Annotated in this window: 55 protein-coding genes and 1 pseudogene (1 of these 56 only partly in view); 26 read left to right on the forward strand and 30 right to left on the reverse strand. The window is 38.9% G+C overall.

The window, feature by feature from the left end:
* On the reverse strand, window positions 1-662 hold the 5' portion of the coding sequence (locus H5115_RS02665; RefSeq protein ID WP_182753513.1) for an MATE family efflux transporter. It extends 709 nt beyond the left edge of the window; 662 of the gene's 1,371 nt are visible here — the first part of the coding sequence; it begins with the start codon at window positions 660-662; the stop codon falls past the left edge of the window.
* A 128-nt stretch (window positions 663-790) separates the two neighbouring features.
* Here H5115_RS02665 and H5115_RS02670 point away from each other — a divergent pair, with 128 nt between their 5' ends.
* The gene (locus tag H5115_RS02670; protein WP_182753515.1) at window positions 791-1,417 is read left to right on the forward strand and encodes a riboflavin synthase subunit alpha; all 627 of its coding nucleotides are present in this window, start codon (window positions 791-793) and stop codon (window positions 1,415-1,417) included.
* 1 nt (window position 1,418) lies between these two features.
* On the opposite strand, the gene H5115_RS02675 is transcribed toward H5115_RS02670, so the two are convergent.
* Window positions 1,419-1,622 carry a CPXCG motif-containing cysteine-rich protein gene (locus H5115_RS02675; RefSeq protein ID WP_002962509.1) on the reverse strand — a complete coding sequence of 68 codons (204 nt, stop codon included), beginning with the start codon at window positions 1,620-1,622 and terminating at the stop codon, window positions 1,419-1,421.
* A 103-nt stretch (window positions 1,623-1,725) separates the two neighbouring features.
* Complete coding sequence (locus H5115_RS02680) at window positions 1,726-2,598, reverse strand: fructosamine kinase family protein (protein WP_182753517.1); 873 nt, start codon at window positions 2,596-2,598, stop codon at window positions 1,726-1,728.
* Window positions 2,599-2,722: 124 nt separating this feature from the next.
* Here H5115_RS02680 and H5115_RS02685 point away from each other — a divergent pair, with 124 nt between their 5' ends.
* From H5115_RS02685 to H5115_RS02700, 4 genes are all read left to right on the forward strand, one after another.
* Window positions 2,723-3,415, forward strand: a complete 693-nt coding sequence (locus H5115_RS02685) for a DUF445 domain-containing protein (RefSeq protein ID WP_182753519.1) — start codon at window positions 2,723-2,725, stop codon at window positions 3,413-3,415.
* A gap of 225 nt (window positions 3,416-3,640) precedes the next feature.
* Window positions 3,641-4,426: a hypothetical protein gene (locus tag H5115_RS02690; protein WP_002962505.1), complete on the forward strand. Its 786-nt coding sequence runs from the start codon at window positions 3,641-3,643 to the stop codon at window positions 4,424-4,426.
* A 100-nt stretch (window positions 4,427-4,526) separates the two neighbouring features.
* Window positions 4,527-5,909, forward strand: coding sequence for an amidohydrolase (locus tag H5115_RS02695; protein ID WP_182753521.1), 1,383 nt, complete (start codon window positions 4,527-4,529; stop codon window positions 5,907-5,909).
* Between the two features lie 12 nt (window positions 5,910-5,921).
* Window positions 5,922-7,169 carry an amidohydrolase family protein gene (locus tag H5115_RS02700; protein WP_138489161.1) on the forward strand — a complete coding sequence of 416 codons (1,248 nt, stop codon included), beginning with the start codon at window positions 5,922-5,924 and terminating at the stop codon, window positions 7,167-7,169.
* A 283-nt stretch (window positions 7,170-7,452) separates the two neighbouring features.
* On the opposite strand, the gene H5115_RS02705 is transcribed toward H5115_RS02700, so the two are convergent.
* Together H5115_RS02705 and cspD are read right to left on the reverse strand one after the other, a co-directional pair.
* The gene (locus tag H5115_RS02705; protein WP_182673394.1) at window positions 7,453-9,675 is read right to left on the reverse strand and encodes an NADP-dependent isocitrate dehydrogenase; all 2,223 of its coding nucleotides are present in this window, start codon (window positions 9,673-9,675) and stop codon (window positions 7,453-7,455) included.
* Between the two features lie 511 nt (window positions 9,676-10,186).
* Window positions 10,187-10,405 carry a cold shock domain-containing protein CspD gene (gene cspD / locus H5115_RS02710; RefSeq protein WP_002962500.1) on the reverse strand — a complete coding sequence of 73 codons (219 nt, stop codon included), beginning with the start codon at window positions 10,403-10,405 and terminating at the stop codon, window positions 10,187-10,189.
* 208 nt (window positions 10,406-10,613) lie between these two features.
* Here cspD and clpS point away from each other — a divergent pair, with 208 nt between their 5' ends.
* Both clpS and clpA read left to right on the forward strand, forming a co-directional pair.
* Window positions 10,614-10,922 carry an ATP-dependent Clp protease adapter ClpS gene (gene clpS, locus H5115_RS02715; RefSeq protein WP_021032429.1) on the forward strand — a complete coding sequence of 103 codons (309 nt, stop codon included), beginning with the start codon at window positions 10,614-10,616 and terminating at the stop codon, window positions 10,920-10,922.
* 93 nt (window positions 10,923-11,015) lie between these two features.
* On the forward strand, window positions 11,016-13,277 hold the full coding sequence (gene clpA / locus H5115_RS02720; protein WP_182753523.1) for an ATP-dependent Clp protease ATP-binding subunit ClpA: 2,262 nt from the start codon (window positions 11,016-11,018) through the stop codon (window positions 13,275-13,277).
* 214 nt (window positions 13,278-13,491) lie between these two features.
* Here clpA and infA read toward each other — a convergent pair whose 3' ends face one another.
* From infA to trxB, 4 genes are all read right to left on the reverse strand, one after another.
* Window positions 13,492-13,710, reverse strand: coding sequence for a translation initiation factor IF-1 (gene infA, locus H5115_RS02725; RefSeq protein ID WP_002962494.1), 219 nt, complete (start codon window positions 13,708-13,710; stop codon window positions 13,492-13,494).
* Window positions 13,711-13,800: 90 nt separating this feature from the next.
* On the reverse strand, window positions 13,801-14,505 hold the full coding sequence (locus H5115_RS02730; protein ID WP_024606094.1) for an arginyltransferase: 705 nt from the start codon (window positions 14,503-14,505) through the stop codon (window positions 13,801-13,803).
* A complete protein-coding gene (aat, locus tag H5115_RS02735) occupies window positions 14,498-15,214 on the reverse strand; it encodes a leucyl/phenylalanyl-tRNA--protein transferase (RefSeq protein WP_182753525.1) in 717 nt (238 codons plus the stop codon). Before aat ends, H5115_RS02730 begins: the two co-directional genes overlap by 8 nt.
* Window positions 15,215-15,311: 97 nt before the next feature.
* Window positions 15,312-16,262, reverse strand: a complete 951-nt coding sequence (trxB, locus tag H5115_RS02740) for a thioredoxin-disulfide reductase (RefSeq protein WP_182753527.1) — start codon at window positions 16,260-16,262, stop codon at window positions 15,312-15,314.
* Between the two features lie 287 nt (window positions 16,263-16,549).
* Here trxB and pssA point away from each other — a divergent pair, with 287 nt between their 5' ends.
* The gene (pssA, locus tag H5115_RS02745; RefSeq protein WP_002962483.1) at window positions 16,550-17,875 is read left to right on the forward strand and encodes a CDP-diacylglycerol--serine O-phosphatidyltransferase; all 1,326 of its coding nucleotides are present in this window, start codon (window positions 16,550-16,552) and stop codon (window positions 17,873-17,875) included.
* Between the two features lie 120 nt (window positions 17,876-17,995).
* Here pssA and ald read toward each other — a convergent pair whose 3' ends face one another.
* Window positions 17,996-19,117, reverse strand: a complete 1,122-nt coding sequence (ald, locus tag H5115_RS02750) for an alanine dehydrogenase (RefSeq protein WP_002962982.1) — start codon at window positions 19,115-19,117, stop codon at window positions 17,996-17,998.
* Between the two features lie 142 nt (window positions 19,118-19,259).
* On the opposite strand from ald, the gene lrp reads away from it, so the two are divergent.
* The 8 genes from lrp to H5115_RS02790 all read left to right on the forward strand — a co-directional run bounded on the left by lrp (window position 19,260) and on the right by H5115_RS02790 (window position 27,645).
* Entirely contained in the window at window positions 19,260-19,739 is a 480-nt protein-coding gene (lrp, locus tag H5115_RS02755; RefSeq protein WP_007582985.1) for a leucine-responsive transcriptional regulator Lrp, read from the forward strand.
* A gap of 173 nt (window positions 19,740-19,912) precedes the next feature.
* Entirely contained in the window at window positions 19,913-22,411 is a 2,499-nt protein-coding gene (locus H5115_RS02760; protein WP_182753529.1) for a DNA translocase FtsK, read from the forward strand.
* Window positions 22,408-23,034 (forward strand): outer membrane lipoprotein chaperone LolA, encoded by a 627-nt coding sequence (gene lolA, locus H5115_RS02765; RefSeq protein ID WP_182753531.1) that lies wholly within the window; start codon window positions 22,408-22,410, stop codon window positions 23,032-23,034. Before H5115_RS02760 ends, lolA begins: the two co-directional genes overlap by 4 nt.
* On the forward strand, window positions 23,027-24,370 hold the full coding sequence (locus tag H5115_RS02770) for a replication-associated recombination protein A (protein ID WP_182753533.1): 1,344 nt from the start codon (window positions 23,027-23,029) through the stop codon (window positions 24,368-24,370). Before lolA ends, H5115_RS02770 begins: the two co-directional genes overlap by 8 nt.
* Window positions 24,363-24,743 carry a fluoride efflux transporter CrcB gene (crcB, locus tag H5115_RS02775; RefSeq protein WP_182753535.1) on the forward strand — a complete coding sequence of 127 codons (381 nt, stop codon included), beginning with the start codon at window positions 24,363-24,365 and terminating at the stop codon, window positions 24,741-24,743. Before H5115_RS02770 ends, crcB begins: the two co-directional genes overlap by 8 nt.
* A gap of 9 nt (window positions 24,744-24,752) precedes the next feature.
* Window positions 24,753-26,057 carry a serine--tRNA ligase gene (gene serS / locus H5115_RS02780; RefSeq protein ID WP_182753537.1) on the forward strand — a complete coding sequence of 435 codons (1,305 nt, stop codon included), beginning with the start codon at window positions 24,753-24,755 and terminating at the stop codon, window positions 26,055-26,057.
* 367 nt (window positions 26,058-26,424) lie between these two features.
* Window positions 26,425-27,102, forward strand: a complete 678-nt coding sequence (locus tag H5115_RS02785; protein ID WP_182753539.1) for a hypothetical protein — start codon at window positions 26,425-26,427, stop codon at window positions 27,100-27,102.
* A gap of 150 nt (window positions 27,103-27,252) precedes the next feature.
* Window positions 27,253-27,645, forward strand: coding sequence for a hypothetical protein (locus H5115_RS02790; RefSeq protein ID WP_154903017.1), 393 nt, complete (start codon window positions 27,253-27,255; stop codon window positions 27,643-27,645).
* Window positions 27,646-28,050: 405 nt separating this feature from the next.
* Here the strand turns inward: H5115_RS02790 and H5115_RS02795 are convergent, their stop codons facing one another.
* Window positions 28,051-29,241, reverse strand: coding sequence for a PQQ-dependent sugar dehydrogenase (locus tag H5115_RS02795; RefSeq protein WP_182753540.1), 1,191 nt, complete (start codon window positions 29,239-29,241; stop codon window positions 28,051-28,053).
* On the opposite strand from H5115_RS02795, the gene H5115_RS02800 reads away from it, so the two are divergent.
* Window positions 29,226-29,678 (forward strand): hypothetical protein, encoded by a 453-nt coding sequence (locus H5115_RS02800; protein WP_182753542.1) that lies wholly within the window; start codon window positions 29,226-29,228, stop codon window positions 29,676-29,678. The two genes, H5115_RS02795 and H5115_RS02800, sit on opposite strands and share 16 nt — an antisense overlap.
* A 99-nt stretch (window positions 29,679-29,777) precedes the next feature.
* On the opposite strand, the gene H5115_RS02805 is transcribed toward H5115_RS02800, so the two are convergent.
* The 4 genes from H5115_RS02805 to H5115_RS02820 all read right to left on the reverse strand — a co-directional run bounded on the left by H5115_RS02805 (window position 29,778) and on the right by H5115_RS02820 (window position 35,842).
* Window positions 29,778-30,977 (reverse strand): Nramp family divalent metal transporter, encoded by a 1,200-nt coding sequence (locus H5115_RS02805; protein ID WP_182753544.1) that lies wholly within the window; start codon window positions 30,975-30,977, stop codon window positions 29,778-29,780.
* 504 nt (window positions 30,978-31,481) lie between these two features.
* Window positions 31,482-32,744 (reverse strand): valine--pyruvate transaminase, encoded by a 1,263-nt coding sequence (locus H5115_RS02810; RefSeq protein ID WP_182753545.1) that lies wholly within the window; start codon window positions 32,742-32,744, stop codon window positions 31,482-31,484.
* 136 nt (window positions 32,745-32,880) lie between these two features.
* Window positions 32,881-33,540, reverse strand: a complete 660-nt coding sequence (locus tag H5115_RS02815) for a glutathione S-transferase (protein ID WP_182753547.1) — start codon at window positions 33,538-33,540, stop codon at window positions 32,881-32,883.
* Between the two features lie 10 nt (window positions 33,541-33,550).
* Window positions 33,551-35,842: a peptidase U32 family protein gene (locus tag H5115_RS02820; RefSeq protein WP_182753549.1), complete on the reverse strand. Its 2,292-nt coding sequence runs from the start codon at window positions 35,840-35,842 to the stop codon at window positions 33,551-33,553.
* 506 nt (window positions 35,843-36,348) lie between these two features.
* On the opposite strand from H5115_RS02820, the gene H5115_RS02825 reads away from it, so the two are divergent.
* The 4 genes from H5115_RS02825 to H5115_RS02835 all read left to right on the forward strand — a co-directional run bounded on the left by H5115_RS02825 (window position 36,349) and on the right by H5115_RS02835 (window position 40,607).
* Window positions 36,349-37,452, forward strand: coding sequence for an endonuclease/exonuclease/phosphatase family protein (locus tag H5115_RS02825; RefSeq protein ID WP_182753642.1), 1,104 nt, complete (start codon window positions 36,349-36,351; stop codon window positions 37,450-37,452).
* A 177-nt stretch (window positions 37,453-37,629) separates the two neighbouring features.
* Window positions 37,630-38,667: a tetratricopeptide repeat protein gene (locus tag H5115_RS20135; RefSeq protein WP_259396312.1), complete on the forward strand. Its 1,038-nt coding sequence runs from the start codon at window positions 37,630-37,632 to the stop codon at window positions 38,665-38,667.
* A 183-nt stretch (window positions 38,668-38,850) separates the two neighbouring features.
* Window positions 38,851-39,999, forward strand: coding sequence for a tetratricopeptide repeat-containing diguanylate cyclase (locus tag H5115_RS20145; protein ID WP_310736278.1), 1,149 nt, complete (start codon window positions 38,851-38,853; stop codon window positions 39,997-39,999).
* Window positions 40,000-40,187: 188 nt separating this feature from the next.
* Complete coding sequence (locus tag H5115_RS02835; protein ID WP_182753551.1) at window positions 40,188-40,607, forward strand: MAPEG family protein; 420 nt, start codon at window positions 40,188-40,190, stop codon at window positions 40,605-40,607.
* Window positions 40,608-40,734: 127 nt separating this feature from the next.
* Here the strand turns inward: H5115_RS02835 and H5115_RS02840 are convergent, their stop codons facing one another.
* Together H5115_RS02840 and H5115_RS02845 are read right to left on the reverse strand one after the other, a co-directional pair.
* On the reverse strand, window positions 40,735-42,582 hold the full coding sequence (locus H5115_RS02840) for an ABC transporter ATP-binding protein (protein WP_182753552.1): 1,848 nt from the start codon (window positions 42,580-42,582) through the stop codon (window positions 40,735-40,737).
* 97 nt (window positions 42,583-42,679) lie between these two features.
* A complete protein-coding gene (locus H5115_RS02845; protein ID WP_182753553.1) occupies window positions 42,680-43,516 on the reverse strand; it encodes a hypothetical protein in 837 nt (278 codons plus the stop codon).
* Between the two features lie 224 nt (window positions 43,517-43,740).
* On the opposite strand from H5115_RS02845, the pseudogene H5115_RS02850 reads away from it, so the two are divergent.
* A pseudogene (locus H5115_RS02850) lies at window positions 43,741-44,145 on the forward strand (GFA family protein).
* Window positions 44,146-44,151: 6 nt separating this feature from the next.
* Here the strand turns inward: H5115_RS02850 and H5115_RS02855 are convergent.
* Entirely contained in the window at window positions 44,152-44,949 is a 798-nt protein-coding gene (locus H5115_RS02855; protein ID WP_024606106.1) for a hypothetical protein, read from the reverse strand.
* A gap of 149 nt (window positions 44,950-45,098) precedes the next feature.
* On the opposite strand from H5115_RS02855, the gene H5115_RS02860 reads away from it, so the two are divergent.
* The 3 genes from H5115_RS02860 (at window position 45,099) to H5115_RS02870 (ending at window position 47,654) form a co-directional block, all read left to right on the forward strand.
* Complete coding sequence (locus tag H5115_RS02860) at window positions 45,099-45,512, forward strand: hypothetical protein (protein WP_182197906.1); 414 nt, start codon at window positions 45,099-45,101, stop codon at window positions 45,510-45,512.
* A gap of 174 nt (window positions 45,513-45,686) precedes the next feature.
* The gene (locus tag H5115_RS02865) at window positions 45,687-47,090 is read left to right on the forward strand and encodes a M28 family peptidase (protein WP_182753554.1); all 1,404 of its coding nucleotides are present in this window, start codon (window positions 45,687-45,689) and stop codon (window positions 47,088-47,090) included.
* A 117-nt stretch (window positions 47,091-47,207) separates the two neighbouring features.
* Window positions 47,208-47,654, forward strand: coding sequence for a DUF4826 family protein (locus H5115_RS02870; RefSeq protein ID WP_024594685.1), 447 nt, complete (start codon window positions 47,208-47,210; stop codon window positions 47,652-47,654).
* A gap of 62 nt (window positions 47,655-47,716) precedes the next feature.
* Here the strand turns inward: H5115_RS02870 and H5115_RS02875 are convergent, their stop codons facing one another.
* The 5 genes from H5115_RS02875 to mnmA all read right to left on the reverse strand — a co-directional run bounded on the left by H5115_RS02875 (window position 47,717) and on the right by mnmA (window position 52,680).
* A complete protein-coding gene (locus tag H5115_RS02875; RefSeq protein ID WP_182753555.1) occupies window positions 47,717-48,175 on the reverse strand; it encodes a GNAT family N-acetyltransferase in 459 nt (152 codons plus the stop codon).
* 154 nt (window positions 48,176-48,329) lie between these two features.
* On the reverse strand, window positions 48,330-49,487 hold the full coding sequence (locus H5115_RS02880; RefSeq protein WP_182753556.1) for a cupin domain-containing protein: 1,158 nt from the start codon (window positions 49,485-49,487) through the stop codon (window positions 48,330-48,332).
* An 88-nt stretch (window positions 49,488-49,575) separates the two neighbouring features.
* Complete coding sequence (gene purB / locus H5115_RS02885) at window positions 49,576-50,946, reverse strand: adenylosuccinate lyase (RefSeq protein ID WP_002962710.1); 1,371 nt, start codon at window positions 50,944-50,946, stop codon at window positions 49,576-49,578.
* Between the two features lie 31 nt (window positions 50,947-50,977).
* Entirely contained in the window at window positions 50,978-51,580 is a 603-nt protein-coding gene (gene hflD, locus H5115_RS02890; RefSeq protein WP_024594681.1) for a high frequency lysogenization protein HflD, read from the reverse strand.
* Window positions 51,580-52,680, reverse strand: coding sequence for a tRNA 2-thiouridine(34) synthase MnmA (gene mnmA / locus H5115_RS02895; RefSeq protein WP_002962705.1), 1,101 nt, complete (start codon window positions 52,678-52,680; stop codon window positions 51,580-51,582). Before mnmA ends, hflD begins: the two co-directional genes overlap by 1 nt.
* A 361-nt stretch (window positions 52,681-53,041) precedes the next feature.
* On the opposite strand from mnmA, the gene H5115_RS02900 reads away from it, so the two are divergent.
* Window positions 53,042-54,313 carry a sensor domain-containing diguanylate cyclase gene (locus H5115_RS02900; RefSeq protein WP_182674356.1) on the forward strand — a complete coding sequence of 424 codons (1,272 nt, stop codon included), beginning with the start codon at window positions 53,042-53,044 and terminating at the stop codon, window positions 54,311-54,313.
* Window position 54,314: 1 nt separating this feature from the next.
* Here the strand turns inward: H5115_RS02900 and H5115_RS02905 are convergent, their stop codons facing one another.
* From H5115_RS02905 to H5115_RS02935, 7 genes are read right to left on the reverse strand one after another with little or no spacing between them, the layout of a single operon-like run.
* Window positions 54,315-54,752 carry an NUDIX hydrolase gene (locus tag H5115_RS02905; protein WP_182671576.1) on the reverse strand — a complete coding sequence of 146 codons (438 nt, stop codon included), beginning with the start codon at window positions 54,750-54,752 and terminating at the stop codon, window positions 54,315-54,317.
* On the reverse strand, window positions 54,745-55,431 hold the full coding sequence (locus H5115_RS02910; RefSeq protein WP_182753557.1) for a pseudouridine synthase: 687 nt from the start codon (window positions 55,429-55,431) through the stop codon (window positions 54,745-54,747). The genes H5115_RS02905 and H5115_RS02910 overlap by 8 nt, the downstream gene beginning before the upstream one ends.
* Window positions 55,431-55,760, reverse strand: a complete 330-nt coding sequence (locus H5115_RS02915) for a TusE/DsrC/DsvC family sulfur relay protein (protein ID WP_002962700.1) — start codon at window positions 55,758-55,760, stop codon at window positions 55,431-55,433. The genes H5115_RS02910 and H5115_RS02915 overlap by 1 nt, the downstream gene beginning before the upstream one ends.
* A 3-nt stretch (window positions 55,761-55,763) precedes the next feature.
* Window positions 55,764-56,030 carry a DsrH/TusB family sulfur metabolism protein gene (locus H5115_RS02920; protein ID WP_008133664.1) on the reverse strand — a complete coding sequence of 89 codons (267 nt, stop codon included), beginning with the start codon at window positions 56,028-56,030 and terminating at the stop codon, window positions 55,764-55,766.
* Entirely contained in the window at window positions 56,027-56,383 is a 357-nt protein-coding gene (locus tag H5115_RS02925; RefSeq protein WP_182753558.1) for a DsrE family protein, read from the reverse strand. Before H5115_RS02925 ends, H5115_RS02920 begins: the two co-directional genes overlap by 4 nt.
* Complete coding sequence (gene tusD, locus H5115_RS02930) at window positions 56,380-56,733, reverse strand: sulfurtransferase complex subunit TusD (RefSeq protein ID WP_182671579.1); 354 nt, start codon at window positions 56,731-56,733, stop codon at window positions 56,380-56,382. Before tusD ends, H5115_RS02925 begins: the two co-directional genes overlap by 4 nt.
* Before the next feature lie 55 nt (window positions 56,734-56,788).
* Window positions 56,789-57,454: a Bax inhibitor-1/YccA family protein gene (locus H5115_RS02935; RefSeq protein ID WP_008133668.1), complete on the reverse strand. Its 666-nt coding sequence runs from the start codon at window positions 57,452-57,454 to the stop codon at window positions 56,789-56,791.
* Between the last annotated feature and the right edge of the window lie 217 nt (window positions 57,455-57,671).

A 57,671-nucleotide genomic window follows, 5' to 3' on the forward strand; every position in this document is an offset into this window, starting at 1 on the left:
CCTTTAGCATCTACCTTTTTACTCATTTGGCAGTAAGTAACTTGTGCTATTGCCATAACAGTTAAAACAATTGCTGTGGCAATGCCACAGCCTGCGCCGCCATAAGCAGGAAAACCAAATAAGCCATTTATGAAAATATAATTTACTGGAATATTAACGGCTAAACCTAATAGGCTTATGTAAAAGGCGGGTTTGGTCATCCCCATGCCTTCGGTAACGTTTCTGTATACTGTAAAAATTAAAAATCCAAACACACCCCATTTCACAAAATGGATGTAGTCAATGGCAAGGTTTGCAATAACAGGCGTTGTATCGAGCTTTAAAATAATGGCATCTGCTAAATGGGCAATACCAAAACCTGTAAAGCTTAAAATAGCGGTTAAATAAAGCGCTTGTTGAAAATAGTGGCTAATGCCTTTGCGGTCATCACTGCCCGAAAACTGCGCAATAATACCAGTAAGCGCTAATAAAATACCTTGCAGAGCAAGTAATAATGGGTTCCATATTCCTGTTGCAATAGAAAGTGCAGCTAAGTCAGTAGGGCTAACTTGGCCGGCCATAATTGTGTCGACTACCGACATTAAAATAAGTGTAACTTGTGCTAAAAAAACAGGTAAAGCTAGGGAAAGTAAACGCTTGGCTTCCCAATTGCAAAAGGTCATAAAAAAAGCTATTAAATAAAACAGGCAGCAATTGTAATCTATTGCGTTTCAAATAAAAATCACAGTAGTGAATGATTTTATGAGTTGATACGTTAAACTAGCACTTTGTAATAATTTTAAGTGATTTTATGTTTACAGGAATAGTGCAAACACAAGCAACAGTGGTCTCTAAAACTCAAGCTGATGGTGTGTTACGCTTAGTTGTATCGGTGAGCGATGAGTACGTTAAGCATTTAGATTTAGGCGCTAGTATTGCTATTAATGGCTGTTGTTTAACGGTTGTGCAAGTTGAGCTAAGTAATCATGATGTGGTGGCGCAAGTGCATTTTGATGTGATTGACGAAACCCTAAAGTTAACTAATTTAGGCCTGCTTGAGCTAGGTAGTTTAGTAAATTACGAACGCTCTGTTACGTTTGGTACTGAGCTAGGTGGGCATATAGTGTCTGGGCATATTCATTGTACGTCACAAATCTCTCAAATAGTGAAGCTTGAGAATAACTGCAAAATACAATTAAGCTTGCCAAAAGAGTGGCAAAAGTACGTGTTATATAAAAGCTTTGTTGCTATAAATGGCGCAAGCTTAACCGTAGGCGAAGTTGATGAACAAGGTTTTTGGATACACCTAATTCCGGAAACGCTCGCCATTACAAACATTGGTGCAGCGCAAGTGGGTGACAAGTTTAATATTGAAGTTGATCAGCAAACTTACACTATTGTAAATACGGTAGAGAACTACTTACGCCATCAGGCTTAAGTTAAAATATTTGTTCGTCGTCACTGTCTACGTGTAGCTCCAATTTATTGTTAGCATGGTCTATATGCATATTTAAATGAATTGGGTTACAGCAGGCAGTGCAATCTTCTATATAGTCTTGATCGCCGCTGCTTGCGTCTAAGTCTAGATGTATGTGGTGACCGCAGTGTGGGCACGTTATTCGTTGTGATAAAAAATCTTTCATAATCACTCCAGTTATAAATAATTAAGTTAGGTTCAACTTAATCGCTTACAGATGAACGTCTACTTACTCATTAAATATAGTGCTGAAATGCAGCTTATGACACTTATTTTATATCTTCAAATACCAGCTTTTCTATATGTTGTTTCGCTTCAGTAAGATAGTGACCGGCAAAGATGTTGGCATGATTTAAAATGGGGTATAGCTGGTATATTAACTTACGTTTTTCGTAATTTTGAGAAAGCGGGTAGTGCGCATTATAGGCGCTATAAAAGTCTTTAGGCAGTGGGGCAAATAGTTCGCTCATTGCAATATCCACTTCCCGATCACCATAATAGCAGGCAGGGTTAAATATTGTTGGTTCTGCTTTTAAAAATCCCATATTGCCACGCCAAAAATCGCCATGCAGTAATGAAGGTTGTACTTGATGACCATGTAGTTGCTCTTTTACGGTATTAATTAAGCGTTCGGGCTCAATTAAGTTAATGCCTTTTTCAGCGAGTAGCTGTAATTGCCACCCTATACGTTCTTCGGCGTAAAATACATCCCACTTTTTGTGCCAGCGGTTTGGCTGTATGGTTGTGGCTAGGTAATTGTCAACATCAAAACCAAACATAGCTTGGTCATGTTTTTGATGCATTTTAGCGAGGTTTCGTCCCATATTAGTCCACGTGTCGTGGGGTTGTTTATCTAAAACAAGCCACTGTAAAACAATAAACGAAAACTCTATATTTGCACCAGTTGTAATACATTCAGGTACTTTAAAATTACTATTTTGCGCCAAAAGCTTTAAGCCAACAAATTCACTTTCTAAACGCTCGAGCTCGCTTTTTAGTGCTATTTTAACGAAGTAGTTATGCGTACCATTGGTAATATGAAATAGTTTGTCGGTGTTTGTACTTTGTAATTGGCGTTTGTAGGTGTGCTTAAAGTCAAAATTAATGGCTTGGCTGATGTGCTCATTTACTGTTTTCCACATAACAATTGCTCGCCTTTTAAACAGGTACTTAAACTATGGCAAAAAGGTATTAATTTAACAATCTAAACGTTGTAAAATTAACGGCTATATTGAATAAAATTACACTTACTGTAGTGGAGTTAAAATGAACAAAAGTTTAATAACCAATTTGCTAGCGGGTTTATGTGTTGTTGTAGGTTTTATGTTTAACCAAGCAATTTTGTTGTCTGTTGGTTTATTTGCACTTTCTGGCGCGGTAACTAATTTATTAGCTATTCATATGTTATTCGAAAAGGTCCCGTTTTTATACGGTTCAGGTGTTATAGCGCTTAAGTTTGAAAGCTTTAAAGTAGCTATACGAAACTTAATATTAACGGAGTTTTTTTCAGAGCAAAAAATTAATAATTTACTCAATAAAGCGCAGCCTAATATCGACTTTGAGCCAATAATTAGCAATGTTGATTTAAACCCTGCATTCGACAATTTGTTAGAGGTAATAGAGCAGTCTCAGTTTGGTAGTATGCTAGGAATGTTTGGCGGTACAGCGGCAATAGAGCCGATGCGTGAAAAGTTTATTGAAAAAATGCAGTTGTCGCTTAGTGAGATTTCTCAAACTGACGACTTTAAAGCATTAGTAAGCCAAACACTTTCACAAGGTAATAGCGCAGAAAGCCTACATAAAACGGTGCTTAAACTAGTTGATGAGCGCTTGGATGAGCTTACTCCTAAAATGGTTAAAGAGATTATTCAGACCATGATCCGCGAGCACCTAGGTTGGCTTGTAGTATGGGGCGGTGTGTTTGGTGGTTTATTTGGTTTAATAGCGGCCGTTATTTAAATCTAGCGACTAATAAAAAACATAATCATTCTATTGCATTAAATAGTGTACTTACTGCGTTAAAAATTATTTGTATAGAATAACTACACGTTGTTATTTGTGCCTGTTATTGCACTACTTTTTAGCGAAATAATAGAGCACTAATTTAATGCAATTGGTATAACTTATTTTTTCAGGCTGTTATTATCGCCCCCATAATTTAGTCGTGTTTTTCTAGGAGCAACGGTGAGCAAAACGTTAGCCAGTTATTATCAGCAAGCATACGCGTGCGATCAGCAGCATTTTAATCAGTGTTTTTATTGTGGCTGTGAAGCAACAGAGCGCGATCATTGTCCGCCACTGCATATGCTACAAAGTATTGTTGATTTAGGTGAAGAGGCTGACTTTATCTCTATCCCTGCGTGTTATGAGTGCCACGCACTTTTACATAACGAAAGGCTGATGACGATTGATGAGCGCTTTACCAAGCTTAAAAAAAAGCTCTCAAATAAATATGCTAAACCACTGCGCGTTTATAACATGTGGGAAGAAAGCGAACTTGGCGACATGAGCGACGAGTTTGCCCATAGTATTCAAGCGGGTATGAAATTAGGAAAAGAAGCCGCTGAGCGTTTAGCCTTTACGGGTTTTAGCTATGCCACAGAAGATGCCAAAGTAGCCGTGCGCGAAAAAACAAAAGAGTTTGATGTAGAGGGCATGATATTTACCGACTTTAAAGAAGCGTTAAATTACTGCATTAACGATTTAAATGTTCAAAAAAGCGACTTTTATAAAATTTTGGTTGAAGACTACCAAGGCGATTTTAATAAAGCATTGAGCCAGTATCGTCATCGTCATGACAAAGTAACTGCGGCTAAAGATGGTAATACACTTATTAAAGATTTTTCTAAGCTACATAAGCAAAATTCTGATTTTGTAACGCGTACGGTTAAGCACTTTATTAGTAAAGATCCCTCGCTTACCACCGAAGGTGCGCTTGAAAAGTTGTATAACAATTATATAAAGAAATAATTACAGAAATTCATCTTAATTAACTGCGTTTTCACCTGTTTTTTTGGCTTTATCCTTTAGGTTTCGCTAAAGTAGCAAAAAAACAGGAGATCCAAACAACATGCAAAAATTTGCACCTTCTTTATTAGCAGTTGGCTTAGCTGCTGCACTTGTAGGCTGCCAAGAAAACGGCCCGCAAGACGATAAAATAACAATTAACAAAAATCCTTACCCAAGTACTTATCAGCCAATTTCTACATCAAGCACTCTTATTACAAATGCAACAGTACTTACAGGTACTGGTGAGCGTTTAGATGAGGCTGATGTATTACTTGTCGACGGTAAAGTACAACAAGTTGGTAAAGACTTAACTGCTTCAGCTGATATTACAATTGATGCACAAGGCAAATGGGTAACACCGGGTATTATTGACGTACATTCACATTTAGGCGCATACCCAAGTCCGTCGGTTGAGTCGCATCAAGATGGTAACGAAATGACCAGCCCTAACACTGCAGAAGTTTGGGTTGAGCATTCTGTTTGGCCACAAGATCCAGGCTTTAATCGTGCACGCGAAGGCGGCATTACTTCTCTACAAATTTTACCAGGCTCAGCTAACTTATTTGGTGGACGCGGCGTTACGCTTAAAAATGTACCTGCACACACTATGCAAGGTATGAAATTTCCAGAGGCGCCGTACGGTTTAAAAATGGCGTGTGGTGAAAACCCTAAACGTGTTTATGGTCGACAAGGCGTGTTGCCTTCAACCCGTATGGGTAATATGGCAGGTTACCGTATGGCATGGGCTGAGGCCGCTGAATACAAACGTGCGTGGGATAAGTACGACGCCGATTATGAAGCCGGTTTAAACCCAGAAGCGCCAGTACGTGATATTAAACACGATACGCTTCGCGGTGTGCTTGAAGGCGAAGTACGTATTCATAATCATTGTTATAAAGCTGAAGAAATGGCAATGATGATTGACCTGTCAAAAGAATTTGGTTACCACGCAGGTACTTTTCATCACGGTGTAGAAGCATATAAAATTGCTGACTTACTTGCGCAAAATGGTTCGTGTGCTGCACTTTGGCCAGACTGGTGGGGCTTTAAAATGGAAGCCTACGACATGGTTCAAGAAAACGTAGCTATTGTTGATGCGGTTAAAAACTCGTGTGCAGTTGTTCACTCAGATTCAGATACTACTATTCAGCGTTTAAACCAAGAAGCGGGCAAGGTGATGTACCGAGCTAACGAAAATGGTTTTGATATTTCTGAGCAACACGCTATTAAATGGATCACGTCTAACGCTGCTAAATCGCTAGGTATTGATGACAAAACAGGTTCACTAGAAGCGGGTAAGCAGGGCGATGTTGTTATTTGGAATCAAAGCCCATTTAGTGTCTATGCTAAAGCTGAACAAGTGTTTGTTGATGGTGCAAAGGTTTACGATAGAAACGACAGCGCGTACCAAGCAACAAGTGATTTTATGTTAGGTCAACAATAAGGAGCACCCAGAATGAAAAATTTATCACGTTCGTTTTCGCTTTCTCTGGTTGCTGCAGGATTATTAGCATCTGGTGCTGTAAGCGCACAATCGCTAGCAATTATTAATGCAACATTGCATACGTCTTCTGATCAAGGTGTATTAGAAGCGGCAAGCATTGTAATGACAGATGGTAAAATCACAGCGATTAATCCAACTGAAATTAAAGTAGATCAAATTATTGATGCAAAGGGGCAAATTGTAACCCCTGGCTTTATAGCAAGTATTAATCAACTTGGTTTAGTTGAAGTAAGTGCAGTTGCAGGCTCTCGCGATGCAGGTGAGGAAAAAGCTGGTATTGATTTTGATGTAAGCCTTGCTTACAACGCACATTCAAGCTTAATTCCTTACGCTCGTAAAGGCGGCGTAACACGCGATGTAATTACTCCTCATGGCGGCGATAGCATTTTTTCAGGCCTTGCGAGTGTTGTTGATTTAAGTGGTAGTTTTGACAGCGACATGCAAAAACAAGCGGCTTTAATTGTTTACTTAGGTGAGCGTAGTAAAGGCTCACGTGCTTTTACTTTGCAAACACTGATTAATAAGCTTGATGAGCACAAAACTAAAGCCGGTAAAAAAGCGAAAAAAGATGACGACAAGCCAAGTACTGAAGATAAAGTAATGGCTAAAGTACTCAGTGGTGAAATGCCATTAGTGGTTGGCGTTTCGCGTGCAGCTGATATTATTGAGTTAATTAAAGTAAAAGAGCAATTTGGCATTAATTTAGTACTTAACGGCGCACAAGACGCTGTTGTAGTAAAAGAGCGCGTTGCTAAAGCAAATATTCCAGTGATTATTAGTGCAATGGATAGCTTACCAGGAAGCTTTGATTCGCTTCATGCAAGTTTAGATAATGCAAGTGTGCTTGAAAAAGCAGGCGTTAAAGTATTATTAACGGTAGGTGGTGATGCAAGTCACAATATTTATCAGCTGCGTTTTGATGCTGGTAATGCTGTGTCGTATGGTATGAGCCAAGAGGGTGCGTTAAAAGCGCTTACATCAAACGTTGCTGATGTATTTGGCATTAATGCAGGTAGCCTTGAAGTAGGCAAAGCTGCTGATGTAGTAATATGGAGTAATGACCCGTTTGAGTTAAGCAGCCATGTGAGCAAAATGTTTATTAATGGCGTTGAGGTTTCTACACAATCTCGTCAAGATAAACTGCGTGACCGTTATACGACAGATTCAAAAATGCCACGGGCTTATACCAACCCGCAATAATACTTAATCAATTTGAGGGATTAAATCTGACGGTAACTGCGTTAAAAATTTCTGATATAGAGCAACTAAATAACGAAATTTTTTCCTTGTTATCGACAAGATTTTCTTGCCTCAAAGTTGATCACTTAATTAAGCGAATTGGTATGATACTAAATAATTAATTAAATTAATTTGATTATTTTAAAGGCCGCTATTTTATAAATAGCGGCCTTTTTTACAAGATACAGACATAAAAAAGTCGCTTACTTTTACAAGTAAGCGGCTTTTAAATTTAAACCGATATTTATACTAATTTAGCAAGAATATCGTTAAATGTAGTGCTTGGACGCATTGCTTTAAAGGCTGCATCATCGTTAGGCTGGAAGTAACCGCCTAAATCAACTGCAGGGCCTTGCGCATCGTTAAGTTCACTTACGATTTGCTCTTTATTAGACTCAAGGTCACTAGCGATTTGAGTAAACTGTGCTTTAAGTTCACTGTCATCATTTTGCTTAGCAAGTTCTTGTGCCCAGAATAAAGATAGGAAGAAATGAGAACCACGGTTATCAATTTCTTTCACTTTACGTGACGGCGATTTGTTTTCAGCAAGGAACGTACCTGTTGCTTTATCTAGGGTATCAGCAAGTACTTGTGCCTTGTTGTTACCAGCAGTTACGCTTAAATGCTCAAGTGATGCAGCAAGTGCTAAAAATTCACCTAAAGAATCCCAACGTAAGTGGTTTTCTTTTTCGAATTGTTGAACATGCTTAGGTGCAGAACCACCCGCGCCAGTTTCAAATAAGCCACCACCGTTCATAAGTGGAACAATTGAAAGCATTTTAGCACTTGTACCCAATTCTAAAATTGGGAATAAATCTGTAAGGTAATCACGTAGTACGTTACCTGTTACAGAAATCGTGTCTTTACCTTCTTTAATACGTGCTAGTGAGAACAATGTTGCTTCAAGCGGTGCTAAAATTTGAATATCTAGGCCAGCTGTATCGTGATCTGGTAGGTATTTATTTACTTTTTTGATTAGCTGCGCATCATGTGCACGGTTTTCGTCTAACCAGAAAATAGCTGGAACGCCTGTTGCGCGTGCACGATTTACTGCAAGCTTAACCCAATCTTGAATTGGTGCGTCTTTAACCTGACACATACGCCAGATATCGCCTTGCTCAACATTGTGCTCAAGTAATGTATTACCATTTGCATCAACAACACGGATAGAACCGTCCGCTTTTGCTTCAAATGTTTTGTCGTGTGAACCGTATTCTTCAGCTTTTTGAGCCATAAGGCCAACGTTTGGAACGCTACCCATTGTTGTTGGATCAAACGCACCATTTTCTTTACAAAAATCGATAGTTGCTTGGTAAACACTTGAGTAACAGCGATCAGGAATTACAAAGCTAGTGTCTTGTAATTTACCATCGTTATTCCACATTTGACCGCTTGAACGGATTGCTGCAGGCATAGATGCATCGATGATCACGTCACTTGGTACGTGTAAGTTTGTAATACCACGGTCAGAATCAACCATAGCAATAGCAGGGCGGTTAGCATAAACAGCTTGAATATCTGCTTCAATTTCTTCGCGCTTAGCATCGTCTAATGTTTGAATTTTAGAATATACGTCGCCTAAACCATTATTTACATCAACACCTAGCTCTTCAAAAAGCTCGCCGTGTTTAGCAAATACATCTTTGTAGAATACTTTTACAGCGTGACCGAAGATGATTGGATCAGATACTTTCATCATTGTCGCTTTCATGTGAAGCGAGAACAAAACACCTTTTTCTTTAGCAGCGTCAATTTCTGCAGCTAAGAAAGCTTGAAGCTTAGAAGCGCTAATGCTTGATGCATCAATAACTTCGCCAGCTAAAAGAGGTGTGCTTTGTTTAAGAACAGTAACGTCACCGTTAGTTGCAACATGTTCAATACGCACATCAGTGGCTGTATCAACAGTTACTGATTTTTCTGAACCGAAGAAATCGCCTTCGCTCATACTTGCAACGTAAGACTGAGAATCTTTGCTCCACGCACCCATTGAATGTGGGTTGTTACGTGCATATTCTTTTACAGAGCCTGGCGCGCGACGATCTGAGTTACCTTCACGTAGTACAGGGTTTACTGCACTGCCTTTAATTTTGTCGTAAGCCGCTTGAATTGCTTTTTCTTCATCATTTTTAGGTTCAACAGGGTATTCTGGAAGAGCGTAACCTTTTGCTTGAAGCTCTTTAATTACAGCGCGAAGCTGTGGTACAGATGCACTGATGTTTGGTAATTTGATGATGTTTGCTTCTGGTGTTTTAGCAAGCTCGCCAAGTTCAGCAAGTGCATCACCAATGCGTTGTTCTTCTGTTAAATAATCAGGGAAGCTAGCAATTACACGACCTGCTAATGAAATGTCGCGAGTTTCAACTTCAACACCGGCCGCATTTGTATATGCTTGGATGATCGGTAGCAACGAATAAGTTGCTAGTGCCGGAGCTTCGTCCGTTTTTGTATAGATAATTTTTGATGTCATCATCATTCCTAGATAGTCGACCGATAAGGTCTTATTCAACAATGCAAAGAAAATCATTACTTATGAGTGAGTACATAGTATTAAACAAGTTAATAAACACGTACGCTCGTAATGAGTAGTTTGTTAGGTGTTGGTACTCAGCGTTGCTCTTTTATAAAAGCAGAATAGTCACACCTGACGAACTGGAATCGTATTTATAGCTAAAAAATTAACAAAAATAAATCAGCCTTTAGCCTAGTACATATAAAAGAGGCGATAAGGTGTTATGCGCAATTTTTAGCACCAAGAGTGTAACAAGCTTAAATAAAAAGGGCTAGAGTTTGAGCATGCCCAATAAGCAGTTAAACAATCAACTCTTAGAACATTGGGGTATATAAAATAAATTCAAGGAAAAGGGTTGAATTTGAATGAAAAGAGGCAATAAATAAGAGAAGAAGAGATAAGTTAGTATGCTTAAGGAATTAAGCGAGGATCTTAAAAGGTCGCTCGCTTTAGTCGAACAAAACAATCGTCACTCAATAATGTCACCATCTGGGGCAATATTTTTAGCGTGTAGGCCTTTAGGCCCTTGTTCTAATTCGAATGTTACATCTTGACCAGCTTTAAGCGTTTTATAGCCGTCCATTACAATTGTTGAGTAATGAGCGAAGATATCATTCTCGCAGCCGTCTTCTACGATGAAACCAAAACCTTTGGCGTTGTTGAACCATTTAACTTTACCACAAGCCATACTTCTACATCCTTCAATAAGTTGACTAATTTAGTTATTCTAAACCGTATAATTTGCTAGACTGACTAAGGTTTAATCAATCTATGTTTGACTGTAGTTTATTTAGCCAACCAGTCAAGTGTTTTGAGTTATTTTTTAACATTTTATTTATTTTTTATTCAAGTTTGCTTGAGTTACAAAGACAAGACTATATTTAATTATGAGTGGTATGAAAGATTCAGGTGTTATCGACACTGTTCGCGACAGTGAAAAGCAAAAGCTACAGCCGCCGCGAAAATATAAAGTTGTTTTAAATAACGACGACTACACGCCGATGGACTTCGTAATTGAAGTTTTAACGACGTTTTTTAATATGGATAGCGATAGAGCAACCGATGTGATGCTTCAGGTTCATGAAAAAGGTAAGGGTATTTGCGGTGTTTACAGCGCCGATGTTGCCTATACCAAAGTTGAACAAGTTAACCGTTACTCACGGGATAACGAGCATCCACTGCTTTGTAGTTGTGAGCAGGAATAATACCAATTTAATACAATTGGTATAAATACCAATTAGGGTGATCAAACATCCGATTGTTGTGGTATAAATTATTATCTCAGTAAGGGGTTGCCAATGCTAAACAAAGACTTAGAACTCACTTTAAATGCCGCGTTTCGTGAAGCGCGCACTCGCCGTCATGAGTTTATGACCGTAGAGCACCTTTTACTTGCGCTATTAGATAATCCTTCTGCAGGAGAAGCCTTAAACGCGTGTGGTGTTAATCTTTCAGGCTTAAAAACCGAATTATTAGAATTTATTGACGAAACAACACCCGTCATCCCAGATTTAGAAGAAGAGCGTGAAACTCAGCCAACGCTTGGTTTTCAGCGTGTATTACAACGTGCTGTTTTTCATGTGCAATCGTCAGGAAAAAACGAAGTGACGGGTGTCAATGTACTGGTCGCTATTTTTTCTGAGCAAGAGAGCCAAGCTGTTTATTTACTTAAAAAGCATGATGTATCGCGCTTAGATATAGTTAACTTTATTTCGCACGGTATTTCAAAAGCTGATGATGAACTAGGCGACGACAGCGATGATATACATGAAGAAGTGCAAGAAGTTCAAAACGAAGAAGCAAGTAAGCTAGACAGCTTTACAACTAACTTAAACGCTCAGGCTCGTGAAGGTAATATTGACCCACTGATTGGGCGCGACAGCGAAGTAGAGCGCACGGTACAAGTATTGTGTCGTCGTAAAAAGAATAACCCATTACTTGTTGGTGAAGCGGGCGTTGGTAAAACCGCCATTGCTGAAGGTTTAGCGTACCGTATTGTGAACGAGCAAGTACCAGAAGTAATTGCAGATGCAGTTGTGTACTCTCTAGATATGGGGGCATTGCTTGCCGGTACTAAATACCGTGGCGATTTTGAAAAGCGCTTTAAAAGCTTATTAAAAGAGCTTCAGGCACAACCTGGGTCTATTTTATTTATTGATGAAATACATACCATAATAGGTGCTGGCGCAGCGTCTGGTGGCGTTATGGACGCTTCAAACTTACTTAAACCACTTCTTTCAAGTGGTAAGTTACGTTGTATGGGTTCAACCACTTACAATGAGTATAAAAATATTTTTGAGAAAGACCGTGCATTAGTACGCCGTTTTCAAAAAATTGATGTACTTGAACCAAGTGTTGCCGATACCACTAAAATTTTAAATGGATTAAAAGAGCGTTACGAAGAGCACCACGGTATTCGCTACACTCAAAAAGCATTAAAAGCAGCTGCTGAACTTAGTGCTAAATACATTAATGAGCGCCACTTGCCAGATAAAGCAATTGATGTAATTGATGAAGCGGGAGCTAACCAACGTTTACAGCCTAGTTCTAAACGTAAAAAAACCATTGGTGTGGCTGATATAGAGCTAATAATATCGAAGATGGCACGTATTCCACCACAAAATGTGTCTTCAACAGATAAAGAGACGCTTAAAAATCTAGACCGAAATCTTAAAATGCTTGTGTTTGGACAAGATCAATCTATTGATGCACTTACATCGGCTATTCGTTTATCTCGCTCGGGTTTATCAAGCGAAGAAAAACCAGTGGGTTCGTTCTTGTTTGCAGGCCCAACAGGTGTTGGTAAAACAGAAGTAACTAAGCAACTTGCTAAATGTATGGGTGTTGAGTTTATTCGTTTTGATATGTCTGAGTATGTAGAGCGCCACGCAATCAGCCGACTAATTGGTGCTCCACCAGGATATGTTGGTTTTGAGCAAGGCGGGTTATTAACAGAAGCGGTTATTAAAAACCCACATGCGGTAGTGCTTTTAGATGAGATTGAAAAAGCGCATCCAGATATTTACAATATTTTACTGCAAGTTATGGATCACGGTACGTTAACCGATAATAACGGTCGTAAAGCTGATTTTAGAAATGTAGTGGTTGTAATGACTACCAATGCGGGCGTACAAGAAACTACGCGTAAGTCGATTGGTTTTACAGAGCAAGATCACACGCACGATGCAATGGGCGAAATTAATAAAGTTTTCTCGCCAGAATTTAGAAACCGTTTAGATAACATTATTTGGTTTAACCACCTTGAACGTGAAGTTATTTTACTGGTGGTTGATAAGTTTATTGTGGAACTGCAAGCTCAGCTTGATAAAAAATCGGTTAATCTTGAGCTTACGCCTAAAGCGCGTGAATGGCTCGCAGATAAAGGTTATGACAAGGCTATGGGTGCACGACCAATGGCACGTGTTATTCAAGAAGAGCTTAAAAAGCAATTAGCTAGTGAAATACTGTTTGGTGAACTTGTTGATGGCGGTACAGTTAAAGTATCGGTTAAAGACAAGAAGATCCGCTTTGATTACGAGAGCAATTTAACGCCAGCGTAAAACGTTAATTACACAACTAAGCTAAATAAAAATGGCCCGCTAAATAATAGCGGGCCATTTTTTTGCCATTTTTATAGGCAACAAAAAACCCAGTAAAAACTGGGTTTTTTGTTTATTAAATGTAATTGCTAGTCAATGTCTATCAATTACATTTAATAAACGCTTAAAGCTAGTAAAACACTAGCCAAAAACTAAATCTCGTTTACGCACTTACTTAGCGAGCACGGAATACGATACGACCCTTTGATAAATCGTAAGGAGTCATTTCTACCGTTACTTTATCGCCGGTTAAAATACGGATATAGTTTTTGCGCATTTTGCCTGAAATGTGAGCCACAACTACGTGACCATTTTCTAGCTCAACTCGGAACATTGTATTTGGTAAAGTATCAAGGACTGTCCCTTGCATTTCGATTACGTCTTCTTTCGCCATGTTTAGCGTAACACCTCTTTAATAGTTAAACGCTGCAGATTTTGCCCAAAATACACCAATAAGTAAAGGCGCAGGGGCTATATTTGCAAATTAAATAGCCACCCACTCATCATTGAGCTGTTTTTGAGCTGGTAAAAACTGAGTTTTGTACTTCATTTTATCGCATTCATCAATTTGATAGCCTAAGTACACGTATTGCTTATTTTGCTCTTTTGCAAATTTAAGCTGCTCTAATATCATCACAGAGCCTAAACTATAGTGTTCAAAGTCGGGGTCAAAAAAAGTATAAATTGCAGAAATAGAGCTGTTCATACAATCAGTTACGGCAACTGCGGCTAAAGTATCTTGGTGCCATAATTCAATAAATGTGATTTTGAGCCAACTGCAAAGTAAAAAGCTTTGAAACTGTTCTTTTTCAGGAGGATACATACTTCCATCCTGATGGCGCATCGTTATGTATTTACTATAAAGCGGATAATACTCAGGGCGTTCTTGCGTCGAGTATTTCACTTCAAACTGGTTTTTTGCTTTGTTTAGTTTACGTTTTTGCGATTTTGAAGGGATAAAGTCTTGTGCTAATACACGTACAGAATTACATGCACTGCATATTGGGCAGTGTGGACGGTATATTTGGTTACCACTGCGACGAAACCCTAAGCCTAATAATGACTCAAATTTGTCTGTGCTGTAGCAACTAGGATCTAGAATAACTAAAAGTTGCTCTTGTCTGTTGGGTAAATAACTACAGTCAAACTCTTGGGTTAAACCAACACGTGCAGGAAGTTGCTCATTCATAGATTGCGTCAAGTTCTTGTGGCTCCCACATAATAGGATTAATAATATAGTTATGTGCAGCTTTTAGTTTAGTCAAAAATGTTGAGCGGGGGATTACTTGTGCACCTAAGGTGATTAAATAAGGGTTTTCTAACTGGCAATCAATAAAATGCGCATTATGACGTTTAAGCCAATTTACCAGTGCCCACATAGCAAGTTTGGAGCAATTGGTTTGATGATGAAACATCGACTCGCCACAAAAAACACCATTTTGCATAATACCGTATAGGCCACCTGCAAGCTCTCCGTTACTCCACACCTCTAAACTGTGTGCAATGCCCGCATTGTGTGCATTAACGTAAGCGTTGAGCATGTCAGAGGTGATCCAAGTGCCATCGGTATCAAGGCGTTGATCCCGACAAGCTTCTATTACTTCCTCAAAAGCATTATTAATGGTTACTTTTACAGGGTGTTTTTTTAAATGCTTACGTAGGCTCTTACTTATATGAAAATCATCCAGTTCAAAAATCCCGCGTTCGCTTGGCGACCACCACATAATAGGTTCATCTTCGCTAAACCAAGGAAATATTCCGCTTTTGTAGGCATTACTTAGGCGAGGTAAACTTAAATCTCCGCCAATTGCTAACAAGCCATCAGGAGATTCTAATGCGTATTCCGGATTGGGGAATGCTATATCGGTTTCACTTAATTGGTATAGCTGATTTCTCATACAGTACTTATTTTATAATTGATCGTAAAAGTGTAACTATATTTTAGACATAAAAAAAGGGCTGAATAATCAGCCCTATTATAATTTATTTAATTGCTTATAAATTATCTAAGAAACGTTCTGCATCAAGGGCAGCCATACAGCCTGTACCCGCAGATGTGATTGCTTGACGGTAAATGTGGTCAGACACATCACCTGCAGCAAAAACGCCCTCTACACTTGTTTGAGTTGCGTTACCATTCAATCCAGACTCTACAACTAAGTAGCCATCTTTCATTTCTAGTTGGCCTTCAAACATATCTGTATTTGGCTTATGACCAATAGCAATAAATACACCGGCTAAATCTAGCTCTTGTGTTGCATCAGAGTGTGCATCTTTAATACGAATGCCAGTTACGCCCATTTGGTCGCCTAATACTTCGTCAAGCGTACGGTTGTAATGTAAAACAACGTTACCGTTAGCTGCTTTTTCAGCAAGACGGTCTGCAAGTATTTTTTCACTACGGAAACTATCACGGCGGTGAATAACATGCACTTCGTCAGCAATGTTAGATAAGTAAAGCGCTTCTTCAACTGCTGTATTACCACCACCAACAACCGCTACTTTCTGACCTTTATAGAAAAAGCCATCACATGTAGCACAGGCTGAAACGCCACGGCCTTGGAAATTAGTTTCAGACTCTAAGCCTAAGTATTTAGCAGAAGCACCTGTTGCAATGATTAACGCATCACATGTGTAAGTACCTTGGTCGCCAGTAAGTGTGAAAGGGCGCTTAGATACATCTACTTTATTGATGTGATCGAATATGATTTCAGTTTCAAAGCGCTCAGCGTGCTCTTTCATACGATCCATTAATGCAGGGCCCGTTAAGCCGTGTGCATCACCAGGCCAGTTTTCAACTTCAGTTGTGGTTGTTAATTGGCCACCTTGTTGAATGCCTGTAATTAAAACAGGGTTTAAATTTGCACGTGCTGCATATACTGCGGCAGTATAACCAGCTGGGCCAGAGCCTAAAATTAGTAGCTTACAATGTTTTGCTTCAGTCATTATTTTTTCCTAAACGTTTAATACGGTCTTTAATGCGCTCGATTCTAAGAAAATCAAGGCGGATGTAAACAAAATCCGCGATTATTTTTTTTCGCAAATCGAAAAGCTGTGCAGTATTGTGTACTAGAGCTCAGTACTTTTACAGTTAAAACACATAAGTAGCTCAATAAATAGACTAACAGGCAACAAAACAGCGTTAATTCATGACCCCTTTGATTTTTTTTGTTATGTTTTACCTAATTTTATTTGTCACTGATAGATTATGTGACCTAAGCGAATAGGCAACTATGTTATTTTGGCAGGAAAAACCCGCATTCGGGTTGACTTCAAAAGACGTTAACGTCTTAACCAATGCGCAAGATTACCGAACGCAATTGCTACGTTTGATAGCTAATGCAAAAAAACGAATTTATATCACAGCGCTTTATTTACAGGATGACGAAGCAGGTCGCGAGATTTTAGAAGCCCTGCATCGAGTATCATTAGAGAACCCTGCGCTTGATGTAAAAGTGCTGGTGGATTTTCATCGTGCGCAACGTGGTTTAATTGGTGCAGAGAAATCTGATGGTAACGCAAGTTTATATTGTGACGATTTAGAAAAGTTTAAATCGAACGTGCAAGTTTATGGCGTACCTGTAAAAGCTAAAGAATTATTTGGCGTATTACATTTAAAGGGTTTTGTCATTGACGATACCTTACTTTACAGTGGCGCAAGCTTAAACAACGTGTATTTGCAATATAACGAGCGTTACAGACTCGATCGTTACTTTTTAATAACGCAGAGCGAGCTGTGTGACTCAGTGGTTGATTTTATTGAGACAAAGCTAATTAGCTCCGTTGCTGTGCCACGCATAGACACACGACCGCTTAAGCGTTTACACGACTTCAAACTTGATCAAAAGCAATTAATGCGTGATTTAAAAGTCGCAAGTTACAACGCAGCAGAGCAACTGAATACGCAAGCATTAGGTATTCGTTTGTTTTTAGGGCTTGGTCGTCGTAATAACGAATTAAATCGTTTAATAAAAGCGTTATTTGATACCACAGAGCAAGAGCTTGTGTTGTATACGCCATACTTTAATTTTCCGGCGCCACTTATGCGATCACTGCGCCGATTATTAAAGCAAGGCAAGCAAGTTACGATTGTGGTAGGGGATAAAACAGCTAATGACTTTTATTTACCGCCAAGCGAGCCGTTTAGTAAAATAGGGGCATTACCTTATTTATACGAAACTATTTTACATAAGTTTGTAAAAACGCAAAAACGCCATATCGATAACGGTAATTTAAATGTGTATCTGTGGAAAGATGAAAGTAATTCGTTTCATTTAAAAGGTATTTGTTCAGATAGAACAAAACATTTACTGAGCGGGCATAACTTAAATCCGCGTGCATGGGGTCTTGATATCGAAAACGGTATTTTAATAGAAGATCCAGAGCAAACAATTATGGATGCTATTGATAACGAAAAGCAGGAAATTTTACAACACTGCCGCCGTTTAACAGGTCCAGATGATTTAGAAACAATGGATGATTACCCGCAGCCAGTTAAAAAACTACTAGGCCAAGCTAAGCGCGTAAAAGTAGATTTTATAATTAAGCGTTTTATCTAAATAAGTTTATATAAATCTGAAATTTAAATACAAAAAAAGCAGCTAATTAGCTGCTTTTTTTTATGGGTTGTAGTTAGGTTACTATATTATTTAATACCAACCTAACTACGAAACGCTAAATTATGCGTTTTCTACTGCTGTGCGTGGGTCAACATATTCCATGTTGAACGCTTCAGCTACTTCTTTGTAAGTTACTTGGCCTTTAATTACGTTTAAGCCTTTTAAGAAGTGAGCGTCATCTAGTAGCGCCTTTTTATAACCTTTGTTTGCAAGGTTAATGATGAAAGGCAATGTTGCATTGTTAAGTGCAAACGTAGATGTGCGTGGAACAGCACCTGGCATGTTAGCAACACAGTAGTGAACAACTTCATCTACGATGAAAGTTGGATCAGCATGCGTAGTTGCTTTAGAAGTAGCAATACAGCCACCTTGGTCGATTGCAACGTCAACAATTGCAGAACCAGGTTTCATTGCTTTAATGTGCTCAGCAGTTACTAGTTTAGGTGCAGCTGCACCAGGGATCAGTACACCACCGATTACTAAATCAGCTTCTAGTACGTGTTTTTCTAGTGCATCAGCAGTTGAGTAAATAGCTTTAACTTTATTACCAAATTGCGCGTCTAGTGCACGTAATACGTCGATGTTACGATCAAGAACGACAACTTCAGCACCAAGACCAACAGCCATTTGAGCTGCGCTACGACCAACCATGCCGCCGCCAATTACAACAACTTTAGCAGCTTCAACGCCAGGTACGCCACCTAGTAGCATGCCACGACCGTGGTTAGATTTTTCTAGCGCTTGTGCACCAGCTTGAATAGACATACGACCAGCAACTTCGCTCATAGGAGCAAGAAGCGGTAAACCACCGCGTGAGTCAGTTACAGTTTCGTATGCAATACAAATAGCTTTGCTTTTTACAAGGTCTTCAGTTTGTGGAAGATCAGGTGCAAGGTGTAAGTAAGTAAAAAGAATTTGGTCTTCACGTAGCATTGCACGTTCAACAGCTTGCGGCTCTTTTACTTTTACAATCATGTCTGCTTTAGCGAAAACATCAGCAGCAGTTGCTAAAATTTCAGCACCCGCTTGTGTGTAATCTTCGTTAGTAAAACCAATGCCCATGCCTGCATCAGTTTCTACAATCACTTGGTGACCGTGGTTTACTAATTCACGAACACTTGCAGGAACCATACCTACACGGTATTCATGGTTTTTAATTTCTTTAGGAACACCAATAATCATATCATTTGCCTTATTAAGAACGGATTAACATTTTCCACTATTATATTCATCATAAGCCCGTGTGTCTCACCTTTTTTAAACTCAAATCTAGTGTTATCATCTAGATAATAAAAGTAAACAGCATAAAAAACTAGTAGGCACTATGCATCAATTATTAGATAGAATTGACCGTAAAATTTTAATGGAATTACAACACGATGGACGCTTGTCGAACGTAGAACTGGCCAGACGAGTTGGCCTAAGCGCCACGCCCTGCTTGGAGCGAGTAAAAAAGCTAGAACGAGAAGGTTATATACTTGGCTATAAAGCGGTGGTCGATCCCGCTAAGCTTGGGCAAGGTTTATCTGTGTACGTAGAAGTAACGATTACTAAAACATCTCCCGACGTATTTGATGAGTTTAGTGCTGCGGTTAAAAAGCACGAAGAAATTATTGAATGTCATTTAGTATCGGGTAATTTTGATTTTTTACTTAAAACGCGCGTAAATGATATGTCAGAATACCGTGGCGTATTAGGCGACATACTATTGAAACTGCCAAATGTAAGTGAAAGCCGAACTTATGTAGTAATGGAAGAAGTAAAAGGTGAAGAAGGCGTAATTATTCGTCCTTATATTACTTGAGGTTATTTATATTAACTGCGTCATTTGCTTATATAAGCTCAAATTATAAAAACTTGTTCATAATCAGGCCATCAAGGTTAAGATAAAGTGCAACAAATTGCATTTCCTGCTAAGGTATTTCACTGCTAAGTAAGTGTGAATAAAAATAGAATAATAAAGAGGAATAGGGAACTATGCGCCTAAACGGTGTGCAAAGACTATTAGAAACAGGGCTGATTATCAGTACCTTTACGGCAATATTTATTTTATGTGCCTTGATCAGCTTTGATCCAGCAGATGCTGCATGGTCGCAAACTAGTTTTAGCGAAGTAAGCAACATCACAGGAGCAGCCGGTGCATGGATAGCCGACATTTTATTACTCACCTTTGGTTGGTTGGCTTACTTAGTGCCAGCGGCCATTCAGCTATTTGGCTACTTGCTATTTAAACAACCTCACCGCATTTTACAGCTTGATTACACTACCTTAGCGCTGCGAGTTATTGGTTTTGCTTTATTTATTACCTCAGCTACCGCTATTAGTAGTATTAATTTCGACGATATTTATAACTTTTCATCGGGTGGGGTAGTGGGCGATGTTATTGCATCAGCCATGATGCCTGCGTTTAACTTTACCGGTACATCTATATTATTGCTGTGTTTCTTTTTTGCAGGGCTTACCTTATTGACGGGAGTATCGTGGGTTGATTTTGTAGATTACCTTGGCGATTTAATGGTTAGGCTTTATCGCTATGTTGTATCGTATGCAAAAGGCTGGATGCACCGAGAACACACTGCAGGTAAAGTAAATAATAACGATGAAGCAGACGCCCATTTTGAAGACGATATAAAAGAGCAAATAGAGCTGCCTGCATCAGCTAAAAAAGCAGATAAACAAAAAGCAATAGATAAGCCTCAAACACCATTTAGTGAACCAGAAATGAGTGATGACTTTATGCCGTTTGATGAACTTGACGATATACTCGATCAAGAAATTGGCTTTAGCGCAATAGATGACGAACCAATGGACACGGCTGCTGCATTAAATGCGCTTGATCAAAGCCCAGTTGTGGAGCCTGAAAAACCAGTTACAACGGTGGTATCGCCAGCAAGACCAATGCCTAAACCAAAAGCGCAATATCAACCACCGCCAACGGCAAAAGAAAAGTTTGAGCAATTATTAACGCAAGAGCCACCACCAGGGCCATTACCATCGCTCGATTTACTCGACAGACCGGATAAAGCTAAAAACCCAATTTCGCAAGAAGAGCTTGATAGCGTATCGCGCCTAGTAGAGACAAAACTTCTCGACTTCAATGTACAAGCAACCGTAGTAGCGGTATACCCAGGTCCCGTTGTTACGCGTTTTGAGCTAGATTTAGCGCCAGGTATAAAAGTTTCTAAAATCACAGGCTTAGCTAAAGATTTGGCCCGTTCGCTTTCGGCAATTAGTGTACGTGTTGTAGAAGTTATTCCAGGTAAAACCTATGTTGGTATTGAGCTTCCAAATAAACACCGTGAAATAGTTCGTTTATCAGAAGTTATAAACGCCCCTAAATTTGAGCAAAATCCGTCGCCACTTACCATGGTGCTTGGTAAAGACATTGCTGGTCAGCCGGTATGTGCTGATTTAGGTAAAATGCCACATTTATTGGTAGCCGGTACAACTGGTTCAGGTAAATCAGTGGGCGTTAATGTCATGATAGTAAGCTTGCTTTACAAATCGGGTCCTGACGATGTACGTATGATTATGATTGACCCTAAAATGCTTGAGCTTTCAGTATACGAAGGCATTCCGCATTTATTGTGTGAAGTAGTTACCGATATGAAAGAAGCCGCTAACGCACTGCGTTGGTGTGTAGGCGAAATGGAACGTCGTTATAAATTAATGTCAGCATTGGGTGTGCGTAACTTAAAAGGTTACAACCAAAAAGTGCTTGAAGCCAATGAAGCGGGTTACCCGATTCTTGATCCATTATTTAAAGACACCGATGGCATGAAGGAAGGCCCCGACGAGCTAGGTAAATTACCAAGTATCGTTGTAGTAATAGACGAATTTGCCGACATGATGATGATTGTAGGTAAAAAAGTAGAAGAGCTAATTGCACGTATTGCTCAAAAAGCACGTGCGGCAGGGATTCACTTAGTGCTTGCTACGCAGCGCCCATCGGTTGATGTAATTACCGGCTTAATTAAAGCTAATATTCCAACACGTATGGCGTTTCAGGTATCGAGCAAAATAGATTCACGGACAATACTCGACCAGCAAGGTGCAGAAAACTTACTAGGCATGGGCGACATGCTTTATTTACCGCCAGGCACTAGCGTACCAGAGCGTGTGCATGGCGCGTTTGTAGACGACCATGAAGTACACGCCGTAGTAAACGATTGGAAAGCACGTGCTAAACCAAATTACATTGACGAAATACTCAATGGCGATGCCACTGAAGATATTTTATTACCGGGTGAGGCTAGCGAAAATGCAGATGAAGAATCTGACCCGTTATACGACGAAGCTGTGTCGTTTGTAATTGAAACCGGCAAAGTATCTGTATCGTCAGTGCAACGTAAATTACGTGTTGGCTACAACCGCGCAGCACGTTTAGTAGAACAAATGGAAACATCGGGTATCGTGAGTTCACCAGGTCATAACGGTGCTCGCGATGTATTAGTACCTAATGGAGCAAATTCATGAAAAAAGTTAACGCCTTATTATTAGTGTTAGGCAGCGTACTTGCCGCACCGAGCTTTGCTGACGACAGCCAAGCATTACAAGACAGACTTGCCACTTTAAAAAGCTTTAAAGCGCAGTTTGCACAACAAGTAACAGACAAAGAAGGCCAAGCAGTTATGCAAGGCGAGGGTACAATAGCGCTTCAACAGCCTATGATGATTCGCTGGCAGCAAACTAATCCAGACGATACGTTATTTGTATCAAACGGTGATAAAACATTTTACTTCGACAGCTTTGCTGAGCAAGTAACGATTATGAAAACCAGCAGCCTAATCGACTCAACACCATTTGTGCTACTGACATCAAAAGACCCAGCACAGTGGGAAAAATACAGCGTACTTGCTACAAGTACAGGCTTTAGCGTAACGCCAAATAAAGGCGTAGAAAGCCAAGTAGAACAACTTGATATAGCATTTGCGGGTAACGAGCAAGGGCTTGCTAAACTAGTGGTTACCGACAACTCAGGGCAGCTATCGTCATTTACGTTTAACAATGCCCAAGTTAATACACCGCTTGACCAAAGCACTTTTGAATTTACGCCTCCTGAAGGTGTTGAAATAGACGATCAGAGTAACGGTGAGTAATTTAGGTTTTAATTTTGGGCCCGATGTACGCCCACTTGCTGCGCGTATGCGCCCTACAACGCTTGATGAATACATTGGTCAGCAGCACTTATTAAGCGCTGATAAACCACTGCATCAAGCCATTGTCGCGGGGCGATGCCATAGTTTAATTTTATGGGGTCCGCCTGGTGTTGGTAAAACAACACTTGCGCAAATAATTGCCAACCATGCTGATGCCTCACTTATTCAAATGTCGGCGGTAACTGCAGGCGTAAAAGATATACGCGACAGCGTAACGCAAGCGCGGGACAACCTAGAAAGCCGTGGCCAACGCACCCTTATGTTTGTTGACGAAGTTCATCGCTTTAATAAATCCCAACAAGATGCCTTTTTACCGCACATAGAAGACGGCACCTTTATATTTGTGGGTGCAACCACCGAAAACCCATCGTTTGCCCTTAACAACGCTATATTGTCGCGTGCACGCGTGTATGTTTTAAAATCGCTTGCCGATACCGACTTATACACCGTAATAGAGCGCGCACTGAAACAAGACGAGCAGCTAAGCCAAAAACACATCACTATTGCCGACAACGCTAAAAAGGCACTGTGCCAAGCAAGTGGCGGCGATGCGCGTAAAGTACTTAATTTACTTGAACAAGCAGTTGACTTAACGTCCGAGCAAAACGGTCAATACAACGTAGATGAGCACGTACTTAGCCAAGTGCTACCAACACATTTAGCTAAATACGATAAAGGCGGAGATGAGTTTTACGATTTAATATCTGCCTTTCATAAATCAGTACGAGGTAGCTCCCCCGACGGTGCACTGTATTGGTATTGCCGAATTTTAGCCGGTGGCGGCGACCCTTTATATGTTGCAAGGCGTTTACTTGCCATAGCTACAGAAGACATTGGTAACGCCGATCCGCGTGCGATGGAAGTAGCCTTAAATGCGTGGGATATATTTCAACGTGTTGGCCCAAGCGAGGGCGAGCGTGCAATTGCACAAGCCACTCTATATTTAGCCAGCGCACCTAAAAGTAATGCAGTTTATATGGCGTTTAATCAAGCAAAAGCAGATGCCAAAAACGAGCCAAGTTATCCCGTACCAGAGCATTTACGTAATGCCCCAACCAACTTAATGAAAGACTTAGGGTATGGCGCTGAGTATCGCTATGCGCATAACGAAGAAGGTGCATTTGCCGCAGGTGAAAAATATTTACCACCAGAGATGGACGGCAAAGAATATTACTTACCGAGCGAGCGCGGCCTTGAGCAAAAAATTAAACAAAAACTCGATTACCTAAAAGAGCGCGATGCGCAAAGCCCACTTAAACGGTACGAAAATGATTAAACTTTATATGATGATCGCCCTTGGCGGCGCCTCAGGAGCCTGTTTACGGTTTTTTATTAGCGAAAGCATGCTAAAACTCCTCGGTAGGGGATTCCCTTTTGGCACGTTGACGGTTAATATTCTGGGTTCATTGTTAATGGGCATTTTGTACGGTTTGATAGATAAAGAAATTATCACCGCTAGCCCCGCCAAAACTCTTATCGGTATTGGCTTTTTAGGTGCATTAACCACCTTTTCAACATTCTCAATGGACTCGTTGTTGTTATTACAACAAGGTCACTTTATTAAAATGGCCCTCAATATCATCTTAAACGTGATGGTGTGTATTCTTATGGCTTGGCTGGGCCTTCAGCTAGTAATGCAAAAAGGTTAAAAAACTAACATGTTAGATTCTAAATTTTTACGTCAAGACATCGAACAAACTGCAGCACGTTTAGCAGCTCGCGGTTACGAACTCGATGTAGCGACGGTAACGGCACTTGAAGAAAAACGCAAAACATTACAAGTAAAAACGCAAGAACTTCAAAGTCAACGTAATGCAAGCGCAAAAGCAATTGGTCAAGCCAAAGCTAAAGGCGAAGACGCACAGCCATTACTTGATGCAGTGGCTAACTTAGGCAGTGAGCTAGACGCCGCTAAAACAGAGCAAGATGAAGTATTAGCCGCAATTAACGACATTGCGTTAGCAATTCCAAACTTGCCAGACGAGTCAGTTCCTGAAGGTAAAGACGAAGACGACAACGTTGAAATTTTAACGTGGGGCACACCTAAAAAGTTTGATTTTGAAGTTAAAGACCACGTAGATGTAGGCCAAGACCTAAACGGTTTAGACTTTGAAATGGGCGTTAAAATTAGTGGTGCACGCTTTACTGTAATGCGCGGCCAAGTTGCGCGTATGCACCGTGCACTAACGCAATTTATGCTAGATACACACGCTGATAAAAATGGCTACACAGAAATGTATGTACCGTACCTAGTAAATAGCGCAAGCCTTTATGGCACCAGCCAATTACCTAAATTTGCAGGCGATTTATTCCACACATTAGGCCTTGTAAATGACGACGGCGAACAACAAGCCGGCTTTAGCTTAATTCCTACAGCTGAAGTACCACTTACAAACAGCGCCCGCGACGAAATTTACGACGAAAGCGATTTACCAATTCGCTTAGTTGCTCACACTCCGTGTTTTAGAAGTGAAGCAGGCAGCTATGGTCGCGATACACGTGGTCTAATTCGTCAGCACCAGTTTGATAAAGTTGAACTTGTACAGCTTGTAAAACCAGAAGACTCAATAGCAACGCTTGAAGAGTTAACAGGTCACGCAGAGCAAATACTACAAGCGCTTGAACTTCCATACCGTAAAGTAATTTTATGTATGGGCGACATGGGCTTTGGCTCAGCGAAAACATACGATTTAGAAGTATGGTTACCTGCGCAAGACACGTACCGCGAAATTTCATCATGTTCAAACATGGCTGACTTTCAGGCGCGTAGAATGCAAGCACGTTTTCGCCGTGAAGGTGTTAAAAAGCCAGAGTTACTACATACACTAAATGGTTCTGGCTTAGCCGTTGGCCGTACACTAGTAGCCATCCTAGAAAACTACCAACAAGCCGATGGGTCAGTAGTAGTACCAGAAGTATTACGCCCATACATGGGTGGACTTAAAGTGATTGGTAAACAATAAAAATCAAGTTTAAGTTAAGCAAGTTTTAAGCTTGTAAATCTTAATACGAAAGCCGCTGTTTGTAATAAACAGCGGCTTTTTTGTTTTAGGTTAAAGGCAAAAGCTTAGAGAAAAATTAAAATTATCTTTTTAATAATATCGCTCACACCTATTTTTATAGCTCATTACCTGTTTGTCCGATATTACTGATCTCTACCATTTTGGGGTATTTCTACATCAAGGAAACTTAAATATCGGCTAACTAGTTGTTTACAAGTCTTTATTAGCTGGTTAAATTAGAATCTTTGTAATATTTGGACATTTGTCGGTTTATAAAGCGACAAATGTCGGATACAAAGTTGTTATGTGTATTGGGAAAGTTGTGAGTATGACTCGATTTTGGGATATTCAATTAGTATTAGATAGCACGTACACCGAAGAAGAACAAAAAACTGTGATTGTAAATTCTAGATCTATGGTTCATTTCATTGAAAGGCTTTTATACCCACTTAACTTTCGTAGCAAATTTTCAAGACTAGTTATAAGTTGCTCTAAGTTACCAGTAGAAACTGAGTTTAGCCTGGGAAAAGATCCTGCAATTGCCCATGTTAATATCTCACAAGATTTAGGGTGTTTCATTCACTCAGATGATGAAAAGTATTTAGCTTTCGAGAAAATTCTAAAACATGGTTTTGAGGTTGCTGAAAAATATGCTGAGTTGCCGAAACCAGAAGTGTTTGATGCCATAGAACAGTTTAAATCCACTGGCTTCAAAAACGAATGGGTTCATATTGAAAAAACTTGGAAGCGAAAAGGAGTCACTTGCATAATTGAGTGTCATCATAAATTGAATACTTTCCAACTAGTTCAAAAACTTTATAAATGTGACGCATTGGTTCATTCCTCAATTATTGCTGAATCTATGCCTAGGGAGTGGTTGTTCAATCAGTTACTGGGTAAAGTCGTGCTCAAAGAGGGGGGCAAACTTATTTATTCAGTTAAATCTGAGGTTTTATCAATTTTTGATGTTGATACCAATAAACTAGAAATATTTGGTTCAGTTTAAAATACACATAACAAGCGCCTCAATTCGCTCTTAAGTTCACTCGGACAATTAACAATGGGCTATTGTCGCTGCGCTCAATATTTTAGCCCATTATTAAATTGCCGCTTAGGCGGGCGTAATGTGTATAAATCTATATGGTGCAATATTCCAGTGTTTGAACAATTTAAGAAAATAATTGCTAGTATTTTCCTTTTATTTTTCCTTTCGGGTTGCACTGTCGGTCATAAGGACTATCAGAGATATCTGAATATGAATATTGGTGAGAATATAAATAATCAAAAGCTTTCTAAATCACCCGATGCTGGTGAGTTGATAAGATCGGATTATTTAATCGCAGGCGAAGGGTTAACCAATATTACAACATTAGATACTGGTTTTTTGAGATACCATTTTAGCAGGCAAGAAGTATTACCGAATTACAGTATTAAAGACTTTGTCGGTAAATGTCTTATTTATTACGATGTTGATCCTAAAACGGAAATCATAATTGCTTGGGGTTTTGATAAAGGTGGTAACTCTTTAAGTTGTAGAACTTGGCCTTGAGTGCAATATACACATAACAAGTGACTATGGTGTCAATTCCTAATTTCAAACGATTTTAGGATCCCACATGACACTATCTCGCACAATTGAATTTATGATCACTACCAGCTTTCTTTGGACTTCCTAGCTTTCACTAGACGTTTTAAAATTTAAATTGGCAGGCCAGTTGTATGAAAGTACACGGTTTGTATTACTAAACCGAGACCATGTACAGGCTGCTGGTGGTGGCAATACAATATATGGATTATTAGGCTCTCCATTTTTTAGAAAATACCAAGCTATATTAAATTTTGGTACTCATACACTCACAATTAGTGAGCCATTGTCTGATTGTGAGTGATTAAAGCGGTTCCTTAAAGCCGCTATTATCCTCTAAAAGCGAAGCGCCTTAACTCTCTTTGTGAACTAATTTGGCTTCACTAAAATCAGCTCTGCATTTTTTCCATCCATTAATACCGCGACGTTACCTTTATCAGTTATAAACACATCTCTTAACCTGCCTGCGGCTTCTGGGAATACGTGAGACTGCGTAAATTGACCACTTGCCAGATTAACGCTGTAGAGCTTTTTATCGACTAGCGTAGTGATAAGCACATGTTGCTGTAACGAAGGAAAAGCTGCATGTTTAGAGCCGTAATACGCCATGCCTGATGGCGCTATTGATGGCGTCCAATTAACACTTGGTTTTTGCATGCCTTTATATTCGGTAAAGGGTGAAATACGCGCTTGCGAGTAATCTTTGCCATAGGTGATTACCGGCCAACCGTAATTAGCCCCAGCGGTTAAGTAGTTTAGCTCGTCACCGCCAGCAGGGCCGTGTTCGTGGCTAACAATTTGCTGCGTATCGTAATTATAAACTAAGCCTTGAGGGTTACGATGACCAAGTGAGTAAACAGCATGTGCATTTAGGTTTTTGTGATTAATAAATGGGTTATCTGTTGGAATGGTCCCATCTAGGTTTATACGTAATATTTTACCAAGTTGGCTGGTGATAACTTGTGCTTGCTCTCTAAAGTCAAAACCATCGCCCGTTGAAACTAATAACGTATTGTCGGGTAGGATAAGGGCGCGACCAGCGTAATGTTGTGGTGTGTTTTTATCAGTCGCTACTTTATAAATAACGTGTGGCTTTGAAAAGTCAGTGCCATTAAACGTGGCTTTGGCAACAACAAGCCTGTTTTCGCTTGCATCACCTTGGGCATAGGTAAAAATAACTTCTTTGGAGTCGTTATAATCTGGTGATAATACAATGTCGAGTAAACCACCTTGGCCTGCAACGTATAAACCTGTTAGGTTTAATTTTACTCTTGATTGCACGTTGTTTTTAACTATAACTACGTGGCCATCACGCTCTGTAATTAACCATGTGCCGTTTGGTAGTTCAACCATGCTCCACGGAGACTGTAATTGCGTAGCCAGTGTTTTTGTACTGTATTGCTCCTTTGGTAGCGCAACATCTGCATTAACAGAAAACGAAAAAAGCGAAAGCAAAGTAAAAAAAGAGATACATTGTTTACGGGGCAAGCCTTTGCTAGCATGACTAGTATAAGAGAAAAGCTTTATTTTAGTTTGAGATAACCATGTCGTTTTTAACACGTATATTGCCTTCATTTTTAGTTTCTTGGTTACTTACATTCACACTTGCTAGCTTGTTTCATAGCCAATACGTTGTCAATCAATTAGTTAATGTAGGTGTAGTGGTGGGCTTTAGTGATCGTGCTAGTTTAACGCTTGACGATTGGTTAGGCCTATTACCTACCTACGGCGCTATTATTGCCGTAGCACTTGCCATCGCTTTTTTTGTTACCGTAAAGCTTAATAAAAAAGTTCAAAAATACAGTACTCAGCTATTTGTTATTGCTGGCATTGTGGCATTTGCTATTGTGTTAATTGCCATTGAATCAATTATGAATATTCATATTATAGCGGGCGCAAGAGGCTGGGGTTTTTATGCTCAACTGCTTGCAGGCGCGGTAGGTGGTTTTGCGTTTTCGCAATTATTTAAAGCAACTAAAAACCAAAAAGCGTGTTAGATGTGTGAATATAAGTACGGCTTATACGTTATTTGGTGATTAATAAAGGCCGCTGTTTATTGTAAACAGCGGCCTTTAAATATGGTTTTTAGAATTTAATCAAAAAATTAAACTAATTAGTTTGTAGCTACTTAGCCCAAAAATTAGGATTAAAACGGGTAGGGTTACCAGGTTTAACATCAAAGAGTTAGTGTAGTTTCCCATAACCCCTTTTTGATTAACCAGCCATACAAGGTAGCTGCTAACAATAGGAAGTAACAACCCGTTAGCCGCTTGTGCGAATATAATTACCGCGACAGGGTCTAAACCGAGTGATGCCACCGCAGCACCAAACAATAAAATAACAATAGCAACGCCTTTAAAACGTGCGTTACCCATATCGTTTGACCAACCTAACATGCCACACACGGCGTAAGCACCCGCAAGTGGCGCTGTAATCGCGCTTGTTAAACCTGCAGCAAATAAACCAATAGCAAAAAAGTAATGAGCGGCGTCGCCAAGCAATGGCTCTAGCTGCACGGCCATGTTAGCCGCACTAATCTGCCCCGCATCGGTGCCATAAAATGCCACTGAAGCTGTAGATAAAATAGCTAAAGTGATCACACCTCCTAAAGTGATTGATAGGCCTGTATCAACATTTGTTTGTTTAATCACTTTTTGCATGTCGCTGTTACTGTCGTGTCTAGCAGCGAGTACGCCGGAGTGCAAAAACAGGTTATACGGCACAATGGTAGTGCCAACTAAAGCTAGTATGGTTGTAATCGAACCCTCAGGCATACTAGGAATAAAACCAGCAAATACATCACCCAGTGAAGGCGCGGCCATTACAAGTGTTGAGATAAACACTAAGCTCATTAAAATAACGAGTAAAATTAGCGCGTTTTCAACCACTTTATGTTTACCGCTATAAAGTAAAGCTGCACTTAAAAAAGCAATAAGTGGTGTCCATAGTTGAGGACTAACTTGAGGGAATATTTCAATTAATCCCATGCTAGCGCCACTTAAATTACCCGCTTCATAAGCTGCACTGCCCACACCAATTGCGCTAATGACTAAAAATATAGCTAAAGATTTAAATAAAGGCGTTTGAATATGTGCTCTGAGTGCTTGAGCTAAATCTTGCCCGGTAGCAACGCCAAGGCGCGCCGCCATAGATTGTAATAATATAGTGGCAACTACTGAAAACAGTAATGTCCATATAAGTGCAAAACCAAAGTTTGCACCTGCCACGCTGGCGGTAGTAATGGTCCCTGGTCCAATGAAGGCAGCGGTGACAAGTAGTCCTGGTCCTAATCGCATAATTGACCTTAATAGTGCTATTGCATGTTGCTATTTAAAGTTACATCTAACGTTTAAAACCAATATTTATACGCGATGCCGATTGTGTTATTGCTGCCACTTAAACTAAGTGCCCTGCAGCAGTAGTCGCCCCTTGACTGGCTCTTTTTTAATAAGCATATGTTATACCAATCCGCAATAATACTTAATCAATTTGAGGGATTAAATCTGACGCTAACTGCGTTAAAAATTTCTGATATACGACTGCATGGATGCAGGAGGTAGAGCAATGCAGGAGCAATTGCCGAGAACAACTAAATAACGAAATTATTGCCTGGTTATCGACACGATTTTCTCACCTCAGAATAGAACACTTAATTAAGCGAATTGCTATTAAAAAAGGTCGCGTAGGATACCAACTTGTATATAAATTTAAAGGGGGTACAGTGCGTTTGCATGAATTTCAAACGAATATATAAGCGAATTAAATGAATGATGCCGATATTTATATCGGCATTAGTATATTTACTTTATTAGGTTTTTAATCGCTTCTAAGCCTTTTTTTAGGGTATCTGCATCGGTAGCATAGTTAATACGAATACACTCCTGCTTGTGCGCCCAATCATCGTCAATGCCGATAAAAAAGTTATGACCTGGGATCACATACACGTCTTGCTCTTTAAGTTGTTGATACAACACCTCGCTTGTTATTTTTGCATCTTTAAACCACAGCCACATAAAAAATGCACCTTCAACTTTGTGCAAATAAACAGGCAGTTCGGCAAATACTTCGTCAAACAACTCAATCGCGATTTGTGCTTTATTACGATAAAAAGGCAGTACAACGTTGCGGCACAGTGGCAGTAGTTCGTTGTCGTTAATTAAGCGTGTTACTAAGCTTGGGCCAATACTATTTGGCGATAAAACCATGCTGCCGTTTACGCGGCCAATTGCTTTAATAATTTCATTGTTTGCAACTATAATACCGCTGCGTAAACCCGGTAGGCCCAGTTTTGAAAGTGACATACATAAAATAATATTTGAGTTCCACGTTAGGTTTGCATCGGTGTAAATACAACCTGGGAACGGATCGCCGTACGCGTTATCAATAATGAGTGGAATACCATATTGCTTAGCAAGCAAATCAAGGTGTTTTACTTCATCATCAGTAATTACATTACCTGTTGGGTTGGTAGGGCGTGATACGCACAGCGCGCTTATACTGCTGTCGTTTGCTAGTGTTTTCTCAACTGCTTTAAAATCAATGACGTATTTAAACTGTTTTGATGTGCTGCCTGTATTTAAAATTTCGATATCAGGCTTTATGGCAACAAACATATCAGCCGATAAACCTTGATCGGCATAACCTATGTACTCTGGCGCGAGGGGGAATAAAATCTTTTTATGGCTGCCATCCGGCATTTCGCCTGCCAACATATTAAACAGCACAAAAAAGTTAGCTTGACTGCCATTACCAAGTGCTACGTTATCGGCGCTAATATCCCATGCGTACTCTTTACTTAGCTGCCCAGCTAATGCAGCTCTAAACTCGTCGTTACCGGTTGGGCCATCGTAAAGGCCAAATACTTGCGATACTTTATTGCTGGCAACAAGTTTTTGTAATTCACTTAAAAAAACCTCATTTACTTGTGGTACTAATGCGGGATTACCGCCACCCAGCATAACAATATTAGGATTGTTACTGTTTTTAGCCCCGCCTAAGTCTTCCATTAATTGGGTAATGCCGTTGGGTTGTGTAAATTTAGTGCCAAAGTTTGAGTAGTTCATAATGCATAGCGTTTGTTAGTAATGGGGAGGGCAGTATAGCGTAAATAAAGGGCTTAAATCCGATGATGAGAATAATTCAATGCTTAGATTTACAGCTAGTTATAGTAATGCAATTCCTTATAAAACAAAGGTTAAGTTAAGGCTTTTTAACGCCGTACAAAAACTCTTCGCCGCAGTCCATATACAAATCAAATTTGGCCATGACTTTGGTGAACATAGGGGCGTGTAAAAACTCGTTTAACCATGCGCGTACATGCGTATATTCACTTTGTAAGTACCAGTGTTTATCTACACGGGCAAACTGTCTAATAAATGGCAGCAGGGCATAATCGGCTAGACTTTTTTCATCGCCTATTAAGTATTTATGCGTGGTTAGTTTTACTTCAAATTGCTTAATAAACTCTTCACAGGCTTTTTGGTAATAAATTTGTGCCATGTCTTTTGTACGAGCATAAAATTTGTACTTTTCGAGCACGGGTTTAAATTGCGTATCGTTTAGCTTAATTAACTCAAGCATGCGCTCAAGTGCTAATGGGTCTTGAGTATGCAGTAAATTATGCGGATCGTTTTGCTTTAAAGCCCACAGCATAATATCTAGGCTTTCATCTATAACTTGGTTATTAGGCAGTAATAAAACAGGCACAGTGCCTTTAGGCGATATTTGCAATAGATGCGGCGGTTTATTTTTAGTTTTTATAGCGCGTAGTAGTACTTGTTGCTCTGCCATTAAAATACCCATTCGTGCACGCATTGCGTATGGGCAGTGTTGTAATGAATATAATAATGGCAATGTCATGTTAGTTACCTTAGCTGTTTAGGCCTTCAACATACTGCTGGCGGGTTTGTACTTTAACCAAGCTATTTAAGTGTTCAACCGCTTGTGTTTGCCCGTTAATTAAATCTTGAAAATGCGCAAGTAACACGGCTTTATCCAGTTTTTCTTTATCGCCTGAACCAATGTCGGTTAAATCAATCATAAACTCGTCAAATTTGTCGGCAAAGTCACTCACAATATCCATGTTTAAAAATTGCTCATGGTTATAAATACTTGGGTAGCCGCCTTTTTGCTTATCAATAGCAAAGCTAATACCTTTAACATTGGTAACGGTGGTTTCTTTTTTACAGCTCAGCATACAGCTTGCGTCAATGCGTGGTTTTTTACATCCTACTGTTTGCTGGAAAAAACATTGTCGGCTAGTCATCATTAGTATTGGATGATAAATGCTGTACATCATTTTAAAATTGTTAGGGCGTTTAATATTACGCATTTGTGGTTTGTTTATTTCGTTTGAAATAAACGCGCCTTGTGCATTTAAATCTTCTTGTAGTGTTAGTAACGCATAAGAGTTTGTGGTGTTTAATAACGGGCCGGCAATCCAGTCAATACCCATTTGTACTGCTTTAAATGCAACGCCTGTGTTGTTACTAATAATAAGCTTAGGTTTTACAACCTCAAGCAAACGCACTGCTTCTTCAAAATCTTTACCAATTAACACCGCCGGAAACCACGGGATTAACTGTGGGTGCTCTAAAAATACATTAATGTATTTATCGTTATCGGTTCTAAAGCTCTCAGGTAATTTAAAGTAAACGTCGCCGTCAGTTAAATCACATAGGTGAACGTCTTTTATGTCCGATATTAAAATAGAGAGTGTTGTTTTGTTATCGGCTTTAGGGTGGTTTACTAGTTTTGGCTGTTCAACAGGGGCGAGGACGTCTTTGCCTTCGTTTAATAAAAACGCGACTTGCTTTTTAATACGGGCAAGCTCTTTAAACGGAATGCTTAAGTTGTTGCCTAAGTTTGAGTAATCCATATTTTTAATTTCAAAATTGGCATTACTAAACGTTTTAAAGCGTTTATCAATAGCGGCTATATCAACAACCGATTTATCGGCGGTTTGCATAGGCATTTGCGATTGAACTTCAAAGCGTAGAGGTTGAAGGGCGCTTTGCTCTGCTAGGGTGTTGTCGTGTTTATCGTTTATTGTCAGTGTTACTGTAAATGGCTGGTTTAATTGGCCGCTAAACTCAAAGCGTAGTTCTCGTTTTGAAATATCTAAAAACTCAATCTTCTTTTTAACTAACGTATCAATATCATTTTTTTCTGCGGCGAGCTCTTGCTGTGCATCGTAAATTTGCACAACCGAAATTGCGTTATTCTTTTCGTTAGCGTGATCAAAGCTATGGTCGCGCGGGTTGTCGGTAAACATGTTTTTTGTCATGTCACCTTGCAAAAACTTATTAGTAAAATTACGGTTAAATACTTTGTATAAGCTTGAATCGTCTTCAATTAAATTACCTGTTTGTACAAAGGTATCTATTTGTTTGCGCCAGCTATCAATAACGGTATGAACGTAGTTAGCACCTTTAATGCGGCCTTCTACTTTTAACGAGTCAACACCTGCGGCTACCAGCTCTGGTAAATCAAAATAGGCTGAATTGTCTTTTAAGTTTAACGGATGTTTGTTACCCATAGCCGTTGGCTCGTATTCATCACGACACGCTTGTGAGCAACGACCACGGTTACCTGAGTTACCCACGCTTACTGAGCTTGAATAACATTGCCCCGAAAAAGCAATACACAATGCACCATGTACAAACACCTCGGTTAATACATCGCATTTGTGCGCTACGTCGGTCAATATTTTAATTTCAGTCAAGTTAAGCTCGCGCGATAAATTTACACGTGTAGCGCCAATGCGCGCTAAAAACTCAACCTGTGATTCGTTATGGGTGGTTAACTGAGTTGATGAGTGAATATGCAAAGTAGGAAAGTGCTTTTTAACTATATTGAACAACCCTAAATCTTGCACAATAATGCCATCGAGCGTGGTATTTACGAGTTGGTTAAGTAGCTTAAATAGCGCGCCCATTTCATGCTCTAATATAACTACATTTAGCGTTAAAAATATTTCACAGCCGTATTCATGGGCTAGGCGAAGTGCGCCGTTAAGCTCATCAAACGAAAGATTAGACGCTCGGTTACGTGCATTAAAAGTATCTAATCCACAATAAACCGCATTAGCACCGGCTACAATGGCGGCTTTTACCGCGTTAACATCACCGCCTGGGGCTAATAGTTCAATCTTTCTACTCATTACAATGTCGCTTCGCTCATATTTAATTGCCGCGAATTTTATATGGTTAAGCACGTTAATGCTATTTATTGAGGGATATAATAAAGACTAATACCAATTCGCTTAATTAAGTGATCTATTTTGAGGCTGGAAAAACGTGTTGATAGCTAGGCAAAAAATTCGCTATTTAGTTGTTCTCGGCAATTGCTCCTGCATTGCTCTACCTTCTGCATCCATGCAGTCGTAAATGAGAATTTTTTAACACAGGTAGCGACACGTTTAGCCCCGCAAAATGATTAAGTATTATTGCGGATTGGTATAAAGTAAAAGAGTGTATAAAATTACAGTTAAGCTGGCTGATTTATTACGTAAACATGTAATAAAATGATAGTTTATAAGCCAGCAACACTTTCAACTTTACTTAGGCGAACCCCATCAGCAATCAAGATCTTAAACCGTTAGATACAGATTTAAACAGTGATGAATCTGGAATTATTAACACCCAACTAAAAATAGCCACATTTAATCTGTTTAACTATCTTGAGCCGCCCAATGCATACTATGAGTTTGAGAAAATTTATACCGCGCAGCAGTGGGCTAAAAAGCAGCGTTGGATTGTTGATTACTTAACAGAACATGCCCCTGATGTGATTGGTTTTCAGGAAGTGTTTAGCACTGACTCATTAAAAGAGCTAGTAGGCGAGCAAGGTTATAATTACTTTGCTGTAGTTGATACGCCAGAGGTGATTGATGACTTTATTTATAAACGCCCTGTAGTGGCAATCGCCTCTAAATACCCCATAGTTGAAGTAGCAGCGGTTGAGCACGATAGTGAGCTTGCAAATGCGCTTGGCCTTAATAGTGAGTTTACTTTTAGTCGTAAAGTACTAAGAGCAACTATAACGCTGCCGCATATAGGTAATACCGATTGTTACGTGGTGCATTTTAAATCTAAGCGCCCAATGATTAATGTTGATGAGCATAATAAAGAGCTTACACCCGAGCAAAACATAATTGAAATTTTAAAAGCGAATGTAGCGGGTGGGTGGGGCTCAACTATTCAGCGTGGCAGTGAAGCTACATTACTGATGATACAAATGATTGCTCGTCGCGAAGCTACGCAACAACCCATGCTATTAATGGGGGACTTTAATAATGAACTAGCGGATGGCGTATTAAGCCATTTACTAACGAGTACGCTTCGCTTTGCGCCTGCATTTGACGCTAAAACCTACCTCGATAAATATTGTTTAAATGATTCATGGGATTTGTTTGTTAAGTCGCAGCTAAGCGAAGATGACCTATTAAATGGTGGGGCAATGACTAGCGATGAAATAAGCGATAGTGAAAGCAATAGCATTTTTGATTTAGCTGATGAAAACGAAGCAAAAAATGTTAATGCAACTAAGCTTATGCCTTTAAGAGCACCAACACATTATTATGGCGCGAGCAGCTCCGTGCTTGATTATATTTTATTATCTTGTGAGTTTGATGCCAGCTACCTTGGCAGTTTTTTTGAGGTGATTGAGTATAATACTTATGATCGTCACTTAATTAACCCTGAATTTGAGCGTGATGATTTAAGTACCGATCATGGTATTGTGTTATTTACACTAAAACTAAGAAGCTAGGCTTGCTCTATGCATAATTATGCTAAAATTATAAATTAAAAGTATTCATATAGCAGCAATACTTGATGTATTGCGCCGGTTTGTATATTTTATCATCAGCCTTTTGAATTGTATTAATAATAAATTACTAAAATGGTAAATATGGAATTTTATACCTACTTGAATCATAAGCGAAATATGGATTTACCTTCGCAAATACATAGTTTCATTGTAAAGCGAATTTATAATTTTACATTTTTAGTGAAAGCTTTGCTTTTTGCTTTGTTTGTTAGCTTAAACAGCGCTTACGCACAAGAAACCACCTCATACAATTTAACTAATGAATCTAATGCAGGGCTGCTAAAAAGAGCTGAATTACTTATAGATACTGACGTTATAACAAGTATTGAACTAAGTAAGGCGTTGTTGTCACAAGCGCAAAGTGCTGATGACACGTTACTCAGCGCAAAGCTACATAACTTGCTAGGTAGGGCGAATAAAAAAAATAACAATATTAATGAATCTCTCGAGCACTTTTTACAATCCTCTGTTTACTACAGCAAATTAAATGATTCACGAAACCAAATAAAGGCATCTATTAATTATATAAATATATTATTAGAAGAAAAACGCTATGACGAACTTACTACCCGCATTGAAACTCTATTACCAACAACCCTTGTGTATGGCGATGACTTTTTTATAGCGCAAGTGCTCCTTACTAAGGGGGATTCGTTTTATGAACAAAAAAAGTACAATAACGCGAACGCGCAATATACATCTGCTTTAAAATACCTTGTTGACGAAGACGAATTAATACAAAGACAGTTAGGTGAAACGTATAAAAAATTAGCTCAGTCGTATAAACGCCTCAAAAATAGAGAGCAAACGGCTCACTTTTATACAAAAGCTTTAGAGGTATATTCTAATTTAGGTGATTTAAAGCTAATGGCGCGTACTTTAAATACACTAGCAGAAGCCCACCGTTATTTAGATAACTTAGTTTTAGCCCTTGATTACTCCACTCGCGCATTAGAAATACATAAAGACATTGACGACCCTGCCGGCTTTGCTAAGGCATTACTAGGGGCGGGTATTATTTATCGTCATATTAATCTTTATGAAAAATCACTTGAACATATAAATGAGGCATATTTATATTATAAAAAAGTAAATAACATGCTTGGGATTGCTAAAACATCAAATCAAATGGGACTGGTGATTAAGGCAGTTTGATCAGGCCGAATTTTTCTATCAAGTAACTATCGATTTGCCAAAAGGTATGGTCGAGGAAAAAACGCTCGCTTCAGCTTTAGGAGAAATGGCTGTTATTAACCTCGAATCTGGCGACTTAGCATCAGCAATGCAATATGCTAAAAAGCTTATATCACTTATAAAAACAAAAACCTTACATCGTACATTTCTACAACAGCACGTATTATTGGTAATATTTATCGTGCCCAAGGAAATAACAACAAGGCTATAGAGTATTACAAAGAGTCATTGTCGTTTGCCAGAGAAACAGGTGGTAAACTTTATGAGATAAAGTCGCTTACTACGCTTGCGGGCATTTTAATTGGTATTGATACAAATGAGGCGATTACTTTACTGAAAAGGTCACTCGCTTTATCAACCGAAATAGATGATAAATTACATATGCTATATGCCTATCGTGAAATTCGAATAGCAGAAAAATTGCGTGGTCGTATAGAAGAGTCACTTCGTTATGCAGAAGAAGAAATAGCCCTAACCGATATTATTCAAAATGAAGATAAATTGGCGCTTGAAAAAGCACATTTACATTCGCACAAAATGGAAATAGAGCTTGAGACGTTAAGAGAAAAAGAAAAACGCCATCAGCTTGAGCTTGAAAAGAAAAATAATCAAATTGAAATCGCCGCCCAAGCTAGAGTTATATCAGAGCTAGAGCTTTCAAAAAATAAATACGCCAGTATTGCGCTCGCATTTTTATTAGCCGCTTGTTTAGCTATTGTATTACTGGTTTATAGAAGTTTTATTGCCTCTAAAAAACATAATGAAGAGTTAGACTATTTGGCGGCAAGAGACCCTTTAACCAATTGTTATAACCGTCGTATTTTATTTGAGGTTATGAATCGCGACTTTTTGGATTTACCTCAGATTGAAGAGTACTGTATTTTAATGGTCGATATTGATCATTTTAAAAGCGTTAACGACACCTATGGGCATAGCATTGGCGACACAGTACTTTGTGGCGTAGCCGAACTTTTACAAGCTAATATACGTAAAAGTGATAGCGTGGCCCGTTTTGGTGGCGAAGAATTTTGTATTATTTTGCCCAACACAACTCAAGAGCAAGCAATACGTATAGCTGAGGCTATTCGTATTAAAGTTGAAAAAGCGACATTTGATGATATTCCTGTTACGTGTGGCTTTGGGGTTTCGTCTATTAAATTTAAAGCCAGAACACCTTCTGAGTTGATTGAACAGGCTGATTTAGCTCTTTATGAGGCTAAGTCCTTGGGGCGTAATCAGGTAGCGTTATGGGATGCTTCGCTTGAAGAGTTTAAACTTTATAGATCGGAGTAAATCCAGCAGTATACAGTTTAGTTTTGATGTTATTTTTAAAATTATAACAAGTAAATTTTATACAATGCTGTGTGTTACTTACATATGTAATTAGGCTTATTAGATTAACCCTTTTAATATCAGTGTATTAACTTAGGCTTTAAAATTGCAATCAATACTAAGTTAAAAACAAAACAAGGGATTTAATAATGACTGAAGTTGCACTTTCGGCCTATTTGGCATTTTACCTCTATTTAATTATGTTGCTTGTACAGTGGGCTGTGGCTACGTTTAGCAAAGCTAAAGAACCAAATGCTGTACCAGGTAAAATTGACGAGGATTTATCGCACGACAGCTTTATATTTAGAGCACATCGTACGTTTCATAATACGCTTGAAAACAGTGCATTATTTATAGGTACGGTGTTATTTGCGTTTGTAATTAATTATCAAAGCCCGATTTTTGCAATGTGTATTTGGGTGTATTTATTTGCGCGTTTAATTCACATGGCGCTGTACTACGCTATAGCAACGGAGAAAAACCCAAGCCCACGTAGTTACTTTTTTTTAATCGGCGTACTTGCTAATGTGGTTATGCTGATAATGATAGGGTTAAGACTAATCTCTTAATTTATAAAAAAGTTATAAAATTTATTTATAACGATAAAAAAAGCGAAGAGCCTTTAAGGCATCTTCGCTTTTTTGTTTAAAGTAGAAGCAGAATAAAACTACCTCTACTGTAAGGTAATATTAATGGCTAATCGACGCCTATAAACCCGCCTGTTTGGTGTGTCCATAGGGCTGCGTATATTCCACCCTTAGCAATTAATTGTTCATGAGTGCCTTGCTCACCTACGCCGCCGTCATCAAGTACAATTAATCTATCCATTTGTGCAATGGTTGATAGCCTGTGCGCTATGGCAATAACTGTTTTACCTGTCATTAAATCATCAAGACTTGCCTGAATTGCGGCTTCTACTTCTGAGTCGAGTGCACTGGTGGCTTCGTCGAGTATAAGTATGGGGGCATTTTTAAGTAGTACACGTGCAATAGCAATACGTTGGCGTTGACCGCCTGAAAGCGTAACACCGCGTTCGCCCACTTGTGCATCAAAGCCTTTATTACCTTTGCTGTCGACCAAGTCGTTTATAAACTCAAGCGCCTTAGCTTGTTTGGTCGCGTTGATCATCTCATCGTGGGTTGCATCGGGGCGGCCATACAAAATATTGTCTTTTACTGAACGATGAAGCAAGGAGGTATCTTGCGTTACCATGGCTATATATCGGCGTAGGCTTTCTTGGCTTACGTCTGTGATGTTTTGCCCATCAATTTTTATTGTTCCAGAGTCGGTATCGTAAAAGCGCAGTAATAAGTTAACAAGTGTTGATTTACCCGCGCCAGAGCGACCGACTAAACCAATTTTTTCGCCAGGTTTAATGTTTAAGTTTAAACCGTTCATTACTGGGCTGCGATTAGTCTCGTTTGCAGCTTTACCATAATTAAAGTGTACGTTGTTAAACTCAATGGTACCTTGGCTTACGTTAAGTGTATCGGCGTTTGGTTTATCGGCAACTTCAATAGGGTTAGATAGTGTTTTCATACCATCGGCGACGGTGCCAATGTTTTCAAACAAGCTGCTTATTTCCCACATGATCCACTGCGCCATACCGTTTAATCTGAGCGCTAAGCTAACAGCAACTGCAATGGCGCCGGCGCTAATTGCACTAAGTGACCATAAATAAAGTGATACAGCGGCAACCGAAAATACTAATAGGTAATTTAAGCTTTGAATAACAAAGTTTAAGCTGGTTACTAAGCGCATTTGCTTGTACACAGGCTGTAAAAATACATCCATGCTTTGTTTTGCGTATTGCTCTTCACGCTGGGTATACGAAAACAATTTAATAGTTGAAATGTTAGTGTAACTATCAACAATACGGCCAGTCATTTCTGAGCGCGCATCGGCTTGTGAGCTGGCAATTTTTTTAAGGCGCGGTACAAAGTAAAGTTGCACGCAAATGTATAAAACCAACCAAACTAATAAAGGGATCATTAAGCGCCAATCGGCTTCGGCAACTAAAAATACCATTGAGCCAAAATAAACCACGATATACATTAATACATCGAGTAGTTTGGTCACTGTTTCGCGAACGGCTAAAGAAGTTTGCAGTACTTTGGTGGCTATTCTTCCTGCAAATTCATTTTGATAAAAGCTCACACTTTGGCGCAGTAAATAACGATGCGCTAACCAGCGAATCGACATAGGGTAATTGCCAAGCAATGCTTGGTGCAAAATAGCAGAATGAAAAAATACGACTACGGGCAATACTAATAGCAGCATGACAGCCATTTTAATAAGCTCTGACTTTTGCTCTACAAACAAGGTTTCGGGCGTGTAGGCTGTTAACCAATCAACAAGTTGGCCCATGTAGCTAAATAAAGAAACCTCTAAAATAGCGAGCATGGCGGCGCTGATTGACATTAGCACCAACGACAGTTCCATTCCTTTGGTGTAGTGGCGACAAAAAGCAAATAAAGTCGAAGGCGGCTGAGTAGGTTGATCCTCAGGAAATGCTTTTGTCATTTTTTCAAATAATCGATACATTTTAAAAACTTAAATGGCAAATAATGACGAGTATCATACCATTTAAGTATTTTTAAATGCAGGTTTGTGGGGCATTAATTATGGGTATTATTCTTATTTATTGCGTTGGGTTACTTAGGTTTATTCCTTCGCTCATGTATAAGTCGTCATATCTGAGACCACCATTTCCGTAAGGCTTTTTAATTGGGCCTGTATTACAGTTTGCTAAAAAGTATATAAGAGGTTGTTCGCGCTTCATTCTAAATTGTGCATTTTTATATACCAGTGTTTGCTTTTTAAATTCACCACCTCTTACGTAAACATCATATTGCTGACCTTGCTCTGAGGCTGCTGCGTTATTCACAACGTACCATATGTCGTACCAAGTATTTGTTTGCATAGTTTTAGCTGACTGTTTTGTAGTGTAGTTTTGAATGTTGCTATATCCGCTGTCGGTTTTAACCATTAAAGCGCCATCGTTTACAAACCCGTTTGATTCTGTTTTATCGGTTACGCGAAGTGTTGGCTCAAACGCATCGTACGCATGTTTATTTATTAGCGCTGGAGTAAGGTTACTCAATCCAAAAGCATGGTTATTAGGAAACGCAGCCACGTTTATACGCATATAAAATGTGTAGGTGGCGCCAACTTCAACCGCTTGTGGAAGTTTTGTATAAGAAAGCGCTTTACGATTTCCTACAATGCCCTCAGCCGCAGGCTTTTTGAGTAAATAATGATTTGTTGATGCAGATGCTTGTTCTGATTGTATAACTGTTATTTGTGGATTTTTAACCTGTGGCTTAGTTTCATTTTGGGTATCGACACTTTGCCACTTGCTAAGTGAATTTTCAAAGTCATCAATAAGCAGCCAATCGCTCGATGTATTTTTGTGAATGTTTGAACACGCTGAGAGCGTGCTGAATAAGCAAAGAATTAGAATATGTTGGGAATGCATAATTGGCTCTCGTAATATTATTGATATTTGGTTAACCAATTTTAATTTTGGCTATAGCTTTTTTATTAATAGGTATATAACCAATTTATTTTTTTTATGTCAATCACTAAAATAAAAGTTATGGTTTAATAGAGCTGAGAAATATAATGTTGTTATTGTATTTATAAAATCAACTCAGCAAATTTTAACTGAGTATAAAAATAATTTAATAGTTAGGATGTCATATGTATACGGGTTCGTGTTTGTGTGGTGAAGTAAACGTTGAAGTGTCGGGCAGTATAACCAGCATTATTCATTGTCATTGTTCACTGTGCAGATAAAACAGCGGGACTGCATTTGCAACCAATGGCTTTGTAAATACAAGTGACTTTACAATAACAAAAGGGCAAGCACTACTTAGTGAATTTAGTTTTAAACCAGGGCGCACTCGTTACTTTTGTAAGTGTTGTGGCTCGCCGGTTTACAGTAGCAACAATGATGACAAAAGCAGAATACGAATTCGTTTAGGAATACTCGATAGCGATATTACTGAGCAAGTATTATCGCATAACTTTGTTACGTCAAAGGCTAACTGGGAGCAACTAGAAACAAGCTTACCGTGCTATGAAAAACACGAACCTAGTCGGTAAAGCCTTTTATTCAATGTGGTAAATGCTGTTAATACTTTTATAAAGGTTTGGTGCAAAGTTTATAAACACCGGTGAGTTTTGTATTTCATCAACGTTTATATGCATTAATGTTTGCTGGCTTAGTATGATCACTATATTTTTGTATTCGTTAAACTCTATTATCGCTAAGCACTTAAAGTGTTGTCTTAAAAGTACTAAAAGCATTTGCAGCTCTTGGCCAGTTTGTGGGTTTAAATTAATGATTACTTGCGTATTTTGCTCACTGCAGCGATTTATATTTTGCCAAAAGCTATCGCTGGTTAAAAAAGGCTGATGATATTCACCACTAAAAATATCGATAGTGATTACGTTAAAGTGATCAGTGCATTGGGTAATATATTGCTCGGCGCATTGTAAATAGCTGCTGTGCTTAATAGGTAACTTAAAGTGCTGGGCTGCAATTAAGGCAATGCTTGGGTTTATTTCTACCGTGTTAAATGTATTGATGGTGTTTATGTAAGGCGTATTACTTTGTAAGTGATACATAATTCGCTCAAACCCTGCCGTGCCTAAACCTAAATTTAATATATTTAGTGTATCTACCGGTTTAAGTAAAAATAACATCATACATTGGTTTACAGGCACTATTACTTGCTCAGGGTGTATAAGGTTCATAACGCCTTGAATTGTTATATCTTCATTGGTTTTTTGTGCAAGCGTTAACCAACGGTATTCTTTGTTTTGATACACGCATACTGGGCCGTATGCACTTTGCTGCGACTCAATAAGGTTACTTTTAATTGTATCTTCTTTTAGCTGACGCATAACTTAAACTATTAATGTATACACAATTACAGTGTGCCACGAAAATCGTATTTTTTTATAGATTATTGTGTAACAAGGTTTGTAATTTAACCTCTAAATATAATATTGTATTAGCAATTAATTACTTAGACGTTATTCAAGGATTGGAAATGGGGTTGATTCTAGGGCCTGCTGTTTTAGCGTGGTTTGCGGTATTTATCTATTCTTTACGATTAGGGTATGTGCTTATTTATAAAAATATGAGCGTGTTAACCACAGTGTCTACTTTTGCAATTAGTATTGTTGGTATGTTGGCTTTTATGACGTATGGATATAGGCAGTTTGTAAACAATACCTCTGTTTGGGCATTTGAGATCCCGAGTTACTTTTTATTTAGCAAAATAGCTTTTATAGGTGTATTGAGTGGTTTTTTACTTAACTACTATATTAATCCTGAAAATAGTTCGGAGTTTTTGAGCTGTTTAGCATTTGTATTAATATTTATGTTTTCTGCTGGTGTGCTTGCAAGCTTAGGAGGACATGAGGCCTTTTTGAAAGAATTTGATATTAAAACTACTCATTAAAAGTATGCATAATAAATTTTGGCCCAGTACCTATAAAAGGTAGTGGGCTTCTTACTATCCTAATAACCTCTTGTAAATGCGCTTTAGCGTGATCCTTTCTACATCTACCTCAAATGTATTGCCATAAAACCTTAGTTAAGTAATGGTTACACTATAATAATTAGGAGCTAATAGATGCTTAAAACACCTTTGAAAATCACAACAACGTTACTTAAATTTACTGCAATTGCAGGCGCCTGCACACTTGCATTATCAGCACATGGGAAAACACAACTTCAATACACAGAACAGCAAAAATTACATGATATAGCAGCTCAAGTATCAGCCGAACGTATTGGTAGTGACATTCAAACGCTGGTGGATTTTGGTACTCGCCATACGCTTTCAGAAACTAAATCGGATACTCGAGGCATTGGTGCGGCTAGGCGCTGGATAAAAAATGAATTTGAAAAAATATCCGCGCAGTGTGGCGGTTGTTTGGAAATTATTGAAGTAAAGGACACTATATCGGGCGAAAAGCGCATTCCTAATCCTGTTGAAGTGGTTAACATTGTGGCTATTCAACGAGGGTCAAGTGAGCCTAATCGCATGGTGATTATGTCGGGTGATATAGATTCTCGTGTGAGTGATGTTATGGACTTTACGAGTGATTCACCTGGGGCAAATGATAATGCATCAGGTGTGGCGGGAGTAATTGAAGCTGCTCGTGTTTTAAGTAAATACAAATTTAATGGTTCGGTAGTTTACGCGGCGCTTTCGGGCGAAGAGCAGGGTTTGTTTGGTGGAAAAATATTAACGGCTTATGCACAAAAGCATGACTGGCAAGTTCATGGCGTTTTAAACAACGATATGATTGGCAATATTACCGGTATTAATGGGGTAACTGATAATACAACTGCGCGTATATTTTCAGAAGGTACCCGTGTTGTAGAAACAAAAGAGCAAGCTAATACTCGCCGCTTTACAGGTGGTGAAGTTGATTCGGCGAGTCGAAATTTAGCGCGCTACATAGATACTATTGCTGACAGATACATTCCTAACCTAGATACAATGCTTGTATATCGATTAGATAGATTTGGCCGTGGGGGGCATCATCGTCCATTTAATGATGCAGGTTTTGCAGCAGTGCGTATTATGGAAACTAACGAGCACTACGATCGCCAGCATCAAGATTTACGCACTGAAAATGGCGTTGAGTATGGCGATACAATTGAAGGCGTTGATTTTGATTATACAGCTAAGTTAACTTCACTTAATGCGGTAACGATGGCATCTATGGCGTGGGCGCCCGCACCGCCAAAAGAAGTTAAAATAAAGGGCGCTGTTACAGCTGATACATCGTTTTCATGGCAACAAAGCAATGATGAAAATATTGCTGGCTATAAAATTTATTGGCGTTACACGAGCGAGCCGCAATGGCAGTTTAGTAAATACGTTGGTAAGGTTTCACAGTACACACTTAAAAACGTAGTGATTGATAATTATTACTTTGGTGTAGCCTCTGTTAGTAAAGACGGTGTTGAGTCGCCAGTAGTATTTCCGGGTGATGTGGGTTCGTTTGATCACAATATAAAATAATAGTTTGGCTAAAAACACAGCAAACAGAGCGCTTTAAGGTGCAAATGACCGTTTTATACTTGCACCTTATTTACTAAGCCCTTAGAGTGTTAAAAAAGAAGTAAAAGGTTAATAAAAATGCAGCAACAAGAAAAAAAGCCGTTAACAGCAAAAGAACAAGTTATAACTGATGAGCAAAGAATGCAGTGGCAACGCGAATGTTTTCAAACAGCGCAAAAGCATTTAGCCGAAAAGGGCATTATGCCAAAATCAGTAGTTGATAAAGACAGTCGGTTTTTAGCACCACTTTGTGCAATGTGGAAATTTAAAGCACAGAACGGTAAAACATATTGGGTAGTAACAGGGCGGTTACCTACAGATCATGCTGAGGTAAGTGCAGCTACAGATGCTCGTGATGCAATGCGTTACTTTTCTTTGCAGTGGCAATTAAAAGCGGATCAGATTATGAGTACAGGCGCGCGTGATAAAACACAGGTAGACTTTGCTAACTTACTTATAAATAGAGCACATGGCTTGTACGAAATGTATGATAATGAACCGCTGTGGGCAAATGAGGCAAAGTAACGACAGTTTGGGTTAAGTAAAAAAGTAGAGGGTGATAGCTTATTTATTGCCCTTTGCTTTATCTAATGGAGAAGTGTGAAGGGGGTTGTATTAAACGCTGAAACAGGGCATTGCATACGTTGCCTAGGAATTCCCGCCTCCATAAATACATTCCCTTGCTGAATAAAGCCATTTCGCTTAAAACGCTCTACTTCATTTAAAATACAATTAATGCTTACTTCTTCAATATCTTGGTTTGACGCTAATTCTACAATAAAGTTGAGAAGCGATTTATATACTTTGCGATTACGGTGCTCAGGTAATACAGCTATTCTGCCGATCAAGCCATCTTTACATAATCTACCTGTTGCTATTGGGCAGTTTGCATCGTCTGTAACAAGTACATGTAATGCAATTTTATCTAGGCTATCAAATTCGATTTGTTTGGGGATATGTAACTCGTAAACAAAAACTCGCTCTCGAATTTTTTGTAGCAAATCTTTTTTTATATCCCATTCAACCTTATCAACCAGATAGCCCATTGCAAACTCCTATTGATACCTAATTAGAATGAGTAAGCAATCACAGCAAAATTATTTATGCCAATATCAGATGAAAATTAAAAATTTTAACTGACCTGTATACATCATATTTTACGCTGAAAAATGCTCATCATTATTAATATAATTGGCATTATTACTCGTGGTCTATATTAAACCAGATCCCCTCATTAACAAGTGTAGTAAAAGTTTGTGTAAAAACTAAACTTGGATTTGTTAAATTTAATGCTGAAGTTTCAAACTCAGTATGATCGGTAAGTAGTTTTAACGCCGCTAAGTCGGTTAGCGGCATAGCGTAATTTTCGCCATTTACACTTAGTAAAACTTCTGTATCGAGTTGCTGATAAATAGCGCGTGTGCCGCCTAAGCGTTCAAACACTGTTTCTTCATCACTTAAATCATCGCTTATTTGCTCTGACGTAAATGGAGGCTCTACTGGCGCTAAATCCATTTCATGTTTGGGCTGACTAAGTGTTGAGCCTAACCATTGTTTAAATAAATCGTCATTTTCTAAAAGTGCTACCATCAGTGTTTTAACTTTATCAACTTCAAGGCTTGTAAGTTCACCTTTAGATTTTCTTAGTGTGATGTTGTGATCGGTATAACGTTTTTGGCCGCTTTCGGTATCAATAATATGATCGGCAAAGCTCGATAATAAATCTTGTTGATTTGGCGCTCTAAAACCAACTGAATAATTGAGCGCGTTTTCTACGGCGTAACCTTCGTGAGGGCATCCTGGTGGAATATATAAAATATCGCCAGGCTCTAATATGCAATCAATTACGGCTTCAAATGCTTCTACTTGCAGTAATTTTTTGTTTTGAGCAAACTGCTTAAGTGTTGGATCGGGCAGCCCTACGCGCCAATGACGTTTGCCTTCGCCTTGAATAATAAACACGTCATATTGGTCTAAGTGTGGGCCAACACCACCATTAGGCGTTGAGTAGCTGATCATTAAATCATCTATGCGCCAGTTTGGAATAAATCTAAATGGCTCTAGTAGTTGCGCAGCTTCGCTATGCCAGTGATCAACTGCTTGCACGAGCAGTGTAGAATGATCGTCTGTTAACTGCTCAAAGTCTTCAAATGGACCTTGGTAGGTTTGCCAATCATTTTTATGATTGGTAATAATACGTGACTCTATGCTTTCTTCCATTGCGAGGCCGGCAAGTTCATTAGCATCAAGTGGGTCTTGAAAGTCTGCAAAACCTTGTTTGATTAAAAGCGGCTTTTTTTGCCAAAAATGGCTTAAAAACTCTTGCTCAGACAAATTATTTATTTTTAATTGATACATACATTATGCCTACTAGTTAGTGCAATGGGGTTAAAACAAAAAAAGCGAAAGGATAATCCTTTCGCTTTTTAAAAGAGTAATTTAGTTTTTAAACTAAGTCATCAATAAACTCAACAGCACGACCAATGTAATTAGCAGGTGTTAGTTTTTTCATTTCTACTTTAGCGTGCTCTGGAAGGTCAAGACCATCGATAAAGTCAGCCATTATTTCTTGATTTACACGTTTACCGCGTGTTAAATCTTTAAGTTTTTCGTATGGCTTTTCAATACCATATTTACGCATAACTGTTTGAATCGGCTCGGCTAGCAATTCCCAGTTTTGATCAAGCTCGTCTGCTAAACGTTGCTCGTTTACTTCAAGCTTGCTCACACCTTTAAGTGTTGATTGGTATGCAATGATCGCATAGCCCATACCTACACCTAAGTTACGTAATACCGTTGAATCGGTAAGATCACGCTGCCAGCGAGAAACTGGTAATTTTTGTGCAAGGTGAGCAAAAATAGCGTTTGCTAAACCTAAGTTACCTTCTGAGTTTTCAAAATCAATTGGGTTAACTTTATGCGGCATTGTAGATGAGCCAATTTCGCCCGCAATTGTTTTTTGCTTAAAGTGATTAAGTGCGATGTAACCCCACATGTCACGGTCAAAATCGAGCAAAATAGTGTTAAAGCGTGCAATTGCGTCAAACAACTCTGCAATATAGTCATGCGGTTCAATTTGTGTAGTAAATGGGTTAAGTGTTAAACCTAAGCTTGATACAAATTTATCTGCGTGAGTATGCCAGTCGTAATCTGGGTATGCGCTAAGGTGAGCGTTGTAGTTACCAACTGCACCGTTAACTTTACCAAGCATTTCTACTTGTGCAATTTGGTCGCGTTGACGCTTTAAACGCATGTATACGTTAGCAAACTCTTTACCCATCGTTGATGGTGTAGCTGGTTGCCCGTGCGTACGAGTCATCATTGGGATTGCTTTGTACTCAATCGCTTTTTCTTTAATTGCGCTTAAAAGTTCATCGCAATAAGGGAGTAAAACCTTGTTACGTGCTTCGCTAAGCATTAAACCATGAGATAGATTGTTAATATCTTCTGAAGTACAAGCAAAGTGAATAAATTCATTGATTGCATGAAGCTCACTGTTATCGGCTACTTTTTCTTTTAATAAGTATTCAACCGCTTTAACATCGTGGTTTGTAGTGCGTTCAATATCTTTAACGCGCTGTGCATCAGCTTCACTGAAGTTATCTACAATAGCGTTAAGTAGTGCATTTGCTTGTTCGCTAAATGCAGGTACTTCTTTTATATCGCTTGCTGCAGCTAACGCTTGCAACCAACGCACTTCAACAATTACGCGGTATTTAATTAAGCCAAATTCGCTGAAAATACTGCGTAGTTCAGTGGTTTTGCTGCCGTAGCGACCATCCACTGGAGAGATAGCCGTTAACGCTGAAAGCTCCATAATAACTCCTAAATTTTAGTTTGAACGATAGTTAAATTTTTGTTTTAGCAATGGCGAGTATTTTTCTTTTTGAAAAGAAAAAGTGACGGCGTTTACCGCCCATTTGTCGCCATAATACTGCACTTCTAACACCGGCTAGTAATAGGGCACGGATTTTATTTTGAGTGAGCTGCTGTTTTAATAACTCGGGTTTACCATAAACCTGTATTCGGTGCCCAAGGGGGCTCAGCACCGACGAGTATATATCTGCTAAACCGGCAACAACGCTCTCGTCGGTAATAGCAAAATGATCTAAACGACGATGAATATCATCAATTCGTTTGCCTAATTCGTTTAAGCTCTTGTCGTTTGCATTTAGTGCACGCTCAAGCTGCATTAAACCACCTACGTACTTTACTATTTCAACATCTTTTTGAGCGCCTGCAGTAAGCTGCGCCATTAATGTTTTATAGCCATCACGTAGGTTATCTGTACCTTGATAAACGTCCTCTGGAGATTCAGGAGATGTTTGAATAATACTTGAAAGTAAGATTTCTAAATCGTGTTCGTTGTTGCTGCCGTATTGGGCAATTTTTTGAACTTGTTTAGCAACCTGGCACATGGCGGCAAGCGCCATGACTTGGTATTCATTCATTACTTAATCACCGAGTCAATAATACCACCACCTAAACACACATCTTCTGCATAAAATACGGCAGATTGACCTGGCGTAACTGCTTTTTGTGGCTCGTCAAATAATACACGAGCCATGCCGTCTTCACCTACAAGTAGGGTACAGCTTAAGTCTTCTTGACGGTAACGTGTTTTAACTGTGCAGCGAGTGGTGCCTTTAGGGCCAACGCGGTCTACCCAATGTAATTGGTTTGCATTAAGACCATTACTGTATAGGCGAGGGTGATCTTTACCTTGACCAACAACAAGTACGTTACGTTCTAAATCTTTATCAACTACGTACCATGGTTCGCCAGAACCTTCCTTCATACCACCAATTAACAAGCCTTTGCGTTGTCCAAGCGTATGGTACATTAAGCCTTCGTGCTCGCCTACGTTGTTACCGTCAGTGTCTTCGATAACGCCAGGTTGAGCTGGTAAGAACTTTTGTAAAAAGTCTTTAAATTTACGCTCACCGATAAAGCAAATTCCGGTGCTGTCTTTTTTATCGTGAGTGATTAGGTCTTGTTCTTCTGCTATGCGGCGTACTTCTGGTTTTTCGATATCACCTACAGGGAATAACGTTTGGCCAATATGTTCATGGCTTAGGGTATATAAGAAGTAGCTTTGATCTTTATTGTTATCAAGTCCGCGACACATTACGTATTTGTCATCGCGAAGTTCACGGCGAACGTAGTGTCCGGTTGCAATAAAGTCAGCACCGAGTGCTTGAGCCGCAAATTCTAAAAAGGCTTTAAATTTAATTTCTTTATTACACATTATATCTGGGTTTGGCGTACGACCAGCTTTGTACTCTGCTAAAAAGTACTCAAATACATTATCCCAATACTCTGCTGCAAAGTTTACTGTGTGAAGTTCAATGCCTAATTTGTCGCACACGGCTTGTGCATCTTTTAAGTCATCAGCGGCGGCACAGTATTCATCATTGTCGTCTTCTTCCCAGTTCTTCATAAACAGGCCTTCTACTTGGTAGCCCTGTTGTTGTAATAAATATGCAGATACAGAAGAATCAACACCGCCGGACATGCCAACAATGACTTTAATGTGACTATTTTCGCTCATGAATAATTTCGCTTATACAGATTGCTGTTAACTTGGAAAGGCCGCGATTATAGCATGTATTTTGTTTTAGCTTAAAGAGCGTAGGGCGGCAAAGGACATAATTTGTCGCTATTTTATTTGTATAACAAATAGCAAACTAGACTTAAACGCATTATCAGGCTTTAACTTTAGTAATATTAAAGTGATCTTTACTAATAAATTAAGACTATAGAATAATTCATGTAGTTATTGAGTTTTATTAATAGTATTTTCTTTCAAAACTACTAGGGTAAATATACACTTAATAAAAATAAAATAGTGGTGGGTATATGGTTGTAAACCACTTTAAAGCCGCTTGAAATATAGTCAATGGAATGAATATATGAATTATGCCTATCAAATAAACAAGATAAATTCTTTAGTCGAGCATTACACACAAAAATCTGATTTTGTGGATAGCGAATTACTTTCTAGCAAGACGACAGAGTTTAAAAAATCAGCCTATCATCTTTTTTATGAGTTAATAAAACTCAAAAACCCTCATATTTACCAAGAGCCAAACCATGTACATGAATTATTTAGCTTAATAAAAGGTTCAACAGTTAAAAAGAAAGTTGAGTTAAAGGTGCTTGAGCATTTAGAGCACTGGTGGCTTGAATGGTATTTCGCCTTAGAAATGGACGAAAAGCTTAGTATAGAAAAAAATGATATGCCAATGAGTTACTTGCCTCAAAGTACACTCAACCCTATGCGCAAACATGAGATAAGCCACTACGCTAGGTTATTTACCGTTTTGCCAATGCCAGTATGTAATGTATGTGCTAAGACGGGCGATATTTTGAAAGTTAATCAACGTTTTGTAGATGTTTTTGGTTATACAGTAGAAGATGTGCCGAATCTTAAATCATGGTGGGAAAAAGCGTATCCAGATCCCCAATACAGAGCACTTGCAAAAGAGCTGTGGCAAGACTCACTTGAAAAGGCACTAAATAACAATAACGACATACCTGCAAATAACTATCGAGTGTCTTGTCGTGATGGTTCGCAAGTGATGATGGAAATTTCAGGGATTGATATAGGTGAAGAGTTTTTAGCTGTTTTTAATGATGCAACAGAGCGTTTAGAAGCAGAGGATATACTTAGGGATATGGCCTTTTTGGATGCATTAACCAAAATTGCAAATAGGCGTCGGTTTGATGAAAAGCTAACGCATGAGTATGAAAGAGCAAAAGAATGCGAAGGCATGCTATCGATGATTATTATCGATATTGACCATTTTAAACAATTTAATGATCGGTATGGGCATGTAGCGGGCGATACGTGTTTATATGACGTGGCTCAAAAAATTGCTTCAACGGTTAGTCGCCCAGAAGATTTTGTGGCGCGCTATGGTGGAGAGGAATTTGTTGTTTTACTTCCACAAACAGATAGGCAAGGAGCGCTGTTTATAGCAGAGCAAATACAAAAGGCTGTAGAAAGCTTAGCTATTGCTCACCAAGATAGCTTTACCGGATTTTTATCAATAAGTATGGGCATTAATACCATTAGCAACTATACAAATAGTAATGAAATCAGCTTTGTTAAAGCCGCTGATAACGCCCTTTATTATGCTAAAAAACAAGGACGTAATTGTATAGCGCTAAGCTCAGAGTAAATCAATTATAAATAGTTTCTAAGCTTAACGGTGGTCGATTCAAGCTGTCGTTAATGCACTTGAGCACTAAAGGGCTTCTAAGAGGTAATGATTTTATTTGCTCTAATGTATGCCAGCTAGCGCTGATGATGTCGGAATCCATTGGTGTTGGTGCTTTTATATTATTAGGCGCTTCAAATAAAAAACAGAACCGTAAATAGTGCACTGCGTTATCAGCATGCAAATTATACACACCTAAAAAGCCAATAGGCTCAAGCGCTAAGCCGGTTTCTTCAAGTAGCTCTCTGCTTGCAGCTTGTGCAAGCGTCTCATTTTTCTCTAAATGACCCGCAGGTTGATTGTAACAAATTTGCTTTGTAAATTTATCGCGCTCTTTTACAAGTAAAAACTCATTTTGCTTTTTTACTATTGCTGCAACCGTAACATGCGGTTTATGCATCAACTACGCCCTTAATTACTTTGTATTCACCACAATTAATATCATCCAACGTATAGTTGCCAATACTGTAGCGAATAAGGCGAAGTGTAGGGTGGCCAATATGCGCGGTCATTCGACGAACTTGTCTATTTTTACCTTCATTAATGGTAATACTTAGCCAAGTAGTGGGGATTGCTTTTCGTTCACGTACAGGTGGATTACGAGCCCAAATTGTTGGTTCATCAATTATTTTAACGTTAGCGGGGAGTGTAAGCCCGTCTTTAAGTTCTACGCCATTACATAAATCATTAATTGATTCACTCGTTGGTTCACCCTCAACTTGTGCCCAGTAGGTTTTATTCGTTTTTTTATCAGGAGCAGTTAAGGAGTTTTGTAATTTTCCACAGTTTGTTAAAAGCAATAAACCTTCACTGTCTCTGTCTAACCTTCCTGCTGCGTAAACTTCTTTAATAGGAATAAATTCAGCAAGCGTTTTTCTGTCTGCGTCATCTGTAAATTGGCATAGCACATCAAACGGCTTGTTAAATAACACAATTTTTCTGTCTTTAGATGCTATTTGCGGCTTTATTTCTCTTTTACCAGATGGCGTTTTGTTAAGTGCACTGCGTGAATAAGTACGCCCAGTACTTCTTTTTGGCTTGGCTTGTGTTGCATGATTATTGCCTGATTTAGATCTCATTATATGCACCTAGCTGGTTTTGGTAATCCAGCTATTTTTGTTGCTTGCTTGGCTGGGCCTTTAGGAAATAATTTATATAAATAAAGGCTATTTCCTTTATCTTCACCGAGTGCTTTAGCCATTGCTTTTACAAGCATTCTAATTGCTGGACTGGTGTTATATTCAATGTAAAAATCACGAACAAAGTTAATAACTTCCCAGTGCTGCTCACTAAGTGTGATGTTTTCTTGAGTAGCAATTATAGGCGCCAGCTCCTTTGACCATAAAGTATGGTCGAGCAAGTAGCCTTGTTTGTCGGTTTCAATCTGTTGGTTGTTAAATTCAAGCATGAGTTACCACGTAATTGATTGGTTAGTTGATAAAGTGAGTGCCACAAAGTCTTCATAGCTAATTGCTTTATCGTTATCTGCTAATTTTATTGCACGTACTTGCGCGTCTTGTTCAAGTATTAACAGTGTATCTGCAAATTGTCTAAATTGTTTTTTTGCAAAGCAGGCATCACCAACAAGTAGTACCTTATCGCCTGATAAAATTAAATTCTCAAGCTGATTTGCCGAGTAATAGTTAAGCGGCTTTGAAAAAATATGTAACGTACTCATAGATTCACCACATGTTGCTGCGCTTTAATTAGTGTTTGTTGTTGACTAAAGTTAAGAGCTTTTGCCTCTATAAGTAAATCATGTTTATTTAAACCATAATCAAGCAATGATTTTTCACACACGAAAATATTTTCAACATCATAAATTTCGAGCGTTTTAATATTTTTAAAAAAGTCTTTTAAGCCAATAATGTTTGGTTGCTGATGCTTTTTTAAAGCCAAAACGGCGGGGCCGCTAAACAACCAACTTACATTTTGGTCAACAGCAGCAAATATCAATGTCATATCTAGTGCATCACGAATATTTAAATCGTCAAATGGGCTGCACTGACTCATTACTAATACGTTTATCATTTAAATTGCACCCATTTATCTGCGTCGCTTGCAAGCATTGCAAATTCAGCTAACCCTGCGACTTTAAATACACCTGTGTTTTTAATATCCAACCCGCGCTTTTGAGCTGCGGTAACACACAGCATTAAATTTAGTTCTTGATCAGCGAGTTGCTGCCAAAGTGCTGAAATTTGAAGTTCGTCTGAGGATAAATCAAAGTGGGTAGATGCATGATAAATACCTTGCTGGTATAAAAAAATAGCATCAATGGTGTGCCCTTGGGCTAAACATGCATTCGCAAATTTAACTATGCGTTGCGTGGTATCGTGATCGGATGGTGGTGTATGTAATGAAAGAACAAAGCGTGCCAAAACAATTCCAATAAAAAAGCCCCAATAAAGGGGCTATTTTAACAGAACTATTTAATTAGTCATCACTTGCGCCAAGTAGAGCAAGCAAAGAAGTAAATAAGTTATATACGCTTAGGTATAAAGACACTGTTGCACGAATGTAGTTAGTTTCACCACCGTTTATGATTCGGCTTGTATCAAATAAAATCAAACCAGACATAATCAGTACAACTGCTGCATTAAGCACCATAAACATCAATGAACTGCCAATAAAAATATTAACGATACTTGCTACAATCACAACGATTAAGCCAACAGTTAAAAAGCCACCCATGAATGAGAAGTCTTTTTTAGTGTTTAGTGCATAAGCAGATAAACCAAAAAAGATAAGCGCTGTAGAACCTAAGGCTTGCATAATAAGCATTGGGCCATTTGGTAATGCAGCATAATGGTTAAGCAATGGACCTAAGCCAGCCCCCATTAAACCTGTGAAAGCAAACACCCAAAATACACCAGATGCTGTATCTGCTTTTTTATTTACAACAAATAATAAACCGAACGAAACGAGTGTAAACACAATTCCCATAAAGTAAGGTAATTGTAGTGCCATTGAAATACCGGCTGTAACTGCACTAAATGCAAGTGTCATAGCTAGTAAAAAGTAGGTGTTTTTAAGTACCTTGTTTGTTTCAATGGTAGACATTACCGGTTTCGCGGTATTGTACGATTGATTAAACGCCATTGTAGAGCTCCTTTAAGTGAAACGTGTGTGTTTCGATAATTTAACTAAAATTAGATTACCAACTCTTATATGTTTGGGCAAACCTTTGTAGATCAATAGAGTTAAATATTTAAATAAAAGTATATTGACGGCTAAATTAAAAACATTTTGTTTTAACTTTAAACAAATTAATTGTTTTTTAAGCACTTAAACAATTAATTTAAAAAAAAGCTTCACA

This window comes from Pseudoalteromonas sp. SR44-2, from assembly GCF_014163745.1.
In the GTDB taxonomy this organism is placed as follows: Bacteria; Pseudomonadota; Gammaproteobacteria; order Enterobacterales; family Alteromonadaceae; genus Pseudoalteromonas; species Pseudoalteromonas distincta.

Coding starts and splice junctions, on each gene's coding strand:
- H5115_RS02935 (WP_008133668.1), bottom strand. CDS start 57,454: ATGGCGTTTAATCAATCGTACAATACCGCGAAACCGGTAATGTCTACC.
- serS (WP_182753537.1), top strand. CDS start 24,753: ATGTTAGATTCTAAATTTTTACGTCAAGACATCGAACAAACTGCAGCA.
- H5115_RS02870 (WP_024594685.1), top strand. CDS start 47,208: ATGCAGCAACAAGAAAAAAAGCCGTTAACAGCAAAAGAACAAGTTATA.
- H5115_RS02925 (WP_182753558.1), bottom strand. CDS start 56,383: ATGATAAACGTATTAGTAATGAGTCAGTGCAGCCCATTTGACGATTTA.
- trxB (WP_182753527.1), bottom strand. CDS start 16,262: ATGACTGAAGCAAAACATTGTAAGCTACTAATTTTAGGCTCTGGCCCA.
- ald (WP_002962982.1), bottom strand. CDS start 19,117: ATGATTATTGGTGTTCCTAAAGAAATTAAAAACCATGAATACCGTGTA.
- H5115_RS02810 (WP_182753545.1), bottom strand. CDS start 32,744: ATGAACTACTCAAACTTTGGCACTAAATTTACACAACCCAACGGCATT.
- H5115_RS02905 (WP_182671576.1), bottom strand. CDS start 54,752: ATGCATAAACCGCATGTTACGGTTGCAGCAATAGTAAAAAAGCAAAAT.
- H5115_RS02805 (WP_182753544.1), bottom strand. CDS start 30,977: ATGCGATTAGGACCAGGACTACTTGTCACCGCTGCCTTCATTGGACCA.
- lrp (WP_007582985.1), top strand. CDS start 19,260: ATGCATCAATTATTAGATAGAATTGACCGTAAAATTTTAATGGAATTA.
- mnmA (WP_002962705.1), bottom strand. CDS start 52,680: ATGAGCGAAAATAGTCACATTAAAGTCATTGTTGGCATGTCCGGCGGT.
- hflD (WP_024594681.1), bottom strand. CDS start 51,580: ATGAATGAATACCAAGTCATGGCGCTTGCCGCCATGTGCCAGGTTGCT.
- H5115_RS02700 (WP_138489161.1), top strand. CDS start 5,922: ATGAAAAATTTATCACGTTCGTTTTCGCTTTCTCTGGTTGCTGCAGGA.
- pssA (WP_002962483.1), top strand. CDS start 16,550: ATGTTATTTTGGCAGGAAAAACCCGCATTCGGGTTGACTTCAAAAGAC.
- H5115_RS02730 (WP_024606094.1), bottom strand. CDS start 14,505: ATGAATGAGCAACTTCCTGCACGTGTTGGTTTAACCCAAGAGTTTGAC.
- H5115_RS02860 (WP_182197906.1), top strand. CDS start 45,099: ATGGGGTTGATTCTAGGGCCTGCTGTTTTAGCGTGGTTTGCGGTATTT.
- H5115_RS20135 (WP_259396312.1), top strand. CDS start 37,630: ATGGATTTACCTTCGCAAATACATAGTTTCATTGTAAAGCGAATTTAT.
- H5115_RS02910 (WP_182753557.1), bottom strand. CDS start 55,431: ATGAGATCTAAATCAGGCAATAATCATGCAACACAAGCCAAGCCAAAA.
- purB (WP_002962710.1), bottom strand. CDS start 50,946: ATGGAGCTTTCAGCGTTAACGGCTATCTCTCCAGTGGATGGTCGCTAC.
- H5115_RS02865 (WP_182753554.1), top strand. CDS start 45,687: ATGCTTAAAACACCTTTGAAAATCACAACAACGTTACTTAAATTTACT.
- H5115_RS02915 (WP_002962700.1), bottom strand. CDS start 55,760: ATGCTTGAATTTAACAACCAACAGATTGAAACCGACAAACAAGGCTAC.
- H5115_RS02835 (WP_182753551.1), top strand. CDS start 40,188: ATGACTGAAGTTGCACTTTCGGCCTATTTGGCATTTTACCTCTATTTA.
- H5115_RS02815 (WP_182753547.1), bottom strand. CDS start 33,540: ATGACATTGCCATTATTATATTCATTACAACACTGCCCATACGCAATG.
- H5115_RS02685 (WP_182753519.1), top strand. CDS start 2,723: ATGAACAAAAGTTTAATAACCAATTTGCTAGCGGGTTTATGTGTTGTT.
- H5115_RS02705 (WP_182673394.1), bottom strand. CDS start 9,675: ATGACATCAAAAATTATCTATACAAAAACGGACGAAGCTCCGGCACTA.
- H5115_RS02855 (WP_024606106.1), bottom strand. CDS start 44,949: ATGCGTCAGCTAAAAGAAGATACAATTAAAAGTAACCTTATTGAGTCG.
- H5115_RS02800 (WP_182753542.1), top strand. CDS start 29,226: ATGTCGTTTTTAACACGTATATTGCCTTCATTTTTAGTTTCTTGGTTA.
- H5115_RS02785 (WP_182753539.1), top strand. CDS start 26,425: ATGACTCGATTTTGGGATATTCAATTAGTATTAGATAGCACGTACACC.
- H5115_RS02820 (WP_182753549.1), bottom strand. CDS start 35,842: ATGAGTAGAAAGATTGAACTATTAGCCCCAGGCGGTGATGTTAACGCG.
- crcB (WP_182753535.1), top strand. CDS start 24,363: ATGATTAAACTTTATATGATGATCGCCCTTGGCGGCGCCTCAGGAGCC.
- clpA (WP_182753523.1), top strand. CDS start 11,016: ATGCTAAACAAAGACTTAGAACTCACTTTAAATGCCGCGTTTCGTGAA.
- H5115_RS02670 (WP_182753515.1), top strand. CDS start 791: ATGTTTACAGGAATAGTGCAAACACAAGCAACAGTGGTCTCTAAAACT.
- H5115_RS02920 (WP_008133664.1), bottom strand. CDS start 56,030: ATGAGTACGTTACATATTTTTTCAAAGCCGCTTAACTATTACTCGGCA.
- lolA (WP_182753531.1), top strand. CDS start 22,408: ATGAAAAAAGTTAACGCCTTATTATTAGTGTTAGGCAGCGTACTTGCC.
- clpS (WP_021032429.1), top strand. CDS start 10,614: ATGAAAGATTCAGGTGTTATCGACACTGTTCGCGACAGTGAAAAGCAA.
- H5115_RS02880 (WP_182753556.1), bottom strand. CDS start 49,487: ATGTATCAATTAAAAATAAATAATTTGTCTGAGCAAGAGTTTTTAAGC.
- H5115_RS02760 (WP_182753529.1), top strand. CDS start 19,913: ATGCGCCTAAACGGTGTGCAAAGACTATTAGAAACAGGGCTGATTATC.
- infA (WP_002962494.1), bottom strand. CDS start 13,710: ATGGCGAAAGAAGACGTAATCGAAATGCAAGGGACAGTCCTTGATACT.
- cspD (WP_002962500.1), bottom strand. CDS start 10,405: ATGGCTTGTGGTAAAGTTAAATGGTTCAACAACGCCAAAGGTTTTGGT.
- aat (WP_182753525.1), bottom strand. CDS start 15,214: ATGAGAAATCAGCTATACCAATTAAGTGAAACCGATATAGCATTCCCC.
- H5115_RS02695 (WP_182753521.1), top strand. CDS start 4,527: ATGCAAAAATTTGCACCTTCTTTATTAGCAGTTGGCTTAGCTGCTGCA.
- H5115_RS02675 (WP_002962509.1), bottom strand. CDS start 1,622: ATGAAAGATTTTTTATCACAACGAATAACGTGCCCACACTGCGGTCAC.
- H5115_RS02845 (WP_182753553.1), bottom strand. CDS start 43,516: ATGCATTCCCAACATATTCTAATTCTTTGCTTATTCAGCACGCTCTCA.
- H5115_RS02840 (WP_182753552.1), bottom strand. CDS start 42,582: ATGTATCGATTATTTGAAAAAATGACAAAAGCATTTCCTGAGGATCAA.
- H5115_RS02900 (WP_182674356.1), top strand. CDS start 53,042: ATGAATTATGCCTATCAAATAAACAAGATAAATTCTTTAGTCGAGCAT.
- H5115_RS02680 (WP_182753517.1), bottom strand. CDS start 2,598: ATGTGGAAAACAGTAAATGAGCACATCAGCCAAGCCATTAATTTTGAC.
- H5115_RS02875 (WP_182753555.1), bottom strand. CDS start 48,175: ATGGGCTATCTGGTTGATAAGGTTGAATGGGATATAAAAAAAGATTTG.